Source organism: Ruania albidiflava DSM 18029 (genome assembly GCF_000421225.1).
In the GTDB taxonomy this organism is placed as follows: domain Bacteria; phylum Actinomycetota; class Actinomycetes; order Actinomycetales; family Beutenbergiaceae; genus Ruania; species Ruania albidiflava.
The window spans coordinates 1-57,671 of record NZ_ATWL01000008.1 but is presented as its reverse complement, the minus strand read 5'-3'; the positions used below and the strand labels follow the sequence as shown (position 1 = coordinate 57,671).

48 protein-coding genes (1 of these 48 running past the window's edge) are annotated in these 57,671 nt (G+C 70.1%); 18 read left to right on the top strand and 30 right to left on the bottom strand.

Features of this window, described 5'->3' with window-relative positions; translation table 11 throughout:
* Positions 1 to 539, top strand: partial view of a ribosome small subunit-dependent GTPase A gene (rsgA, locus tag K338_RS0110855; protein WP_022918199.1) — the 3' portion only. It extends 505 nt beyond the left edge of the window; only the last 539 of its 1,044 coding nucleotides appear in the window; the start codon falls outside the window, past its left edge; its stop codon occupies positions 537 to 539.
* A 94-nt stretch (positions 540 to 633) separates the two neighbouring features.
* Here the strand turns inward: rsgA and K338_RS0110850 are convergent, their stop codons facing one another.
* From K338_RS0110850 to K338_RS21995, 13 genes are all read right to left on the bottom strand, one after another.
* Positions 634 to 1,380, bottom strand: a complete 747-nt coding sequence (locus K338_RS0110850) for a succinate dehydrogenase/fumarate reductase iron-sulfur subunit (RefSeq protein WP_022918198.1) — start codon at positions 1,378 to 1,380, stop codon at positions 634 to 636.
* A complete protein-coding gene (locus K338_RS0110845; RefSeq protein ID WP_022918197.1) occupies positions 1,377 to 3,329 on the bottom strand; it encodes a fumarate reductase/succinate dehydrogenase flavoprotein subunit in 1,953 nt (650 codons plus the stop codon). Before K338_RS0110845 ends, K338_RS0110850 begins: the two co-directional genes overlap by 4 nt.
* Positions 3,330 to 3,995, bottom strand: coding sequence for a succinate dehydrogenase cytochrome b subunit (locus K338_RS0110840; protein WP_423817684.1), 666 nt, complete (start codon positions 3,993 to 3,995; stop codon positions 3,330 to 3,332).
* A gap of 281 nt (positions 3,996 to 4,276) precedes the next feature.
* A complete protein-coding gene (locus K338_RS0110835) occupies positions 4,277 to 6,352 on the bottom strand; it encodes an MGH1-like glycoside hydrolase domain-containing protein (RefSeq protein ID WP_022918195.1) in 2,076 nt (691 codons plus the stop codon).
* A 52-nt stretch (positions 6,353 to 6,404) separates the two neighbouring features.
* Complete coding sequence (locus K338_RS0110830; protein ID WP_027286719.1) at positions 6,405 to 7,376, bottom strand: acetylxylan esterase; 972 nt, start codon at positions 7,374 to 7,376, stop codon at positions 6,405 to 6,407.
* On the bottom strand, positions 7,376 to 8,647 hold the full coding sequence (locus K338_RS0110825; protein ID WP_022918193.1) for an enolase C-terminal domain-like protein: 1,272 nt from the start codon (positions 8,645 to 8,647) through the stop codon (positions 7,376 to 7,378). Before K338_RS0110825 ends, K338_RS0110830 begins: the two co-directional genes overlap by 1 nt.
* Positions 8,648 to 9,517: an SDR family NAD(P)-dependent oxidoreductase gene (locus tag K338_RS0110820; RefSeq protein ID WP_022918192.1), complete on the bottom strand. Its 870-nt coding sequence runs from the start codon at positions 9,515 to 9,517 to the stop codon at positions 8,648 to 8,650.
* A gap of 23 nt (positions 9,518 to 9,540) precedes the next feature.
* Positions 9,541 to 10,350: a carbohydrate ABC transporter permease gene (locus K338_RS0110815; RefSeq protein WP_022918191.1), complete on the bottom strand. Its 810-nt coding sequence runs from the start codon at positions 10,348 to 10,350 to the stop codon at positions 9,541 to 9,543.
* Positions 10,351 to 10,364: 14 nt separating this feature from the next.
* Positions 10,365 to 11,285, bottom strand: a complete 921-nt coding sequence (locus tag K338_RS22005) for a carbohydrate ABC transporter permease (RefSeq protein ID WP_022918190.1) — start codon at positions 11,283 to 11,285, stop codon at positions 10,365 to 10,367.
* 68 nt (positions 11,286 to 11,353) lie between these two features.
* Positions 11,354 to 12,613 (bottom strand): ABC transporter substrate-binding protein, encoded by a 1,260-nt coding sequence (locus K338_RS0110805; RefSeq protein ID WP_022918189.1) that lies wholly within the window; start codon positions 12,611 to 12,613, stop codon positions 11,354 to 11,356.
* 95 nt (positions 12,614 to 12,708) lie between these two features.
* Positions 12,709 to 13,401 (bottom strand): FadR/GntR family transcriptional regulator, encoded by a 693-nt coding sequence (locus K338_RS0110800; protein ID WP_022918188.1) that lies wholly within the window; start codon positions 13,399 to 13,401, stop codon positions 12,709 to 12,711.
* A gap of 139 nt (positions 13,402 to 13,540) precedes the next feature.
* Positions 13,541 to 14,797: a glycoside hydrolase family 183 protein gene (locus K338_RS22000; protein ID WP_211218221.1), complete on the bottom strand. Its 1,257-nt coding sequence runs from the start codon at positions 14,795 to 14,797 to the stop codon at positions 13,541 to 13,543.
* Positions 14,798 to 14,945: 148 nt separating this feature from the next.
* On the bottom strand, positions 14,946 to 15,707 hold the full coding sequence (locus K338_RS21995) for an IclR family transcriptional regulator (protein WP_022918186.1): 762 nt from the start codon (positions 15,705 to 15,707) through the stop codon (positions 14,946 to 14,948).
* A gap of 226 nt (positions 15,708 to 15,933) precedes the next feature.
* Between K338_RS21995 and hisN the strand changes: the two genes are divergently transcribed.
* A complete protein-coding gene (gene hisN, locus K338_RS0110785; protein WP_022918185.1) occupies positions 15,934 to 16,755 on the top strand; it encodes a histidinol-phosphatase in 822 nt (273 codons plus the stop codon).
* On the opposite strand, the gene K338_RS21990 is transcribed toward hisN, so the two are convergent.
* Positions 16,703 to 17,617, bottom strand: a complete 915-nt coding sequence (locus K338_RS21990; protein WP_022918184.1) for an alkaline phosphatase family protein — start codon at positions 17,615 to 17,617, stop codon at positions 16,703 to 16,705. The genes hisN and K338_RS21990 overlap by 53 nt on opposite strands.
* Positions 17,618 to 17,744: 127 nt before the next feature.
* On the opposite strand from K338_RS21990, the gene K338_RS0110775 reads away from it, so the two are divergent.
* Both K338_RS0110775 and K338_RS24485 read left to right on the top strand, forming a co-directional pair.
* The gene (locus tag K338_RS0110775) at positions 17,745 to 18,935 is read left to right on the top strand and encodes a metallophosphoesterase family protein (RefSeq protein WP_022918183.1); all 1,191 of its coding nucleotides are present in this window, start codon (positions 17,745 to 17,747) and stop codon (positions 18,933 to 18,935) included.
* Complete coding sequence (locus tag K338_RS24485) at positions 18,932 to 21,652, top strand: AAA family ATPase (RefSeq protein ID WP_022918182.1); 2,721 nt, start codon at positions 18,932 to 18,934, stop codon at positions 21,650 to 21,652. The genes K338_RS0110775 and K338_RS24485 overlap by 4 nt, the downstream gene beginning before the upstream one ends.
* Before the next feature lie 2 nt (positions 21,653 to 21,654).
* Here the strand turns inward: K338_RS24485 and K338_RS0110765 are convergent, their stop codons facing one another.
* Genes K338_RS0110765 through K338_RS0110755 form a run of 3 tightly spaced genes read right to left on the bottom strand, consistent with a single transcriptional unit; the run spans position 21,655 to position 24,243 of the window.
* Positions 21,655 to 22,101, bottom strand: coding sequence for a DUF6912 family protein (locus K338_RS0110765; protein ID WP_022918181.1), 447 nt, complete (start codon positions 22,099 to 22,101; stop codon positions 21,655 to 21,657).
* Positions 22,102 to 22,105: 4 nt separating this feature from the next.
* Complete coding sequence (locus K338_RS21980) at positions 22,106 to 23,608, bottom strand: CpaE/TadZ family protein (RefSeq protein WP_022918180.1); 1,503 nt, start codon at positions 23,606 to 23,608, stop codon at positions 22,106 to 22,108.
* Positions 23,608 to 24,243, bottom strand: coding sequence for a hypothetical protein (locus K338_RS0110755; RefSeq protein ID WP_022918179.1), 636 nt, complete (start codon positions 24,241 to 24,243; stop codon positions 23,608 to 23,610). The genes K338_RS21980 and K338_RS0110755 overlap by 1 nt, the downstream gene beginning before the upstream one ends.
* Positions 24,244 to 24,369: 126 nt before the next feature.
* Here K338_RS0110755 and K338_RS0110750 point away from each other — a divergent pair, with 126 nt between their 5' ends.
* Positions 24,370 to 24,597 carry a helix-turn-helix domain-containing protein gene (locus tag K338_RS0110750; RefSeq protein ID WP_022918178.1) on the top strand — a complete coding sequence of 76 codons (228 nt, stop codon included), beginning with the start codon at positions 24,370 to 24,372 and terminating at the stop codon, positions 24,595 to 24,597.
* Positions 24,598 to 24,604: 7 nt separating this feature from the next.
* Here the strand turns inward: K338_RS0110750 and K338_RS0110745 are convergent, their stop codons facing one another.
* Positions 24,605 to 25,111, bottom strand: coding sequence for a hypothetical protein (locus K338_RS0110745; RefSeq protein ID WP_022918177.1), 507 nt, complete (start codon positions 25,109 to 25,111; stop codon positions 24,605 to 24,607).
* Between the two features lie 144 nt (positions 25,112 to 25,255).
* Here K338_RS0110745 and K338_RS0110740 point away from each other — a divergent pair, with 144 nt between their 5' ends.
* Together K338_RS0110740 and K338_RS0110735 are read left to right on the top strand one after the other, a co-directional pair.
* Positions 25,256 to 26,185 carry a LysM peptidoglycan-binding domain-containing protein gene (locus K338_RS0110740; RefSeq protein ID WP_022918176.1) on the top strand — a complete coding sequence of 310 codons (930 nt, stop codon included), beginning with the start codon at positions 25,256 to 25,258 and terminating at the stop codon, positions 26,183 to 26,185.
* Between the two features lie 36 nt (positions 26,186 to 26,221).
* Positions 26,222 to 26,758, top strand: a complete 537-nt coding sequence (locus K338_RS0110735) for an Rv3235 family protein (protein WP_022918175.1) — start codon at positions 26,222 to 26,224, stop codon at positions 26,756 to 26,758.
* 4 nt (positions 26,759 to 26,762) lie between these two features.
* On the opposite strand, the gene secA is transcribed toward K338_RS0110735, so the two are convergent.
* From secA to mtrA, 6 genes are all read right to left on the bottom strand, one after another.
* Positions 26,763 to 29,702 carry a preprotein translocase subunit SecA gene (secA, locus tag K338_RS0110730; RefSeq protein WP_027286713.1) on the bottom strand — a complete coding sequence of 980 codons (2,940 nt, stop codon included), beginning with the start codon at positions 29,700 to 29,702 and terminating at the stop codon, positions 26,763 to 26,765.
* Positions 29,703 to 29,856: 154 nt separating this feature from the next.
* Entirely contained in the window at positions 29,857 to 30,540 is a 684-nt protein-coding gene (gene hpf / locus K338_RS21975; protein ID WP_022918173.1) for a ribosome hibernation-promoting factor, HPF/YfiA family, read from the bottom strand.
* A gap of 236 nt (positions 30,541 to 30,776) precedes the next feature.
* Positions 30,777 to 31,559 carry a ComF family protein gene (locus tag K338_RS21970; protein WP_022918172.1) on the bottom strand — a complete coding sequence of 261 codons (783 nt, stop codon included), beginning with the start codon at positions 31,557 to 31,559 and terminating at the stop codon, positions 30,777 to 30,779.
* 329 nt (positions 31,560 to 31,888) lie between these two features.
* A complete protein-coding gene (locus K338_RS21965; RefSeq protein ID WP_022918170.1) occupies positions 31,889 to 33,565 on the bottom strand; it encodes an LpqB family beta-propeller domain-containing protein in 1,677 nt (558 codons plus the stop codon).
* Positions 33,562 to 35,274 (bottom strand): MtrAB system histidine kinase MtrB, encoded by a 1,713-nt coding sequence (gene mtrB, locus K338_RS21960; protein ID WP_084480981.1) that lies wholly within the window; start codon positions 35,272 to 35,274, stop codon positions 33,562 to 33,564. The genes K338_RS21965 and mtrB overlap by 4 nt, the downstream gene beginning before the upstream one ends.
* Complete coding sequence (gene mtrA / locus K338_RS0110700; protein ID WP_022918168.1) at positions 35,271 to 35,954, bottom strand: MtrAB system response regulator MtrA; 684 nt, start codon at positions 35,952 to 35,954, stop codon at positions 35,271 to 35,273. Before mtrA ends, mtrB begins: the two co-directional genes overlap by 4 nt.
* A gap of 328 nt (positions 35,955 to 36,282) precedes the next feature.
* Here mtrA and K338_RS25550 point away from each other — a divergent pair, with 328 nt between their 5' ends.
* From K338_RS25550 to K338_RS0110670, 6 genes are all read left to right on the top strand, one after another.
* Positions 36,283 to 37,701, top strand: coding sequence for a DUF7847 domain-containing protein (locus tag K338_RS25550; protein ID WP_022918167.1), 1,419 nt, complete (start codon positions 36,283 to 36,285; stop codon positions 37,699 to 37,701).
* Between the two features lie 2 nt (positions 37,702 to 37,703).
* On the top strand, positions 37,704 to 38,441 hold the full coding sequence (locus K338_RS21950) for a DUF4129 domain-containing protein (RefSeq protein WP_022918166.1): 738 nt from the start codon (positions 37,704 to 37,706) through the stop codon (positions 38,439 to 38,441).
* Positions 38,438 to 39,619 carry a DUF4350 domain-containing protein gene (locus K338_RS21945; RefSeq protein ID WP_022918165.1) on the top strand — a complete coding sequence of 394 codons (1,182 nt, stop codon included), beginning with the start codon at positions 38,438 to 38,440 and terminating at the stop codon, positions 39,617 to 39,619. Before K338_RS21950 ends, K338_RS21945 begins: the two co-directional genes overlap by 4 nt.
* A 398-nt stretch (positions 39,620 to 40,017) precedes the next feature.
* A complete protein-coding gene (locus K338_RS0110680; protein WP_022918164.1) occupies positions 40,018 to 40,992 on the top strand; it encodes an AAA family ATPase in 975 nt (324 codons plus the stop codon).
* A complete protein-coding gene (locus tag K338_RS0110675; protein WP_022918163.1) occupies positions 40,992 to 42,284 on the top strand; it encodes a DUF58 domain-containing protein in 1,293 nt (430 codons plus the stop codon). The genes K338_RS0110680 and K338_RS0110675 overlap by 1 nt, the downstream gene beginning before the upstream one ends.
* 130 nt (positions 42,285 to 42,414) lie before the next feature.
* Entirely contained in the window at positions 42,415 to 42,909 is a 495-nt protein-coding gene (locus K338_RS0110670) for a pyridoxamine 5'-phosphate oxidase family protein (protein ID WP_022918162.1), read from the top strand.
* Between the two features lie 42 nt (positions 42,910 to 42,951).
* Here the strand turns inward: K338_RS0110670 and K338_RS0110665 are convergent, their stop codons facing one another.
* A complete protein-coding gene (locus tag K338_RS0110665; protein ID WP_022918161.1) occupies positions 42,952 to 44,502 on the bottom strand; it encodes a serine hydrolase domain-containing protein in 1,551 nt (516 codons plus the stop codon).
* Positions 44,502 to 45,497 (bottom strand): stage II sporulation protein M, encoded by a 996-nt coding sequence (locus tag K338_RS0110660; protein WP_022918160.1) that lies wholly within the window; start codon positions 45,495 to 45,497, stop codon positions 44,502 to 44,504. Before K338_RS0110660 ends, K338_RS0110665 begins: the two co-directional genes overlap by 1 nt.
* Positions 45,498 to 45,516: 19 nt before the next feature.
* On the opposite strand from K338_RS0110660, the gene K338_RS0110655 reads away from it, so the two are divergent.
* A complete protein-coding gene (locus tag K338_RS0110655; protein ID WP_245542945.1) occupies positions 45,517 to 46,518 on the top strand; it encodes an RDD family protein in 1,002 nt (333 codons plus the stop codon).
* A gap of 145 nt (positions 46,519 to 46,663) precedes the next feature.
* Here the strand turns inward: K338_RS0110655 and nhaA are convergent, their stop codons facing one another.
* Both nhaA and ahcY read right to left on the bottom strand, forming a co-directional pair.
* On the bottom strand, positions 46,664 to 48,013 hold the full coding sequence (nhaA, locus tag K338_RS21940; RefSeq protein ID WP_022918158.1) for a Na+/H+ antiporter NhaA: 1,350 nt from the start codon (positions 48,011 to 48,013) through the stop codon (positions 46,664 to 46,666).
* Between the two features lie 10 nt (positions 48,014 to 48,023).
* The gene (gene ahcY / locus K338_RS0110645) at positions 48,024 to 49,499 is read right to left on the bottom strand and encodes an adenosylhomocysteinase (RefSeq protein ID WP_022918157.1); all 1,476 of its coding nucleotides are present in this window, start codon (positions 49,497 to 49,499) and stop codon (positions 48,024 to 48,026) included.
* Between the two features lie 595 nt (positions 49,500 to 50,094).
* Between ahcY and K338_RS21935 the strand changes: the two genes are divergently transcribed.
* The 4 genes from K338_RS21935 (at position 50,095) to K338_RS0110625 (ending at position 54,489) form a co-directional block, all read left to right on the top strand.
* Positions 50,095 to 51,309 (top strand): quaternary amine ABC transporter ATP-binding protein, encoded by a 1,215-nt coding sequence (locus K338_RS21935; RefSeq protein ID WP_425413832.1) that lies wholly within the window; start codon positions 50,095 to 50,097, stop codon positions 51,307 to 51,309.
* Entirely contained in the window at positions 51,306 to 52,172 is an 867-nt protein-coding gene (locus K338_RS0110635) for an ABC transporter permease (protein WP_022918155.1), read from the top strand. The genes K338_RS21935 and K338_RS0110635 overlap by 4 nt, the downstream gene beginning before the upstream one ends.
* 62 nt (positions 52,173 to 52,234) lie before the next feature.
* Positions 52,235 to 53,167: a glycine betaine ABC transporter substrate-binding protein gene (locus K338_RS26515; protein WP_342662718.1), complete on the top strand. Its 933-nt coding sequence runs from the start codon at positions 52,235 to 52,237 to the stop codon at positions 53,165 to 53,167.
* A 155-nt stretch (positions 53,168 to 53,322) separates the two neighbouring features.
* A complete protein-coding gene (locus tag K338_RS0110625) occupies positions 53,323 to 54,489 on the top strand; it encodes a nucleotide sugar dehydrogenase (protein ID WP_022918153.1) in 1,167 nt (388 codons plus the stop codon).
* A 42-nt stretch (positions 54,490 to 54,531) separates the two neighbouring features.
* Here K338_RS0110625 and K338_RS0110620 read toward each other — a convergent pair whose 3' ends face one another.
* Both K338_RS0110620 and K338_RS21925 read right to left on the bottom strand, forming a co-directional pair.
* Positions 54,532 to 55,569 carry an SGNH hydrolase domain-containing protein gene (locus K338_RS0110620; RefSeq protein WP_022918152.1) on the bottom strand — a complete coding sequence of 346 codons (1,038 nt, stop codon included), beginning with the start codon at positions 55,567 to 55,569 and terminating at the stop codon, positions 54,532 to 54,534.
* A gap of 10 nt (positions 55,570 to 55,579) precedes the next feature.
* Positions 55,580 to 57,655, bottom strand: a complete 2,076-nt coding sequence (locus tag K338_RS21925; RefSeq protein WP_022918151.1) for an acyltransferase family protein — start codon at positions 57,653 to 57,655, stop codon at positions 55,580 to 55,582.
* Positions 57,656 to 57,671: the final 16 nt, after the last annotated feature.

Sequence of the window (57,671 nt, the reverse complement as noted above, 5' to 3'; positions counted from 1 at the left end):
TCCTGCAGCGTTACGCCGGGCTGGACGTGCCGGCGGTGACCACCCGCCTGGCCGGCGACCAGGTGCACGGCCTGGAGCAGGTGCATGAGCGCCTCACCGGCCGGGTGTCGGTGCTGGTCGGGCACTCCGGGGTGGGCAAGTCCACGCTGGTCAACGCCCTGGTGCCGGATGCCGAGCGGGCCACCGGCGGGGTGAACGTGGTGACCGGGCGTGGCCGGCACACCTCGTCCTCGGCAGTGGCGCTCGCGCTACCTGAGGGCGGCTGGATCATCGACACCCCGGGGGTGCGGTCCTTCGGGCTGGCGCACGTGGAGGCGGACCGGTTCCTAGCGGCGTTCACCGACCTGGCGGAGGTGGCCCAGGCCTGCCCGCGTGGCTGCACCCACGCTGACGATGCCCCGGACTGTGCACTGGACGAGTGGGCGGCCACCGCCGGGCCGGTGGGCCGGGCCCGCCTGGAGTCGTTCCGCCGGCTGCTGGCCTCTCGCCTCGCCGGCGACGACGGACCGCACCCTCCCTGCACGGAGGTACTTTTGTGACACCGAGGCAGTCATTGCGTGCCTCAGTGTCACAAAAGTGCCTCCGCAGGCATTGGCGACCCGGCGGCACGGCCGCCCGGTCAGGCGGCGCCGGTCACTTCCGGTGCGCGATGGCCGAGAGCACGTCCCGGTCCATCCGGGAGATCAGGTCGATCTGGATGCCCTTCGGGCATGCGGCCGTGCACTCCCCGATCTGGGTGCAGCCACCGAAACCTTCGGCGTCGTGCTGGTCAACCATGTCTAGCACCCGGGAGTGCCGCTCGGGCTGCCCCTGCGGCAGCAGCCCCAGGTGCGCGACCTTCGCGGCCATGAACAGCGAGGCGGACCCGTTCGGGCAGGCGGCCACGCAGGCCCCGCAGCCGATGCAGGTGGCGGCGTCGAACGCGGCGTCGGCGTCAGCCTTGTTCACCGGGATGGAGTTCGCTTCCGGCGCCGTGCCGGTCGGCGCGGTGATGTACCCGCCGGCCTGGATGATCCGGTCGAACGACGAGCGGTCCACCACCAGGTCCTTGATCACGGTGAACGGTTCCGCGCGCCACGGCTCCACATCGATCACGTCGCCGTCGGCGAAGCTGCGCATGTGCAGCTGGCAGGTGGTGACGTTCTTGCCCGGACCGTGGGCGAGGCCGTTGATCACCAGACCGCACATGCCGCAGATGCCCTCACGGCAGTCGGAGTCGAACGCGATCGGGTCCTCGCCGTCGATGGTGAGCTGTTCGTTGAGCACGTCGAGCATCTCCAGGAAGGACATGTCCTCGGACACGTCGGCCACCTGGTAGGTGTGCATCTTCCCGGGCGCGTCACTGTCGGGCTGACGCCAGACCCGCAAGGTGATGTTCACTTGTAGCTCCGCTGCTTCATCTGGATGTTCTGGTACACCAGGTCTTCTTTGTGCAGGACCGGTTTCCCGCCCTCGCCGCCGAACTCCCAGGCGGCCACGTAGGCGAAGTTCTCGTCGTCGCGCAGCGCCTCGCCGTCCTCGGTCTGGTGCTCGGCGCGGAAGTGCGCACCGCAGGACTCGTCCCGGTGCAGCGCGTCGATGCACATCAGCTCGGCGAGCTCGAAGAAGTCGGCCACCCGACCGGCCTTCTCCAGGGTCTGGTTCAGCTCCTCGTTGGTGCCGGTCACCTTCACGTCCCGCCAGAACTCCTCGCGCAGCTCGCGGATCAGGTCGATCGCCTTGACCAGCCCCTCTTCGGTGCGCTCCATCCCGCAGTACTCCCAGACGATGTGGCCCAGGTCCCGGTGGAAGGAGTCCACCGTGCGGCTGCCGTTCACGGCGAGCAGCTTCTCGATCCTGCTGCGCACCGCCTCGGCGGCGGCGACCGCCTCCGGGTGGTCCGGGCCGACCTCCTCGAACGGTGCGTCGGCGAGGTAGTTGCTGATCATCGGTGGGAGCACGAAGTAGCCGTCGGACAGCCCCTGCATCAGGGCGCTAGCACCGAGCCGGTTCGCGCCGTGGTCGGAGAAGTTCGCCTCACCGATCACGAACAGGCCCGGGATGGTGGACTGCAGGTCGTAGTCGACCCACAGGCCGCCCATGGTGTAGTGCACCGCCGGGTAGATCCGCATCGGCACCTCGTACGGGTCCTCCCCGGTGATCTGCTCGTACATCTCGAACAGGTTGCCGTACTTGGCCTCGACCGCCTTGCGGCCCATCCGCTCGATCGCGGAAGCGAAGTCCAGGTACACCCCACGCCCGCCGGGGCCCACACCACGACCCTCGTCGCAGACCTGCTTGGCGGCCCGGGAAGCCACGTCCCGGGGGACCAGGTTGCCGAATGCCGGGTAGCGGCGCTCCAGGTAGTAGTCCCGCTCCGCGGTCGGGATGTCCCGCGGGTGGCGGGTGTCGCCCCCCTCCTTCGGCACCCAGATGCGACCGTCGTTGCGCAGCGACTCGCTCATCAGGGTCAGCTTGGACTGGAAGTCGCCGGAGACCGGGATGCAGGTGGGGTGGATCTGGGTGTAGCACGGGTTGGCGAAGTAGGCGCCCTTGCGGTGCGCCCGCCAGGTGGCGGTCACGTTGCAGCCCATCGCGTTCGTGGACAGGAAGTACACGTTCCCGTATCCACCGCTGCCGAGCACCACGGCGTCTGCCATGTGCGTCTCGATCTCACCGGTGACCATGTCCCGCACCACCACGCCGCGGGCACGGCCCTCGGCCACGATCAGCTCGAGCATCTCGTGCCGGGTGTGCATCTCCACGTTCCCGGCGGCGATCTGGCGTTCCAGTGCCTGGTAGGCGCCCAGGAGCAGCTGCTGACCTGTCTGCCCGCGGGCGTAGAACGTGCGGGAGACCTGCACACCGCCGAAGGAGCGGTTGTCCAGCAGGCCGCCGTACTCGCGGGCGAACGGCACGCCCTGGGCCACGCACTGGTCGATGATCTCCACGCTGATCTGCGCCAGGCGCCAGGAGTTCGACTCCCGGGAGCGGTAGTCGCCGCCCTTGACCGTGTCGTAGAACAGGCGCTGGATGCTGTCGCCGTCGTTGCGGTAGTTCTTCGCCGCGTTGATACCCCCCTGGGCGGCGATCGAGTGCGCCCGGCGTGGGGAGTCCTGGTAGCAGAAGTTCTTCACGTGGTAGCCGGCCTCGCCGAGGGTGGCGGCCGCGGAACCGCCGGCCAGGCCGGTGCCGATGATGATCACCGTGCGCTTGCGGCGGTTGGCCGGGTTGACCAGGTTGGCGTCGAACCGCCTCTGGTCCCAGGTCTCGTGCAGCGGCACGTCCGGGGCACTGGAGTCGGCGATCGGGTCGCCGTCGACGTAGTAGTTGCTGAGGTTGACGCTCACTTAGCCGACCAATCCAAACAGAATCGCGAAGGGTGGGATGAGGAAGCCCACTGTGATCAGGAGGGCCACGACGGTGGCCAGCACGTTCAGGTGCCGGCGGCGGCGCTGGCTGGTGTTGGCGCCGAGGGAGGCCAGCGCTGCCCACACGCCGTGGCGCAGGTGGAACCCGACGGCGAGCAGTGCCACGGTGTAGCTGAGCACCACCCACCAGATCGAGAACCCGTTCACCACCCGCTCGTACGGGCTGCCCGAGGCTCCGCCCGGGGAGATGGTGTTCCAGGTCAGGTGCAGCAGGTGGTAGACCACGAACAGCGCGATCACCACCCCGCCCCAGCGCATGGTGAACGAGGCATAGGTGCGTTGGTTGCCGCGCCGGGCCTTGGTGGACTCATACCGCTGTCCTCCGCCGCCGGCGGTGGCCAGGCGCATCCTCCGCCAGAGGGTGACGGCGCAGTAGATGTGCAGGATGACCGCCACCAGCAGCACCACGCGGATGATCCACAGCGCACCGGCGTAGGGCAGGAGCGGTTCGCCCATCGTGCGCAGGTGGTGCGAGTAGCCGTCGAAGGCCTCCTGACCGGCGAAGACCTTGAGGTTGCCGTACATGTGCGCCAGCAGGTAGAGCACGAGTATCAGTCCGCTGATCGCCATCGCGACTTTCAGCACGATGGTCGACCGCCACACTGATCTGGTCGAAGATGTCACCGTTCGCGTTGCCACCCTTCTAACCTATCCCTTCCGCAGGGTGAGACGTGCCCGGATCGCCGCGCGGAGGGCCGAACCGACAGGTCGCGTCGACGAGCGGGCGCGAGAGTGCGCAGCTGGCCGCAGGCTGTCTGGGTGACCGACGTCATAGCGAACGCCGATGGCGCGAAATTCCGCCGTTCCCCGCCTGCTCGGTCACCCGCCGGACGGGCCGACCGAGCAGACGGTCTGTGCTCGGGCGGTCAGCTCCTGGAGACCCCGCTGGCGTCCACGTCATAGCTCACGCCGCCCACGCGCAGGCCGCGCAGCACCGCATCCGGATCCACGTCCGCCAGCCGCGGTGTCGCACTCACCTCACCGGAGGGGTCCACGTGCAGACCGAACAGCCCGGAGACGACCAGCTCCACCCAGGAACCTGCGGAGGAGCAGGACCAGTCGATCAGGTACGGGAACTGCGGTGGGGTCTTGCGTGCTCCCCCGTTCACCGGCTCGGCGGCCTCCTCGACGAAGTGCGCCTGCCCCGGGGGGCCCTGGTTGGCAGTGCGAGCCAGGCCGGGCAACCAGTGCGCCACCACGTCCGGGCGGCCGAGCTCGATCACTGAACGGGCCGCATCGGCCGGCCAGGCCGGGTAGGCGCCGTTCCACTGGTGGTCGGCGCGTAGCGAGTAGCCAGCATCGGCATCCAGCGGCGACAGCGCCCGCATCCAGGAGGGGGTCTGCAGCTCTCTGGTGAAGAAGTCCACCATCTCGGCGCGGACCTGCTCGTCGAGGTCGTCGGCGATCGTGGTGCCGACCGTGGCGAAGTCGTAGCAGTGCCGGGTGGGCAGCAGCGTGCCGTCGGGCTGGCGGGCGTGGAAGAACCCAGCCCCGGGGATGTACAGCTCCTTGACCAGCTCGGCGAGTTCATCGGCCTCGGTGCGCAGCTGGGCGGCCTCCTCGACGTCACCGTCCAGCTCGGCGATCCGGGCCGCGGTACGCATGCACCAGACGTTCGCGGCGTTCAGGCTGGCGACCTCGTGCACGTAGGTGGACACGCACTCCAGCAGGTTGTCGATCTCGCCGTAGTCCGCCAGGCCGCTGCTGGACCGGATCCTGTGCCAGGCCCGCGCCCAGGACCGTACGTGCTCGCGCAGCGGGCGGGTGACACCATCCGGTGTGGTGAGCTCCTCGTCGAGGAAGCCGATGTCTCCGGTGTAGGCGATGTAGTCACGTACCAGGCGGGTCATCGCATAGTGGTTGACCGAGTACCAGTAGCCGACCGGCCCACCGGTGAGCCACTCGGTGCCGAAGTGGGAGTCGATGTCCAGGCCCACCCAGTGCGCGATCTGGCGGCGCATCACCGCAGGGTCGAGCAACGCGTGCACCTGCGAGGACAACGAGTAGTCCCAGATGAACGTGGTGGTCTGCCAGTACCTGGGCATCAACGTGTCGTAGGTGCGCCCGAGCACCGAGGCTGGGTTGTCCCGCCGGAACCAGAGCACTCCGACCGCGCCCCACCAGTACAGCCGGCGCAACGCCTCGTTGCTGGTGTCCAGGACGGGCAGCGCGCCGGAGAACTCCCCGTCCTGCGGGTCGAAGAGTGCGGCGATGGAGGCGTCCCAGGTCCGCTCGCTGTCCGCGGCGGCTCGGTCCAGGCCTGCGACCATCCGGTCGGCAGCAGCGACCGCGTCCGTCTGCTCCGCCGCGATCGCGTGCACGTACCCCCACGTCACCTCGCCGCCCGCCGGGACCTGCACCTCCGCCTCGACCACCCGAGGGCCCCCGTCGAGCAGCCGAGCGCCCTCCGGCAGCACGAGCTCCTGCACCGCCCACGCGCGCTGGTCGCTGCCGAGCACCCGAGCCCCGGAGCGACTGGTGCGGTTGACCGCCTGCGGCGGCTCGGCTGCTCGCCAGGGCTCTGGCGACCGGGTCACGGTCGAGGTGAGCCAGACGCCGAGCCGCAGCGTGCGCTGCGGGCCGGTGTTGCGCACGCGCAGCTGCACGCTGACCCCGGGCTCCCCCGGCGGGCACACGGTGACCGTCTCGATCTGCCAGCCGTCGATCTCGGTGCGGCGCTCCACCCGGTCCGGTCGCCAGCGGGTGTGCACCGGCTGGCCGAAGGACCGGGCCAGGCGACCGTCAAGGTACAGCTGCGCGCTGATCGAGTCGCCCTGGGACACCGGCGGCACGTTCAGGCTGCGCACTGCCAGCACGTCGTGGTCAACCTGTGCGGTGGCCCAGTGGTTGGTCAGCCCGGGCGGGTTGACCATGTCGTCGTAGCGGTCCAGCACCTCGTCGCCGGACAGGTCGGCGCAGGTGGGGATGAGCGGGTTCGGCACGTGGATCTCTCCTGTTGTTCCGGTCGTGTCGGTCGAAGAACGTGGGTGTCGGTCAGCCGGACAGCTGCTGGTGCAGCCAGCCGGCCAGGTGGGCATCGTCGTGGGCACCGCCGGCCTCGTGGCCGTTGTAGCGCCAGGTGCGTACCTCGGGTGTCACCTGCTCGATCGCGTTGATCGCACCGAAGATGCCTGAGGGTGGGCAGACCAGGTCAGCCAGGCCCACCGACACCCAGGTGGGGCAGGCAATCCGTGGCATCAGGTGGGTCAGGTCGACGTGGTCGAGCACCGTGAGGATCTCCTCAGCGCGGGTGCGGTGCACCCCCAGGTAGGCCGCGAGATCCCCGTACGGGACGGCGTCGGTGACCTCCAGGGAGCGCGCGATACCGCACAGGAACGGGGTCCGTGCGCCGGTCGCAGCGACCCCGGGGTGCAGCGCAGCGGCTGCCAGCGCCATCGCCCCACCCTGGCTGTGCCCCACGGTCGCGATCCGTCCGGGGTCAGCGCCGGGCAGCTGGGCTGCAGCATCGACGGCGAGCGCCGCGTCGGTGAGCAGACGGCGGTAGTACAGGTGGTCGGGATGGTCCACGCCCTTGGTCAGCAGCCCGTTGCCGGCCGGTCCGCTGCCGTGCGGGTCCGGGGTGTCACCGGTGTTCCACACCCCGCCCTGACCACGGGAGTCGACCACGAGCTGGGCGAACCCGTGGGCGGCCCAGGTGAGCCGTTCGTGCACCAGGCCGCGGCCGCCGCCGTAGCCGAGGTACTCCACCACCACCGGCAGCGGGCTGCTCGCACCTCGCGGCAGCAGCCACCAGCCGCGCACCTCCTCCCCGCCGAAGCCGGAGAAGGTGACGTCGTAGCTGTCCACCACGGCCAGCCCGGCGGTGACCGGTTCGCACCGGGTCGGTCCGGCGGCGGCCCGGCTCTCGGCCAGGGTCCGGTCCCAGAACTCGGTGTGCCCGGCAGGGGCCGGCCGCGGGCAGCGGTACTCGCGCAGCTGCGCCAGCGGCAGGTCGACCAGCACCATCAGGGCCACCGGGCGTACAGGTCAGCCAGGGCCGGTGGGAGCTGGTCGTCGGTGTGGTCGGCGAAGCTGCTGTTCGGCAGCAGCGGGTACCAGTCCGGTCGGCTCGGGTCCCGGTCGTAGGGGTAGGGCCCGAGCTCGCGGTAGAGCTCGGCGTACTGGGCGACCTTGTCGCGGTCCAGCTGTACGCCCAGGCCCGGCTCGGTGGGCACGGCCATCTTGCCGTCGGTGTAGGGCCGCAGCCCGCCGACCACCACGTCGTCGAGCAGGTGGTGGTAGTGCGCGTCGGCGGCGAAGGTCAGGTTCGGCAGTACGGCGCCGAGGTGCAGCATAGTGGCCAGCTGGATGCCGAGCTCGCCGGAGGAGTGCACGGCCACGCCGAGGCTGAACGCCTCGCAGATGCCGCCGGCACGGATGCAGGGGCGGATACCTCCCCAGAAGGTGGTGTCCAGCAGGATCACGTCCACAGCCGGGTTGAGCACGTTCGCGGCGAGCTGCTCGAAGTTCACCACGACCGTGTTGGTGGCCAGCGGCACCCGGGTGTTCTCCCGCACCCGGCGCATCCCGGTCAGGGAGTAGACCGGGTCCTCGAGGTAGTCGTTCGGCAGGTCCTCGATGGCGTGGGCGAACCGGATGGAGTCCTCGGTGCTGAGTGCCCCGTTGGGGTCGTAGCGGAACCGGTCGTCCGGGAACGCCTCGGCGAGCGCCCGGTAGCCCTCGAGCTCGAAGTCGGTGTCGAAGACCCCGGCCTTGAGCTTGTGCACCCGGAACCCGTGCTGCTCCTTCAAGCGCCTCGCCTCGTCGACCAGCTGGTCGATGGTGCGCACCTCCCCGGTGCCGTCCCGGCCCGGGTACCGGTAGAAGAGGTAGGAGGCGAACTCCACCTCCTCGCGCACCTGGCCGCCGAGCAGGTCGTGCACTGGGAGCCCGGTGTCCTGACCGAGCAGGTCCAGGCAGGCGAACTCGATCGCGGCGAGCAGCTGGGTGCGGTTGTTGTACAGGCTGGCGGTGGGGTTGGCGATCATGAACCGCAACGCCTCGAGGTTCGCCGGGTCGTGGCCGACCAGGTAGGGCTGCAGGGCGAGGATCGCCTGCTCGGCGCTCTGCCCGCCGCCGCCCATCTCCCCCAGGCCGACCAGCCCGTTGGTGGCCTCCACCTCCACGATGGTGCGCACGAAGTAGCCCCAGTGCGCACCGTTGGAGTGCCGCAACGGCGCCTCCAGCGGCATGGCCACAGTGGTCGCCCGGACCTGGGCGATGCGTAGCGAGCTCATTCAGCTCTCCTTGGTCTCGTCATCGGGAAGGGCGACGGCGTTGCCCGCGGTGAGCCCGCCGTCCACCTTGACATCGGCGCCGGTCACGAACGAGGAGTGCGGACCGAGCAGGTAGGCGACCACGTCCGCCACCTCCCGTGGCTGGGCGACCCGGCCGATCGGGTGGGCCCGGCCCCAGTCGGCGACGATCGCCTCCACGTCGGCGTCGCTGTCAGCGTGCAACGACGCTGCCCAGCGCAGCATCGGCGTGTCCACCGAGCCGGGGCACACAGCGTTCACGCGGATCCCCTCGGCAGCATGGTCGACCGCCATCGCGCGCATCAGGGAGAGCAGCGCCCCCTTGGTCGCGGCGTAGGCGGCCACGCCCTGCTGGGCGACATAGGCCTGGACCGAGGCGACCAGCACGACGGCGCCTCCTGCGTGGCTGCGGATCTGCGGGATGGCCAGGTGCGCGGCCAGGAACGCGCCGCGTACGTTCACGTCCATCGTCCGGTCGTAGGTGGACATCGGGGTGCCGTCGACCGTGCCGTAGGTCTGGATTCCGGCAGCGCACACCAAGGAGTCGACACCGCCGCCGGCGGCGACCTGCTCGAAGGCGGCGGTCATCGCTGCCTCGTCGGTGACGTCGGCGGGCACGGCGATGATCCGCCCCGGCCCGGTCTGCCGTGCGGCCAGCGCCTCGAGTGCTTCGGCGTTCACGTCGATCGCGTAGACGACGGCGCCCTGCTCGGCGAGCAGCACGGCGACGGCCTCGCCGATACCGGCGGCAGCACCGGTGACCGCAGCACAGGCCGGCGACCGGGCGGCCTCCTGGCCCAGGTGCGTGGATGACGCGAGGTGGGCCCCGCCGTCGGGACGGTTCTGGGACATGACGACCTCCTGAAGGTGGACGACTAGAACTGGCCCAGGGACAGGCCCCGGGTGAATATGCGCTGGGTGGCCAGGAACAGCACCACGGTGGGCAGCGAGACCAGCAGTCCACCGGCGAGCACTGTGGACATCGTCGAACCGCCATAGGTGCTCTGCAGTGCCGAGAGCGCGGTGACGATGGGGCGTACCTCGGCCGACTGGGTGAGGGTGAGGCCGAGCAGCAGGTCGTTCCAGACGAACGTGGCTTGCAGGATGAACACCGCCACGAGCGCTGGGACGGCCATCGGCAGGTAGATCCGCCAGAAGATCCGCCAGGTGGTGGCACCGTCTACCACGGCGGCCTCGAACACCTGGTGCGCCACTCCGGTGAAGAAGTTGCGCATCACGAACGCCGAGAACGGCACCGCGATCACGGTGTAGACCAGGATCATCCCGACCCGAGTGTTGAACAGTCCGGTCTGGGCATATCCGACGAACAACGGCATCAGGATCATCTGCAGCGGGAAGATGGACGCGGCGAAGATCACCACGAGCCAGAAGAACCCGTTCCGCAGCCGGAGCGCCACGATGGCGAACCCTGCGGCAGCGCCGACGACGACTGCGATGGCCGGGGCGACGATCGCGTAGATCGCAGTGGAGAGCACACCGCTGTTCAGCTTGCCGCGGCTCCAGGCATCGAGCATGTTCTGCCCAAGTCCCCCAAGGGTCCCCGGCTCCCACAGGCCGTAGTTGCCGAACTCCGCAGGAAGCTTCGAGGCGTTCGCCAGCAGCAGGTACACCGGTACGAGCCAGAGCAGGCCGAGGATGGCGAGTACGATCTTGCGCGCAATCATGGTGGGCTCCTTCCTCACATCGCTCGGCTGTCGGCCAGCTGACGGCGCAGGTACAGGATCGAGGCGAGCACCGTGATCACGGTCAGGAACAGCGCGACCGCTGCCCCGAGTCCGTAGTCGTTGTTCACGAACGTCTCCTTGTACATGGTCAGCGCGAGCGTCTCGGAGACTCGCCCTGGCCCGCCCTGGGTCATCGCCCACACCACGTCGAAGGTCTTCAGGCTGCCCACGATCGCCAGACCGACCACCACAGTGGTCAACGGAGCGAGCATCGGCCACGTCATGGTCCGGAACAGGGTGAACCCGCTGGCTCCGTCGACTCGAGCGGCCTCGATCGGCTCCTTCGGGATGGACTGCAGCCCGATACCGAACAGCAGCGCGTTCACACCGGCGCCCTGCCAGCTGGCGGCCAGGATCATCATGACGGTGTTCAGCGGCCCGTCGAGCAGCCAGCGCAGGTCGGCGCCGGGCAGGTGCAGAAACGACAGCGCCTGGCTCAGTGCTCCGTTGGTCTGCAGCACGAAGGACCAGATCACACCGACGGCTACCCCGGAGATCGCGTACGGGATGAGGAACGGGAGCCGGAACCAGGTGGCGTTCGGCATCCCGTGGCTCAGCACTGCGATCAGCAGGCCCAGACCCACGGGGAGCAAGATGGTCCCGATCACCCAGAACAACGTGTTCCGCAGCGAGACCAGGAATCCCGGGTCGGCGAACATCGCGGTGAAGTTGTCGATACCGACGAACTCGGGATCGCCGAGGCCGTTGTACTCGGTGAGGCTGATCCAGCTGGTCCAGATGAACGGGAGGTAGAGGACGACGGCTACCAGCAGCACCCCGGGTGCGACGAATCCGATGCTGGAGGTCCAGTACGGATTCTTCGGCTTGTTCCCCCTCGGGAGCAGCTCGGCCCGCCGGGCGGTCGGAGCAGACACGCGGTCTCCTTATTCTCAGCGTGGGCAGAGGTGGGGCGAACTACGTATGGTCCGCCCCACCTGGGAGGTCAGGAGTTGTCGGCCCAGTAGGCGTCCGCAGCGTCCTGGATGGCCTGCAGGTGGCCCGTCGGGTCGTCGTTGTTGGTCACGAAGGCACCGAACTCCTCCGAGGCGACCGTGTAGATCTCGTTCGGGGTGGCTTCGAGGTACCGGCGCATCTGCAACGAGTCGTCACTGGTGGCCTGCGTGGTGATCTCCGCCAGCCCCTCGTCGGTCACGGTGGCCTCAGGGTTGAAGGAGACATCTCCGCGGGACTCGCTCCAGGCGGACTGCGCATCGGTGGTCATCCACCACTGCGAGTAGGCCAGGGCTGCCTCCTCGTTGTCGCTGTCGGCCCCCACGCACAACGGCCCGGTCTCCACGATCACCGGCGTCTGCGGCAGGTCCCCGTCCACGGCCGGCAGGAGGAACGAGCCGTAGTCCTCGCCGGAGACCATGTCCAGATCGTTCAGCTGGCCGGTGAAGAACGTACCGAAGTAGGCCATCGCCACGTCACCGCTCTGCAGCAGTACCTGGGGATCGGTCTCCACACCAGGGTCGATGAAGTAGCCGTCGGACTGCATCTGGTGCCAGATCTCCATCGCCTCGACGACTGGCGGGTCGGTGTAGCTGACACTGCCGTCGGACAGCCCGTCATAGGCGTCCGGGTCCAGTCCGGCCAGGATCGCCTGGAACCAGACGAACTCGAAGATGATGTTCATCTGGTGCAGCGGCGTCACGCCGTTGGCCACCAGCGTGTCGGCCACGTCGATGAACTCTTCCCACGTGGTCGGCACGTCGAGGCCGTTGTCCTCGAAGACCTGGGTGTTGTAGTACATCACCCAGTAGACGACGTTCATCGGCACGCAGTACTGCGCACCCTCGTAGGTGTAGTTCTCGGCGAGCTCCTCGGTGACATACCCGTCGGCGATCGCCTCGTCCCAGATGTCTGTCGTCTCGGCCACCAGTCCCTGGTCCACCAGCTCGGCCAGCTGGTCGCCGGTGTGCCAGGTGAACAGGTCCGGACGCTCGTTGGTGCGGAACGACTGCTTGATGAACGCGTCGTAGGCCGTAGGGTCCGAGTAGCCGGTGAAGTCCAGCTGCGGGGCGACCCCGTCGGAGGCATCGTTCATGTCGTCGAAGGACGACTCCCAGGCTGCTTTGTCGGTGAAGAAGCTCAGCGTCGTCTCGGCCGGGTCGCCGCCTCCGTCGCCGCCGCCCGAGCATGCGGTCAACGCGAGGGCGGCTGAGGCAAGCACTGCCGTGGCCATCGCCATCCTGGTTTTCATCGAGACACCCCTTCGTGGTCGGGTGGTAGGTGGAACTGAGGGTCGGGTGGTGCGAGGACCCGTCCGGCGCGGGCCGGCGGGTCGGTGGGACGTCGCTAGGAGCGCGCCCGGACGATCGTTGCCACATGTTCGAGGTGCCCGGCCGCAGCTCTCTCTGCATCGGCCGGGTGGCCCTCACGCACAGCGGCAGCGAGGCGCGCGTGCTCGTCGTAGTCCTCCACCGCGTCTCCGTGCAAGCGCAGGATCTCCCGCTGCGCATCAGCGTGGATGAGGACGATGGAGTCGAGTACCTCGGCGAGGACTCCGTTGCCACCGGTGGCGGCGACGGCACGGTGGAAGTCGAGGTTGGTGAGCCATAGGGCGTCGTCCCGCTCGGCGATCTGCTGCCGGGCCCGCGCGAGGCTCTCCTCCATCCAGGCGAGCCCGACTGCGTCCTGCACCTGTGCGGCGAGCGCGGCGATCGGCGGCTCGATCCGTCGTCGGGCCTCGAGCAGCTCGATCAGCTGACCCTGGTTCGGCCGGGGGCTCAACGGGTTGGCGAGCACCCGGCGGCCGGCGTTCGCACCGACGTAGATACCAGAGCCGTGCCGGAACTCCAGCACGCCCAGGCCTTCCAACCGCCGGAGCGCCTCCCGCATGGTCGGCACGGCGACGTCGAAACGTGCGGCGAGCACCTTGACCGAGTCCAGCGCGTCACCAGGGCCCAGACCGTTGTCGTTGACCATCCGCACCACGGCGCGGGCGAGGTCGCTCGAGAGCGTGCGTCGGAAGTCAGCGGACGAGGTCATAAAGTGATCTAATCATTTTATGACCCGTGGCAGCAACTCGGACGGCGAGGTCGAGAGGCCCTGGTGACGTGATGGCCTGGGGCCGCCCGGCGAGCAGGTGGTGGCGCGAGCAGGTCCGGAGGCTCGAATCGGCCAGGCGCTAGCAGTGCCCGGGTCCGCCGGGCCCGGGGCGGTGCCCGTGACCCTGACCATTGCCACCGCCGAGGCCGTGGGCGCAGGGCTCGCTGTCGGGCCAGACGATGTCGAGGTCGATGGTCACGAACCGTGGCCGGTAGATGGTGACGTCCTCGTACAGGTCCTCGGAGTCGAAGCTGTTCACGTTGTAGCTGATCGTCAACGAGTCCTCGGCGCGCAGCTCGGGGTGCTCGTGAGCGTTGTAGGCAAAGATGTTCGGGTCGCCGTAGCTGCCCGCAGCACCGACCTCGGGCATCTGCGCCACCTCGCCGACCAGCTCGAACGGGCCCGCCGGCGAACAGGCAACATAGGCGTTGATGGTGGCGCTGAACTCCTCGTGGGTGTCTTGGGTGATCAGCAGGTATCCGTCGGCGAATGCCGCCACGCTGTACTCGTTCGCAACCCCGTCCATCACCCGCGCGCTGCTGGACTCGTGCGGCGACCAGCGCCGACCGTCCCAGAACTTCCACGGTCGGCTCAGGTCGCTGCCGACCACCCGGGCGACGTGCATGTACTTGCGCTCACCCTGGTCCTCGACGCCGTAGATGTAGGTGTACTGACCTGCTGGCTCGATCCAGCTCGCCCACTGCACCCCCGTGGCCGAGGGCAGGTCGACCAGGTCGAGCAGCTCAAAGCTGTCCGGGTCGAAGGTAGCCAGGTGGTTGCTGTCCCAGCCGAAGTCCCACATCCCACCGCCGCCGTCCCAGTACTGCAGCGCCATCAGCTGGATGACTCCGTCCCTGCGCTGCAGACCGTCGCCTACCCAGAACCAGCCCGGTTCCTCCGGCGGAGGCAGCAATGCCTCGGGCTCCTCGGCGGTGCCACCGTGGGCGGTGCTCAGCTCGGTGCCCTCCTGGACCACGAAGCTGTTGTTGATGAACGGGGCGGACTCCGGTCTGGTGCCATCGGCGTTGACCGGTCCGAGGAAGGTGTCGGAGAAGACCCACACGTCTCGGCCGTCGCGGAGCGGGATCGAGTACGTAGAGTCTCCTCCGGTCCACCCGGCGCCGGTGTCGGCATAGTCGGTGAACAGCTCCGTCAGGTCCGCGGCGGGGGTAGCAGCGCTCGCGATCTGCGCATCCACCAGCTCACAGGACCGCTCCGGCGGTGTGGCCCCCGCCGGAGCGCTGGTGCCTGGTAGTGCTGTGAGCGCCAGGGCGACACCCGCACCAGTGGCAGCAGCTGCACTCCACGGGCGGGGGCGGGACATCGGTCTGGGCATCGGAGCTCCTTTGCCACCTGGTCGAAGATCGGCGGGCACCTTTCCGGTGCGTCATTCCGTCGTAGCGAACGATCGTTCCAGAACGATGTCATGTGGTCAGGACCTGGTCAAGGGAGCTGCCGGTGCGGTGCGCGCTGCGGCGGACGACTCAGAGCGCCCGTGGGACCGCCAGCGACTCCGGCAGCCCCGTCTCGACGATCTCCCTGAGCCTGCGGCCGATCCCCGGCAGCTGGGGCCGGAGACGTTCGGCGGGCATCGTCACGCTGATCGCCGCCGTCGGCCGCCGAGCACGCAGCACTGCCACCGCGACACAACCGATACCTGGTTCGGAGTCGCCGTCCTCGCAGGCATAGCCTTCCAACCGGGCGGAGACGATCCCCTGCCAGGAGCGAGACACCTCCTCGTCGGTGAACTGTGCCGCCGGGGCGAACTTCGACAGTGTGCTCCGGTCTACCTCCTGGCAGGCAAGGATCGCCCGGCCGAGGGCTGTGGTGATCGCCGGCAACCGGCGGCCCACCTCGCTCCACACCCGGATCGCCCGGGGTGGCTCCGCCTTGTCCAGGTACACGATGTCCGTGCCGTCCAGCACACCCAGCTGGCACAGCTCCTGGAACTCGTCGCGCACCGACGCCAGCAGCGGGTGCAGCAGTGCCGGAAGGTGTTCGTGGTCCAGGAAGTTCGCGCTCAACGCCAGGGCCGCGTGTCCGAGACGGTACCGCCCGCCGGCAGGTTCCTGGCTGACGAAGTGGCGGTGCCGGAGCGCGGCGAGCGTGCGGTGCAGGGTGGACTTGGCGACGCCGAGCGCTGCGGCGAGCTCGGCAAGGCTTCGTCCCTGCGGTCCGGCTCCGGAGAGTTCGGTGAGCACCAGCAGCGCCTTGTCCACGCTGCCCATCGGAGAGGGATCGTTCATCCGAGGCTCCGGGGACGCAGACAGGTGCTCACAGCCAGAGGGTACGCGGATCGACGCGGTGGTACCCCGGGCGCCTCAGCTACTCGATGACCGTGCTGGCATCGCCGAAGGACGACCGCAGCTCCTTTCGCCCGGCGGTATCGGCACGTCGACCACGTCACGTCGCCTCGGTGCCCGGCCCGCGCGCCCCGACCAGTCCGCTCGACCCGGACGGTACGTTGCGGACATGACCTCTGACGCTGTCCCGGCCGAGCGCGCGGCTCGCCCGCGCTACGACGACGACCTGCGCCTCGCGCACGTGATCGCCGACCAGGTCGACGCCCAGACCATGGCGCGGTTCAAAGCCATCGACCTGCACGTGGAGACCAAGCCGGACACCAGCCCGGTGACCGACGCAGACCGGTCCGCCGAGGAGATCGTGCGCGCCCAGCTCGCCCGCACCCGGCCGCGGGACGCGGTGCTCGGTGAGGAGTTCGGCACCACCGGCCACGGCCCCCGGCAGTGGGTGATCGACCCGATCGACGGTACGAAGAACTTCGTCCGCGGTGTGCCGGTGTGGGCCACCCTGATCGCTCTGATCGACGACGGCACCCCGGTGCTCGGCGTCGTCAGCGCCCCTGCCCTGAACCGACGCTGGTGGGCGGCGACCGGCTCCGGCGCCTGGACCGGCCGGTCCCTCTCCGCCGCGACCCGGATGCACGTCTCCGGGGTGCGCGAGCTGGAGGACGCCTCGCTGTCCTACTCCAGCCTGGCCGGCTGGGAGGATGCGGACCTGCTGGACGAGTTCCTCAGCCTGGAGGCCTCGGTGTGGCGCTCCCGTGCCTACGGGGACTTCTGGTCCTACATGCTGGTCGCCGAGGGCGCGGTGGACATCGCCTGCGAACCGGAGCTGGAGCTCTACGACATGGCCGCCCTGGTGCCGGTGGTCACCGAGGCCGGTGGCCGGTTCACCTCGCTGGACGGCCAGGACGGCCCGTTCGGTGGCAACGCGGTGGTCAGCAACTCTCACCTGCACGACCTGGTCCTGGCGCAGCTGCACCGGGCCTGAGGGCCGCACGGGCGCCGAAGGGCAGCCCGATGAAGGCCTCGCTCCGTGGCGGCAGCCCGAGCACGTGGCTCACGTGCCCGGCCACGTCCGCCAGCTCCAGCGGTGCGCTGCCTCCGGTGGGCACCCCCGGCCCGCAGGCGCTGATCCACGCGGTGCGTTCGGCATCCGTGTCGCCACCGTGCCCACCCTCGGGCCGGTGACCATGGTCGGTGGCCGCGATCACCAGCCAGTCCTCCTCGGCCCGGCTGCTCCGTGCCTCGAGAGCGTGCAGCAGCTGCCCCACCCGCTGGTCCGAGGCGGCGATGAGCTCGCGGTAGAGCGGCCCGACCCCGCTGTGGTGCCCGGCCGTGTCACAACCGTGCAGGTAGACGAAGGATACCGACCCGGGGCCGCTGGTGAACCCGCTGAGCGCGTCGGCTGCTGCGTCCACCACGAGCTGGTCGGCGCAGTGCCAGTCCGCCGGCCCGGCGTCCGACCCGCGCGGGCAGTCCGGCAGGAAACCGCCACCGGCCAGCAGCGGTCCCCCGCTGTGGTTGGTGACCAGCGGTTGCCAGTCCGCCCCGACGAACGTCTGCATCCCCGGACGGTGGCTGGTGGCCCGGTGCACCACGTCGGGGTGGGCAGCCAGCTCGTTCCCGGTGAGGTCGTTGTCCAGGATGCGGTGGCTGGCCGGCAGCACACCGGTGAGCATCGTCGCCCAGCTCGGTCCGGAGATGGTCGGGACGTCCGGGTGCACCAGGACCGGCCGGTGCAGACCTGCTGCTCCGATCGCATCCAGGTGCGGGGTGGGCACCTCGGCGAACGTGTCGTGCCGGACGCCGTCGATGCCGATCAGCAGGACATGCGTCGCCGTGGCGCTCATCGGTGGGACGCCTGCGTCGTCATGGGACGATGCTAGCTGTGCCCTTGTCCTCGGGGCATCGGCAGCTCTGTCCACAGCTCGGGCGGGGCTCGCCGTTCTTGTCGGTGGTGGCGGTTAGCCTCGGGTCATGCGCTTCTTGCACACCGCCGACTGGCAGCTGGGGATGACCCGGCACTTCCTCGATGCCGACGCCCAGGCGCGGTTCACGGCGGCGCGCACGGACGTGATCGCCCGGATCGGGGAGCTCGCGGCGAGCGAGGACTGCGCGTTCGTGCTGGTGTGCGGGGACGTGTTCGAGTCCAACGCTCTCCCCCGCCGGGTGGTGGCCCGCGCGTGCGAGGCGCTGCGGCAGGTACCGGTGCCGGTCTACCTGCTGCCCGGCAACCACGACCCGCTGGACGCGGCGAGCATCTACGACTCGCCCGCTTTCCTCGACGCGGCCCCGGAGCACGTGCACGTGCTCCGGGGCACGGAGCCGGTCGCCGTCGGCGATGACATCTGGATCCTGCCCGCCCCCTGGACCTCCAAGCACCCCACCTGTGATGCTCTCGCCCCGGCGGTCACGCACCTTCTCCCCCGGGCCGACGACGGCGCAGCCTCCGGGCCAGGTGAGGTCACCGGGGCGCCGGCTCGCCCAGGCGAGCCGGGTGCGCTGCGCATCGTGGCCGGTCACGGCGCCGTGGACACGCTCAGCCCCGATGCGCACGACCCCTCGCTGATCAGCACACCAGGGCTGCGTGAGCTGCTCGAGGCAGGGACCATCTCCTACGTGGCCCTGGGTGACCGGCACTCCACCACCGAGGTCGCTCCCGGGATCGCCTACTCCGGTGCACCGGAGGTCACCGACTTCATCGAGACCGACCCGGGCAACGTGCTGGTGGTCGACCTGGCCGACGGCCGGGCCAGCACCACGGCCCACCACGTGGGCACCTGGTCGTTCCGCGACCTGCGCTTCGAGGTCGACGACGGCGAGGACGTAGCGGCGATGGATCATGCCCTGGCCGAGATGCCGGAGAAGTCCCGCACCGTGCTCCGCCTGGCGCTGCGCGGCACCCTGACCCTGACCGAGCATGCTCAGGTGGAGGAGGTGCTCGAGCGACACCGGGAGACGTTCGCCTCCGTGCGGGTGTGGCAGCGGCACACCGATGTGGCCGTGCACGTCTCCCCGGGCGACCTGACCCAGCTCGACGTCGGCGGGTTCGTCGCCGAGGCGGTCGAGGAGCTGACCGAAGCTGCTGCCGGCGAGGGCGCCGACCGGGACGTCGCCCGAGACTCTCTCGCCCTGCTCTACCGGCTCGCCGGCGGAGGGAAGCGATGAAGATCCACCGACTGCGTCTGGTCGACTTCCGCGGTATCGCCGAACGGGAGATCACCCTGCCTGACTCCGGGGTGGTGGTGCTGCAGGGGGAGAACGAGGTGGGCAAGACCTCGATGATCGAGGCGATCGACCTGCTGCTGGACAAGCCAGACTCCTCCAAGGCGCGCGAGGTGCGCCAGGTCAAACCGGTGCACCGGGACGTCGGGCCGCTCGTGGAGGCCGAGCTGACCTGTGGCCCCTACCGGTTCACCTACACCAAGCGGTGGTTGCGGGAGACCCGCACCGAGCTGCGGCTGAGCGCACCACGTCCGGCGAGCCTCACCGGTGCTGAGGCGCACGCCGAGGTGCAGCGCATCCTCACCGAGACGCTGGACACCTCCCTGTACCAGGCGCTGCGGGTGCTGCAGGCCGATGAGCTCACCTCGGCCGCGCTAGCAGACAGCTCCGCGCTGGCAGCGGCTCTGGACCGTGCCGCCGGCACCGCCGGGCACGACGAGGAGGGCGATGCCCTCCTGGACGCGGTGGACGCTGAGTATGCCACCTACTTCACGCCCACCGGGCGGGAGACCGGCGAGTACTCCGCCGCCCGCAAGGAGGCAGCTGCGGCGGCAGAGGCCTGCGGTGCAGCAGAGGCCCGGCTGCGTCAGCTGCAGCAGGACGTGGACAGCCACGCGCACCTGACCACCGAGCTGGCGGCCATCGCTGACCGGCTGGAGCAGGCGCACGAGGACCGCGACGCCCACGAGCAGGCCTGGCAGCGGCTCAGCGCACAGCGCCAGCAGGTGGCAGAGGCCCGGGAAGAGGTGCGCACCTGCGGCCGGGAGCACGCCTGGCTGAGCGAAGCCGCTGAACGACGCGCCACCGCCGGCCGCGCACTGGAGACGAAGCTCGACGCCTGGGAGGAACTGACTCGCCGGCTCACCGAGGCACGCGACGAGCTGCACCAGGCACGCGTCGAGCAGGACGAAGCCGCCAGCGAGGTCACCGCCGCCCAGCAGGAGGAGCAACGCCAGCAGCAGAAGGTCGAAGCAGCCACCCGCGCTGCCGAACGCCTCCAGGACCTCGCCGAGCTGGACCGGGTACGCAGCACGCTGGCCGCGATCGAACGCGCACAGGCCACGATCGAGGAGTGCGAGAGCACGCTCGCCGGCTCCCGCATCGATGCCGACCTGCTCGCCGCCATCGACACCGCCGACACCGAGCTCGCGGTCAGCCGGGCTCAGCACGAGGCCGCTGCAGCACGGCTGCAGGTCACTGCGCTGGGGGACCTCGACCTCACCGTCGACGGCGCCGAACGGCACCTGGCCGCCGAGGAGGAGCTCTCCTCCGCGGTCACCGAGGCCGTGCAGCTGGAGCTGCCCGGGACGCTGCGGGTGTCGGTCACCCCGGCACGCTCCAGCGCCGACACCGAGTCCGCCCTGTCTGCAGCACAGCAGCGGCTCGACGACCTGCTGCGCGAGGCCGGGGTGAGCGACCGGCGCGCCGCACACCGGCTTGCCGAGTCCGAGCAGCGCACCCGCAGCGAGCTGGACCGCGCCCGGGAGCGCCTCGAGGAGGAGCTGGACGGCCAGACGGTGAGCCAGCTGCAGGCCGACCAGGCCCGCCTGGCCGCCCGGGTCGCACCTGCCGAGCAAGCCGCGAGCACTGCCAGCACCGACCAGGAGGAGGGCGCCGCCGGCAGCGACGCTGAGTCCACCCCGGCGGCCCCGCAGGAGGTCCCGGCACCGGTCGACCCCGCCTCGGCCCAGCAGGCGAAGGAGGACGCCGCGCGCGCCCATGCCCAGGCGCGCGACCGCACTGTCGATGCGGTGGCCGTCCGCGACTCGCTCGCCGAGCGGGCCAGCCGGCTCGAGCTGGACTGCACCCTGCTGGAGGGCAAGGCCAGCATGGCTGAGACCGACATCAACGACCAGCGCGCCGCGCTGGCAGCCGAACGTGCCAGGACGCCGGACGCCGACCTGGACCAGGCTGCCGCCGAGGCTGCCGCATCCCTGGCCGAGGCCAAGGCCGCACTCACTGCGGTACAGGACGAGCTCGCCGCCGCCCCGGCGGAGCAGATCGAGGCCGCCCGGCAGAACGCGACCCTGCTGGTCGAGCGCCTGAGCACCGAGCACGAACAGGTCGAGGACAGCCTGCGCCGGCTGAGCGTCTCCCTGGAGATGCGTGGCCAGGAGGGGCTGCAGGAGGACTACGACCAGGCGCTGAGCACCCGCGAGGCGGCCGACTCCCACCTGCAGCACCTGGAGCGGCGGGCCCGTGCCTGTGCCCTGCTGCACGAGACCCTGCACCGCGCACGGGACGCCGCTCGGGCCCGGTACGTGCGCCCGTTCCGCGACCAGGTGCTCGCCCTCGGCCGGATCGTCTACGGCACCGGGTTCGACGTCGACGTCGACGACGACCTGGCGATCACCTCCCGCACCCTCGACGGGGTCACCGTGCCGTTCGAGCAGCTGTCCGCCGGTGCCCGGGAACAGCTGGCGATCATCACCCGCCTCGCCTGTGCAGCGGTGGTCGACCCGGAGCAGGGCGTACCGGTGATCATCGATGACGCCCTCGGCTACTCCGACCCGGACCGTCTGGCTGCGATGAACACGATGATCGGTTCGCTGGCCGCCGACGCGCAGGTCATCCTGCTCACCTGCACCCCGGACCGATACCGCAGCATCGGGTCCGCCTCCGTGATCCGCCTGGAGCGGTCCCTGCCGGCCACCGGCTGACCTCAGCCCTCGGCGGCCAGCACCTCCCGCTCGGTGACGTCGTACCAGAGCAGGTCCAGGTCCTCCACCTGTGCCTGGGCGCTCCGCTCGCCCCGGCGAGCGGCCGAGACCAGGCCGCGGACGCCGTCGTCGGCCTCGTCCACGTGGAAGCTGACCACCTGGGACCAGGCCACCGCCGGCGCGCTCACCCGACCCACCTCCTGCCCGGCAGGCACCTGCGCATCCGGGAGGTCCGCTGCAGCGACCACCCGCCGGGTCGGATCGTCCGGACCGAGCCGCTGCAACGAATCCTCGGCGGCAAGCACCAGCGCGGCATACTCAGCGGTGTCCACATCGGCGTCCGGTCCGAGGGCGGCACGCAGCGAAGGTGTCACCGCACGTGCCTCCCGTGGCCCCAGACCCGCGGGTTCGGTGAGCTCGGTCAACGTGGCCGGCAGGTAGACGCGCATGCGCCTAGTGTGCCGTAGCCCGACGCCACGACCGGGGCCACAGCCGGGCAAGTCGGCGATCCGCTACCGGGGTGGGCCGTCCAGCGGCACGGCGCAGCTCACCAGCCAGCTCGGTGACGGCCACGCGTGCGGCCGAGCGTCCGCCCGCCTCGCGCCAGGTGGTGCCGGCCAGCAGCGCACGGTCGGACAGGGCCCGGTCGTCGGGCACCAGTGCCGGGTCGGGCACGTCGGCGAAGCGCGCGAGCGCCTCGCGCACGGAGTCCGCAGCGCGAGGGCCCGCCGCACTGGTCCGGAGCCGGTTGACCAGCACCCGACGCCTGCCGGTGGTGGGCACGTCGTCCAGGTCCAGCAGCGTCTGCACCAGGCGCTCGATACCGATCGGCTCGGCCGCACCGACCACCAGGATCTCCTCAGCGGCACCGAGCAGGCTGCGGGCCACGTCGTTGCGGCCGGGGCCGAGCGAGTAGCCGGCCTCCTCCTCGGGTACGAGCACCGGGAGCTCCACCACCACCCAGGTGGCGACCCGGCGCGCCGTGTCCAGCAGGGCGAGCATGCTCACCGCGCTCACCTCCCGCCACCGGGTGGCCCGCGCCAGGCCGGGCAGCACCCGCAACCGGTCGGCGACCTTCGGAGCGAGCCGGGCGAACGTGGCCTCGTCGAGCCGGCCGTGGTCGGCGGCGCGCACTGCGGCGGACAGGCCGGCGGTCTCCGCCAGCAGGCCGAGCGTCTGGGCGATCGCGCCGCCCCACAGGTCGGCGTCGATGAGCACCACCTCGTCCCCGTGCTGAGCGAGCTCGTGGGCGAGGTTGATGGCGATCGTGGTGCGCCCCGGGGAACCGCCCGGTCCGGTCACGGCCACCACGCGCGGTGCGGCATCCGGTCGGTCCTCAGGTGCTGCGCTGGCTACCGGGTGGTTGGCGCCGGAACGCTGTCGGCGCCGCTCGCGGCGGGTCGCGGGCAGCTCGGGGCCCGGTGTCGGGCCTGCCGCTGCACCCTGGTCAGACGACGTGCTCGGGGTGTGGTGCGCAGCACGTGGTTCCTCGGCTGCTGGCGGCACGTCGTCGCCGGAGCGGTCATCCGTCTCGCCGGCACCGCGCGACGGAGCTGCTCCGAGCACCTGGTTGAGCCGCTCCACGTCCGCCAGCTGCTCGGTGCCGCTCGCGGCTGCCTCGGCGAGCGAGCGGATCGCGGGCAACGGGTCCACCCCGTGGGCCAGTGCGAGCGCGCCGAGCCCGTCGTGACGTACCACGTCCCCTTCCTGGCAGCAGACGACCGGCCGCACCCCGTGCGCACGCAGGCGCTCCAGGAACGTGCGGTCCACGCCCAGGTCGGCGTCCACGACCGCTACCGTCCCGAGCCCGGCCACCGCAGCAGCGGTCAGCTCGGCGAGGTCGGCACACCGCCGCACCACTGTCAGACCCGGTTCGGTGGCGATCCTGCGCACCAGGTCCTCCTCAGGTGCACCGCGCAGAGCAAGCAGCACGGCGACCTCCGACTGCGGCGGCATCAGGAGGGCACCGGCACGATCGTGATCTGCCCGTCACCGGTCTGCGCGGCGAGCACATCAGCCAGGTCGTCGACCGGGACCAGCACCTGAGCGATCATCTGGTCGGCACCGGCGAAGATCGAGGTGTCCTCGTGCACCTGCGCCACCTCCACCGACTGCACCAGTGGTTCCGGTGCGGACAGTGCTGCGCCGGCACCACCCTGCCCGTCCGGCAACGCCACCCACAGGTCCACCAGCGCCCCGGGTGCGATGCTGTCCGCGAGCGCCGCGTCCACCGGCACCGTGACCGTGCGCACCTGCACGCTGCCGGCGGACCCGAGGGCCGCCAGTGGCACCAGCTCCCCCACCCCGACGGTGCGCAGCACGACCAGGTCAGTGGTCGTCCCAGCTTCCGGGGTCAGGTAGGTCTGGGCCACTTCGGGCACCTGCACCTGCGTAGCGACCAGGTCCTCGACGTCCACCCGGTCCCCGGGCGAGAGCGCGGTGGCGGTCGTGTAGACCGTCACCGTGTCATCGGCGCGGGACACCGTCCAGGAGCCCAGCACCACCGATCCGGCCACCAGCAGCACACCCACACCGAGCCGTGGGTCCCGCCAGCTGGGCCGACGGATTCGAGGCGTCGTAGCCTCACTCATGGTCCCCTCCACGATCGCGTGCGTTCATGGTGCCAAACCACACGCGGCCACGGGCACGATTCGGGAGTTTTCCACAGGTACGTCGGCAGTGGCCCTCCGCCCAGCGGTGATGGGAGACTAGGCGGTATGGAACAGCGCTTCCTCTCCCTCGCGGATGTGACCGAGATTCTCTCGATCACCATGTCGCAGGCACGCGCGCTGGTGCGCAACGGAGAGCTGCGCGCGATCCAGGTCGGTGGCAAGGGCACCTGGCGGGTGGAGAACACCGAGCTGGAGGCCTACATCCAGAGGCAGTACGCCAAGACCGACGCACGCATCCAGGGTGCGGAAGCAGCCTTGGAGTCCACGGACTGACCAGCGCTCAGGTGCAGTCCACGCTGAGCAGCGCCCGCCACGGCACGGTGAGGACGTCTGGTTCGGCGGCAAGGTCCAGGTAGTCGGCGCCCACGCGCACGATCCTGCCGCGATGGTCACCGGCGGCGGTGCGCACCAGCACTGCGCTCTGTTCCTCCGCCAGCGCCCGCAGTGCGTGGCCGAGCCCGATCCTGCCTTCTACAGGACCGGGTTCCGGAGCGCTACCACGCAGCGGCCAGGCCAGCACGACGGCGGACAGTGGCACCAGCACGCGCCGGTCACCTTCGGTGAGCAGCACCCAGGCGCGAGTCGCGTCCCGCACCGTGCCGGTCCGGCTGCTGCCGTCGGTCAACCGGACGGTCAGGGGCTTGCCGCGACGGGCCCGGCACCGGTCCGCGAACGTCGTACCGGCCACCTCGGCCGCCACCAGGTCACCGAGGCGCGCCTCCTCCTCGTCCCGCTCAGCGGCCGCCAGCTCTGCGGCGAGCTCGGCGAACACCTCGTCCCACGCCATCTCCTCACCCTAGGCGTCCGTCCGGCGTAGCGGGGGCTTGCGGCCGGCCGTCCACAGCTCTGGTCCGAGCGGTAGACGCCCACCGCCGGCACAGGGTACACATAGATCCATTGAATGTGACGAACCGACACGAACCGATATGAAATGAACAGCATCCACCCATCCGGCGACCGGGTCGCCGAACCCCACCTGCGGTGCGCAGACGGTGCCCGGCCGCCTGCGGGCCGGGCGGTGCGCGGTGCGGTGCTGGGACTGACCGCCCTGGCCGGTACGAGTGCGCTGTGCACGCTGCTGGTGCGTGCCAGCAGCCGAGCCCTGGTGCCGTTCTCCCGCTGGGACAGTGCCGCGACCTCCCCCGACCAGGTGGAGGAGGTGCTCGTAGCTGCTCTGGCCGCGATCGGCGCCGGGGTGGCCGCCTGGTACGCGCTCAGCGCACTGCTCGGTGTGCTCTGCGCCCTCGCGCAGCTGTGCGGGGCAACCTGGCGGGCGGGGGAAGCGCTGCTGCGCACCCACGGCGCGCCGGGTGCGAGCCGGTGGCTCGGCGCCGGTGCCGGTGCGGTCCTTGCTGCCGGGCTGTCCCTCACCCCGGCACAGGCAGACCCGACCGAGCCCGCACCCGAGCCGACCATCGCGGAGGACCTGACCTGGGCGGCGGCCAGCCGAGGGCCGGCCTCCGCGGCGGACCGCGCCGACAGTGACGACGGTTCCGCGGCCAGCGAGGGCACGAGTGCAGAAGGTCGCCAGAGTGGCGCCCGTACCGACAGCGGCGAGGGCGCGGACCCCACCGCCGACGGCGGCGATCCGGCCGCTACCACCTCCGCCCCCGATCTCGAGGATGCGCCCCGGAGCACGCCGACCGCCTCACCAGAGGAGCCCGAGGCTGCCCGCAGCGCCGACTACGTCGTCCAACCCGGTGACAGCCTCTGGACGATCGCCGCGGCGCACCTCGCCCCGGAGGCCGACGACGCCCAGGTCGCGGCCGCCTGGCCCCGCTGGTACGCCGCGAACTCCGCCGCCATCGGCCCCGACCCCGACCTGATCCTTCCTGGCACCCCACTGTCCAGACCCGACTGACCCACCGGCCTCCACCCCAGCAAAGGAGCTCCTGCCATGTCCGTCCTGACCACCGACCCGATGGCACCAGCAACACCTCTCCGTACCCGCCAGCCGGCGCCGAGCGCACTGCACCCACCACCGATCACGGCACCGGCGGCCTGGGATCCGGTGGCCTTCTCTGCCGCTGCGACCGCCAGCGAGGAGCAGCCAAGGACGAGCCCACGCCCCCGGCTGGTGTGGTCCAACGGCCGTGCCCGATCGTTACCGGACCCGCAGACCTGGGCCGGCACAGTGGCCCGAGCCTGCGTGGAGACACTGCGCGGCACCCGCCCTGTCACGCAGCTGCACCGGTGGCTGGACCCGGAGGTGTTCACTGCGCTCAGCCACCGCGCCAGTCTCGCCGCCCGGGTGCGAACCCGTCCGCCACGGGGTGGTGCGGTCCGGGTCCGGCGGGTGCGGCCGTGCCGGATCGCACCGGGCGTCTGGGAGGCTGCTGTCGTGCTCGTCGAGGGGCGCAGAGTACGGGCAGCCGCCGTGCGGATCGAGGAGCACCGCGGGCACTGGCGCACCACGGCCGTGCAGATCGCCTGAGGGCTCAGCGGCGCTTCTTCGCCTGCCTCGCGGCACGACGACGGGCCTCTCGGTTGGCACCGCCCTGCGGGGCGGTCGCAGTACCGGTCGCCGGCTGCGCCGATCCAGCAGCTGCGGCACCGCGGCTCGCGGCCCCGGAGTCGCCGTCCACGCTCGGTGCGGAGTAGCGCAGTGCCGTGGCCCGCTCCGGCTGACCGAGCCCCAGCGGGTCGTCGACCGCCGGTGCCTGCTGCGGGATGGACTTCTTCCCAGCCCGACGACCGCCGGCCGCCTTGCCGCCCTGCTTGCCCGAGGCGGACCGCTTCGGACCAGTGCCCTTCGCAGCCCCAGCACGCTGCGTGGCGTCGCCCTTCGCCGCCCCGCCGGCCGGTGCACCTGCACCGGTGTCCGGGCCGGTGGCACCCGCACCGGCCTCGATGGTCTGCGCCGCCTCCGCGGCCTGCTCCTCGGGCTTCTTCACCTCGAGGTTGAACAGGTAGCCGACCACCTCGTCCTTGATCGCCTCGTTCATCGCCTGGAACAGCTGGTACCCCTCGCGCTGGTACTCCACCAGCGGGTCGCGCTGGGCCATCGCACGCAGCCCGATGCCTTCCTTGAGGTAGTCCATCTCGTAGAGGTGCTCCCGCCACTTGCGGTCCAGCACCGACAGCACCACCCGGCGCTCCAGCTGGCGCATGATCTCCGAGCCGAGCTCCTCCTCACGCTTGGTGTAGGCGACCTTGGCATCGGCCACGAGCTCGTCGGTGAGCTGTTCGACGGTCAGCCGGTTACGGTGGCCGACCTCCTCGATCACCTCCTCCTCGGAGATGGACACCGGGTACACGGTGCGCAGGTCGGTCCACAGCTGCTCCAGGTCCCACTCCTCGGGGTGCGGGTCGGAGGTAGCCGCCGCCACCAAACCCGTGACCACGTCGACGACGAACCCAGCGACCGTGTCCTCGAGGTCCTCCCCCTCGAGCAGCTCGTGCCGGGTCGCATAGACCACATCACGCTGCCGGGAGAGCACGTCGTCGTACTTGAGCACGTTCTTGCGGATCTCGAAGTTGCGCCGTTCCACCTGGCCCTGGGCGCTCTCGATGCCGCGGGAGATCATCTTGAACTCCAGCGGCTGGTCGTCCGGGAAGGAGCTGTTCATGAACCGCTCCGCCAGACCGGTGTTGAACAGCCGCATCAGGTCGTCCTCGAGAGAGAGGTAGAACCTCGACTCCCCCGGGTCTCCCTGCCGGCCGGAGCGTCCGCGCAGCTGGTTGTCGATGCGCCGGGACTCGTGCCGTTCGGTGCCCAGCACGTACAGTCCGCCCAGCTCGGTGACCTCGTCGTGCTCGGCGGCGACCGACTCCTGGGCGGCGGCGAGCGCCTCCGGCCACGCTTCCTCGTACTCCTCCGGATTCTCGGTGGGACTGAGCCCCTTCTTCTCCAGCGCGGCGATCGCCAGGTGCTCAGCGTTCCCACCGAGCATGATGTCGGTACCGCGACCGGCCATGTTGGTGGCCACGGTCACGGCGCCCTTGCGACCCGCCATCGCCACGATCGCGGCTTCCCGCTCGTGGTGCTTGGCGTTCAGCACCTCGTGCGGCACGCGTCGTTTCTTCAGCATCTTGGAGAGCTTCTCGGACTTCTCCACGCTGGTGGTACCTACGAGCACCGGCTGCCCCTTGGCGTGGCGTTCGACGATGTCCTCGACGACCGCCTCGAACTTGCCGTCCTCGTTCTTGTACACGATGTCGATCTTGTCCTGGCGGGCCAACGGCCGGTTCGGTGGGATCGGCACCACACCGACCTCGTAGGTGCTCTGGAACTCGGCGGCCTCGGTCATCGCCGTACCGGTCATACCAGCGAGCTTGTCGTACCGGCGGAAGTAGTTCTGCAGGGTGATGGTGGCCAGAGTCTGGTTCTCCGCCTTGATGTTCACCCCTTCTTTGGCCTCCAGCGCCTGGTGCATACCTTCGTTGTAGCGGCGACCGGGCAGGATGCGTCCGGTGTGCTGGTCGACGATCAGCAGCTCCCCGTCCAGGACGACGTAGTCCTTGTCCCGGGCGAACAGCTCCTTGGCCTTGACCGCGTTGTTCAGGAACCCGATCAGCGGGGTGTTCAGCGACTCGTACAGGTTCTCGATGCCGAGGTAGTCCTCGACCTTCTCGATCCCTGGCTCGAGGATGCCGACCGTCTTCTTCTTCTCGTCGATCTCGTAGTCGGTCTCGTTGTGCAGCCGGCGGGCGATCCGGGCGAACTCCACGTACCACTTGTTCACGTCCCCGGAAGCCGGGCCGGAGATGATCAGCGGGGTGCGTGCCTCGTCGATGAGGATCGAGTCGACCTCGTCGACGATCGCCATGTTGTGCCCGCGCTGGACCTGCTCGCTGGTGGACCAGGCCATGTTGTCGCGCAGGAAGTCGAAGCCGAACTCGTTGTTGGTGCCGTAGGTGATGTCCGCGGCGTACATCTCCCGCCGCTCGTCCGGCTTCTGCCCGGAGATGATCACCCCGGTGGTCAGCCCGAGGAACCGGTAGACGCGCCCCATCAGCTCGCTCTGGTACTGCGCCAGGTAGTCGTTGACCGTGACCACGTGCACACCTTTGCCGTCCAGCGCGTTCAGGTAGGCCGGCAGGGTGGCGACCAGGGTCTTGCCCTCACCGGTCTTCATCTCGGCGATGTTCCCCAGGTGCAGGGCGGCGCCGCCCATGACCTGCACGTCATAGGGACGCTGGCCCAACGTGCGCTGCGCGGCCTCGCGGACCACGGCGAACGCCTCGGGCATCAGTGCGTCCAGCGACTCCCCGTCGGCGATGCGCTCCCTGAACCGGTCGGTCTCCTCGCGCAGCTCCTCGTCGGACAGGTCGGAGACAGAATCCTCCAGGGCGTTCACCTGCGCCGCGATGCCCTGGAGCCGCTTGAGGATCTTCCCCTCGCCCAAGCGCAGGATCTTGTCGAGGATCGAAGGCACACGGACTCCCAGGTGGTTGGAACTGTTCAGCGTCGGTGCGGACGCCGGGGCCAAGGGTCCATGGTATGCGAGCGCCCGCCCAGAGCGCACAACCCGGCCCCCGCAACCTGGTGGGCAGGCTACGAGGGCCGGTCGTCAGCAGTCCTTCCGGCGGTCAGGCGCTGGCGGGGCGTACCTCCTGCTCTGGTGCGTCCTCTGCGCTGCTGGTTGCGGTGTAGTTCAGCCGGATCACGCCATAGGTCCAGCCGCGGCGGTTGTACACCACGCACGGCTGCCGAGTCTCGGCGTCGATGAACAGGTAGAACGGGTGGCCCACCAGCTCCATCTCTGCCAATGCCTGGTCCACAGTCATCGGTTCGGTCTCGTGCACCTTCTGGCGGATCACCACCGGCGAGTCACCCAGCTGGGCCTCCACTGCCACGCCCGGCTCCGTGGGCGGCTGCGGCGTCTCCGGCGCCTCGTCTTCTGGCTGAGGTTGCTCTGGGACGAGATCCAGCTGCTCAGGCATCGGCAGACGGGCGCCGCGGCGCTGATGGTGCGACTTGCGCCGATCCCTGGCCCTGCGCAGCCTCTCGAACAACTTGGTGGCAGCCAGGTCGAGGGCGGCGTACCGATCGGACGCACTCGCCTCTGCACGCACCACCGGGCCCTTGGCCCGAACCGTGAGCTCGACCCGCTCGGAGCGGTCCGCGAGCCTCGGGTTGTTCTCGTGTGTCACCTCGACGTCGACGCGCTGCGCATAGGGCGACAGCTGTGGCACCTTCGCCAGCTTTTCCTCGACGTGACGCCGGAACCGTTCCGGAGTCTCAGTGTGACGGCTGACCAGGACGATCTCCATGACGAACCTCCACGGGTCTCATAGCGGTCCGGAACCAGATCCGGACCATAGACGAGGCGGCTGCCGGCACTGCGGCAGTCGCTGCAACGACTAGCTCGCACCACCTCCCCTGCAGCCACATGAGCGGGCCATCGCTGACGACCGGCTCATCGGAAGCTCCATGACACGACGCTAGTCCACCTGCTGGCGTTGTGACACCTCAACGCGGGCCGTGTCTGGGCCGACACCTGTACATCTCAGCATGTGGGTGGCGGACCGTCTCGGAGCACGGGAATCGCGGCCCTCCCGGGCGGCGGGGTGGCCGCGAGCGCGAACGCGCCGACCACCGGGGCGCCCGCCGCCACCAACGCCCTACGGGAGGCGTGGATCGTGGCCCCAGTGGTGACGACGTCGTCGACGATCAGCACTGGCACCCCGGCTGGGAGCGCGCTGACCACCCGCACCGCCCCGTGACCGCGGGTGCGTGCCGCAGCACCGAGCCGGTGGGTGCTGCCGCCGCGGCGGCGGAGCACGTCGGCGGCCCAGACCTCGGCACCGGCGCCGCGGGCCAGGCCGCGGGCGAGGGCCGCCGCGAGGTCAGCAGCCACCAGGCGCCGGCTCACCCTCCGGCGCCACCCAGAGGGAGCGGGCACCACCAGCAGGTCTGCGGGGGCGCTGGCGCTCCGCTGGGGCAGGCTGAGCCGGGCGCCCAGGTCCTGACCCGCTCGCGTGGCCACAGCGGTCAGCACCGGGCCCAGATCCGGTCGCGCACCGCTCTTCCACGCCAGCACCGCGTGCCGAGCCGCACCCGCATAGCTGGCCGTGGTCCAGGTCGCCAGCCCGAGCGCCGGTGCGTAGTCCTGTGCCGCGAGCACCACAGTGTCCTCCTCGCAGCGGTACGGCGCGCCGAAGGCAGCGAGGCAGGTGCGACACAGGGAGCGTTCTCCTCGCCCGCAGCCGGCGCAGGTCAGCGGCAGCACGAGGCCGAGCAGGTCGGAGCCCAGTGCGACGGCGGAGCGCACCAGGCTCGCGCCACTCACCGTGGCCCCTTCTCACCGCGCACCGCACCCACCGCGGTCGCGTCGGCGGAGGTGATGAGGCCATCGCCTCTCACCGGCAGGCCGTCCAGAGGTGCTTCCATGTCACAGACACCAACAGATCCGCCAGCCGCACGCAGGCGTCGACCGGGGGGCTGTGGATCGAGAGGCGCTGCGCACTCGTTCCACCCGCTGCCGAGGCACACCAGGTACTCTGCGCCACCCATCCCGCAGCCCCCTCCGGCTACGCAGGCACTCCTGTGACATGGAGGCACAGTTCTCTTGCCTCAGTGCACCAGGAGTGCCTCCGTCGCGAGTGCGGGCGCCCGGGTCTACCCGGGGAACGTCGGGTAGCGCACATCGGTGGCCACCGGCGCCCACCCGTTGCCCGAGCGCCCGTAGAGCGTCCCGTCAGTGGTGGCCAGGTACAGGTCACGCACCCCGCGGGCGGAGGCCACCCGGACGGTCTCCGGCACACTCGGCAACGGGGTGGTCCTTCCGCCGACCTCGACCACGTGCACAGTCTCCGCCGTCTGGCTCACCCCGAGGACGGCGAGCTGGGTCTCGTCCACCCACACCAGGTCGGTGGCGTCGGTCAGCTCCCGGCCCACCTGCAGCGGCGGCCCCAGGCCGGTGGGCGTGCCGTCGGCGTCCATGGTGATCGCATGCACCAGCACCTGCACCGACCCGTCAGCATCCACGATCACCGCCAGGCGTGCACCGTCCCGGCTGACCCGCAGTGCCCGCACGTGCATGTCCGCGAGCGCCGGGGTCTCGATCGGCTCCACGTTGCCCTCCGGGCGGGCGATGAGCAGCTCACCAGCGTTGTCCTTCTCCCCGGTCCAGACCCACCCGTACCAGGTATAGGACGGTGCGAGCAGGTTCTTGCCCTCCACCAGCACGGTGGCATCGGCCGAGCCGGTGGCCACGGTGACCAGCCGGGTGCGTCCGGACAGCAGCACCGTCTGCTCGTCCTCGTACCCCACCGCCGGGTCGGCTGGGTCGAGCGTGCTGAGGTCTGCGGCATCTGGCTCTTCCTCGACCGCGGAGCCGTTGTAGGTGGCCAGCACGTCCTCGTCGGTGAGCAGCGTCATCGTCCGCCCCACGCCCGGGTTGACCCGCAGCGCCGGTGGGTTGGCGCTGACCTCCAGGGGCACGTCACCCACGGTGACCTCGACCCCCTGCACCTGGGGCAACGCCGTCAACGTGCGTTCGATCTGCCGCACCAGCAGAGCGCGGTCGGTGGCGCTGGCGGTCTGCACCGCGGCGGTCAGCGGGACCGTGGCCACCCCGCCGCTGACCGTGACCGAGTCGATGGACAGCTCGGTACCGTCCGGGATCGCAGAGATCACCGACGGTGCGAGCCAGTCCGCTGCCCCTGCCATCAGACCGCGCACGGCGTAGGTGGCGCTGTTCCTGGTGGGGTACCAGCGCAGGTCGGGCACCATGGCGGTGCCGTCGGAGCTGAGGAAGTACAGCGGGGTCTTGCGGTACAGGGTGGCGAAGTTGACCTCGGACATGAGCACCCCGTCCGGAAGCTCGCTGATGCGCCACTCCCCGGCTGGGTCGGTGACCAGCTCGTAGGTCATCGTGGCGGTCGTGCCGGGTGATGCTTGGGTGTAGACCCCGTCGGTGTCCACAGTGGCGACGACGGTCGCACCGATGGTCACCGTGCCCTCGACCGAGTCGTCGTAGGTCAGCGGGGCGGAGCCGTCGTAGATCACCACCTGCGTGGCCGGGTCCCAGTCCGAGCGTGTCGGTTGGGTGAGGTACTTGCGGGCCGTGTTGAAGTCGTCGGCGATCCCGGCCACAGCGGCGGTCTGGAAGCCGTGGACGATCTGGGCGGGCTCGGCGCCCGGGCGCGGGTCGTCGGCCACCACGTAGCCCACGCCCTCGTCCTGGCCGGCCTCCACCCCGGGCTGCACCTGCCCATCGGTGGGCAGGGAGGCGCAGCCGGCGAGCAGCACGAGGGCGGTCAGCCCGGTGAGCAGCCTGCGGGCGCGGGTCATGTGGACTCCTCCTGCTCCCACTGTGGCACCGCTGCCGGCCCGGCCGGGTCGGACGGGTCCACGGGGTGGTCCAGGTCGGCCTCGGCACGCTCGGGCCACAGCGCCAGCGGCGGCTCACCGATCTCCAGCCCGGCGCGGCGGGGCAGGGTGAGCCGGAACGCCGCACCTTCTCCGGGGGTGCCCCAGGCGTCCAGGCCGCCGCCGTGCAGCCGGGCGTCCTCCAGGGCGATCGCGAGCCCCAGGCCGGTGCCGCCGAGGGTGCGGGCCCGGGCCGGGTCGGCGCGCCAGAACCGGTCGAAGACGTGCTCGGCCTGCACCGGGGTCATACCGATGCCATGGTCGCGTACGAGCACGGAGACGGCGGTGTGGTGCGCGGCGAGGGTCACGTCGATGTCGTTGCCCTCACCGTGCTCTACGGCGTTGACCAGCAGGTTGCGCAGCACGCGTTCTACCCGGCGTGCGTCGGCGTCGACGGTCACCGGGTCGGCCGGAGCGTGCACCAGGATGTGGCTGCCGCGTTCGGCGGCCAGCGGTCCGGTGAGCGCCACCACCCGGTCCAGCACCAGGTGCAGGTCGAGGACCTCGACGTCCAGCACGGCGGCACCGGCGTCGAACCGGGAGATCTCCAGCAGGTCCACCAGCAGGTTCTCGAACCGGTCCAGCTGGTTCTGCAGCAGCTCGGCCGAGCGCGCCTGCGAGGGCGGGAAGGACTCACGTGCCTGGTAGAGCACCTCGGCAGCCATCCGGACCGTGCTCAGTGGCGTGCGCAGCTCGTGGGAGACGTCGGAGACGAACCGTTGCTGCATCCGGGAGAGCTCGGCCAGGCGCTCGATCTGGTCCTGCAGGCTGGCGGCCATCTCGTTGAACGAGCTGCCCAGGCTGGCCAGCTCGTCGTGCCCGCGCACCTGCATGCGTTCGGTCAGGTGCCCATCAGCGAGGCGTTCGGCGGTGCGGGCCGCCTGCTGCACCGGGTCCAGGACTTGGCGGGTGAGGTACCAGGCCATCACCAGCAGCAGCACCACCAGGCTGCCGGCGCCGACCGCCAGCACCCGCTGCAGCAGGTCGAGCTGGGCCTGCTCGGAGGCCAGGGAGTAGACGATGTACAGCTCGTTCTCCCCGGCGACCGGCATGGTCACCGGGGCGCCCACGGCGATCCCCGGCACCACCGCGCCGTTGGAGGTGGGCAGCGCTACGGACTGCCACTGCTGGAACTGCTCGGCACGCACCTGCTCGCGCAGCTCGTCATGGATCACCGCGCGCAGCGAGTTGTCCGTGGCCGGTGCCTGGATCAGCACCGAGGAGGAGGGGTCCGGAGACGGCAGCAGCAGCACACCGGCCGCATCCAGCGAGGACTGCTGCAGGGTGCTGACCACGTCGTCACCGAGCTGTTGCACGTCCTGGACGTTGGAGACGGTGGCAGAGTCGAACTGCTGCTGGGCCTGCTCGGCGCGGCTGGCGGCGTCGGCGAGCACCTGGTCGCGGGCCTGGTCGAACAGGCCGTCGCGCACCTGGTCGGCGAGCACCGCGGCGAGCAGCACCAGCGCCAGCGACCCGACGGCCACCGTGGTGGCGGCCACGCGTAGCCGCAGCGAGTGCCGCCAGGTCCGCAGCGCCACCCTGGTGCGCCGGCGCAGCCACCTGCTCGCGCGGATCGTGGTGCGGACGGCGCGTTCCCGCCAGGGGCGGTGGCGCCCGGCGGGTGCGTTCACGAGGCGGGCGTGCCTGCCCGATACCCGACGCCGCGGACGGTGACGACCACCTCGGGGTTCTCCGGGTCCTTCTCCACCTTGGCGCGCAGCCGTTGCACGTGCACGTTCACCAGGCGGGTGTCCGCCTGGTGCCGGTAGCCCCAGACCTGCTCCAGCAGCACCTCACGGGTGAACACCTGCCACGGCTTGCGCGCCAGCGCGACGATCAGGTCGAACTCCAGCGGGGTGAGGTTGATGGTCTCGCCACCGCGGGTGACGCGGTGCCCGGGAACGTCGATCACCAGGTCCCCGATCGGCAGCCGCTCGCTGCCCTGCGTCTGCCGGTTACGCAGCCGGGCCTTGACCCGGGCGACCAGCTCGGTGGGCTTGGCGGGCTTGGCCATGTAGTCATCGGCGCCGGCCTCCAGACCCTGCACCACGTCGGCGGTGTCGCCCTTGGCGGTGAGCATCACGATGGGCACCCCGGACTCGGCGCGGATCCGGCGGCAGATCTCGATCCCGTCCATCCCGGGGAGCATCAGGTCCAGCAGGATCAAGTCCGGCTGCTCGGCGCGGTAGGCCTCCACAGCCTTGGCCCCGTCGGAGCAGAACGCCGTCTCGTACCCCTCCGACTGCAGCACGATGCCGATCATCTCCGACAGCGCGGCATCGTCGTCCACCACCAGAACGCGTGCACTCATGACCCTATGGTGTCATCTCCTCCCCCGAATCGGGGGCAGGTGCCGCACCACTGCAGCGCCGCCAGCCGCTATACAGCCGTCTGAGGCAGGGTTGTGCGTCTGCGGTCACTCGCGCTCACCTCCGACGGCGAAACGTGCCTCAGTCTCTTCAGGGCCCGTGGTGCAGCGGTGCTGGGGCGGGCACTGTGGGCTGAGCGCGCGCACCGGGTCCGCGATTCCGGTGTGGAATGGTGGTACCGGTGGGGAGAACGGCCCGCCAGTGGGGCGAGGTGCACGGGGCTGTCCGTGCAAAGATGGGCGCACGATCACGAAGGGGACACCAACCACGATGAGCTACCCGGAGCCGCCACGGCAGAACGGCGCGGAGCCGCCCGCACGGGGTACGCCGCCGGGACAGCCAGCGCCCAGCCAGCACCCGGGAGGGCCGCCTGCGAGCCCATCGTCCACGGGGCCTGGCGGCCAGGGAAACACCGGACCCTCTGGCTGGGGTGACGCCCCGCCCCCCGGTGGGTACGGTCAGCAGCCGGGGCAGAGCGGTCCGCCCGGGTACGCCCAGCAGCCTCCCCCGGGCTACGGCCAGCAGCCAGGACAGGACGGTCCCGGCACCGGCGGTCCCGGTGCGGGTGGGCCGGGAGCTCCACCTGGATCGGCAGGGGGCCCGCCCGGGTGGGGTCCGCAACCGCCGCCCGGCGGCTACGGTCAGCAGCCCGGGCAGCAGGGCCCACCGGCATACGGCCAGCAGCCTCCGCCCGGCTACGGCCAGCAGCCGGGCAGCTACGGGCAGTACGGCGCGCAGGGCGCCGGCCTGCCACCGGCCTGGGGACCGGCCCCACAACCCGGCATCATCCCGCTGCGTCCGCTGACCCTCGGGGAGATCTACGACGGCGCGATCCGCTCCATCCGCACCAACCCGGCCGTCATGTTCGTGCTGTCGGCCGTGCTGGTGGCACTGGCCACGCTGGTGCAGGGCATCGCCACCTGGGGCGTCTTCGAGGACCTGAACGCTCTGGTCGGGATGGACCCGGAGACCCTGCAGAACGTGGCCACCAGCTCGCTGCTGGCCACCCTGCAGTCGGCCCTGCTCGGGTACACGATCTCCGGACTGGTGTCCTTCCTCATCACCACGATCCTCAACGGGCTGCTGATCCACGCCGTCAGCCAGGCGGTGATCGGTCGGAAGATGAGCCTGGAGGAGGTCTGGCACGCCACGAAGCGGCAGATCCCACGGCTGCTGGCGCTGAGCCTGGTGGTCAGCCTGCTGCTGATCCTTGTGGCCGGCCTCAGCGTCGGGATCATCGTGCTGCTCGCGCTCAGCGGGAGCACGGCGCTGATGGCTCTGGGCACTGTGGTGATGCTGCTGGTGTTGCTGGTCTCGATGCTCGCAGTGGTCACCCTGACCGTGCTTGCCACCCCTGCGCTGGTGCTGGAGCAGTCCAAGGTCTTCACGGCGCTGCGCCGCTCGTTCCTGCTCACCAGGAAGATGTTCTGGCGGGTGCTGGGCATCTACCTGCTCACCGCGCTGCTGGTGGGGCTGCTCGGCTCGGTGATCTCCTACCCGGTGACGATGATCGGACAAGTCCTCGGTTCGGTCACGTTCAGCTATGTGCTCACCCTGGTCGGCAGCGCGATCTCGCTGGCGGTCACCACCCCGTTCATGGCAGCGGTCACCGCACTGCTCTACATCGACGTGCGCATCCGCCTGGAGGCGCTGGACGTCGAGCTGGCCCGAGCCGCCCAGGAGGCCTGAGCGTGCTGGGCCCCTGGGCACGGGACGTCCCGCTGACACCGTCGGCGGACGAGGCGCGGGAGTGGGCCCAGGCTGAGCTGGCCAAGGCGATCTACAACGACGAGCCGACGCTGCTGGAGCGGTTGCTGGACTGGTTGGGCAGGCTGTGGCGTGAGCTGCTGTCCTGGAACGAGGACGTCGGTCCGGTGGTGCTGCCGCTGGTGGTGCTCGCCGTGGTGCTGCTGCTCATCGGCGCCGGCATCCTCATCGGTGGCCCCGTTCGACGCCGCCGGCTGCGCCAGCAGGCGACCAGCGCAGTGGTGCTGGACGGTGACGAGCGCACCGCCAAGGAGCTGCGCGCCGCCGCGGAGGCCGCCGCTCGTGCCGGTGACTTCTCCCTGGCGGTGCTGGAACGCTTCCGCGCGCTCGTGCGCTCCCTGGACGAGCGGGTGGTGCTCGAGGACCGGCCGGGCCGCACGGCGCACGAAGCCGCCACGGACGCCGGTCATGGCCTGCCGGACTGCGCGCAGGACCTGCTAGCCGCCTCGCAGACCTTCGATGCTGTCTGCTACGGGGACATCCGCGCCACCCAGGACGACTACGAGCGCGTGGTAGGCGTGGACGAGCAGGTCGCGGCCGCCCGGCCGGTGCGCCTGGCCGGTGCAGAACCAGGCACCGCACCGGGTCGGCACGACGGACCCGCTCTGCAGACCGCGGGCAGCAGCGCGGACACCGGCTCCCACCAAGCAGGTCCACAGTGACCGCCCCGCCGACGTTCAGTGCGCTCGGCCGCCGCGCCTCGGCCCCTGCCGACCCGGGGACGAAACGCTCCGGTCGGCGCACCATCGTGATCCTGGCTGCCGCCGTGGTGGCGATGATCATCGCTGCGGTGCTGCTCTCCCGGCTGTCCCCGAACACCTCCAGCACACCGCTCTCGGCCACCAACCCGGATCCGAACGGCGCCCGTGCCGCCGCACAGATCCTCGGTGCCCACGGTGTGCAGGTCCGGGAGGTCACCAGCACCGCCGCCGCCCTGGCCGACGCCCGCCCCGAGGGCACCCTGCTGATCACCCACGCCGACCAGCTGCGCCCGGAACAGCTCGAGGCACTCGCCGACGTGGAGTCCGACGTGGTGCTCATCGGACTGGGCTACGGCGAGCTGACCGGACTGACCGACCGGGTGGCGGTCGAAGGTGGCGGGGGCCAGAGCACGTACCAGGCCGAGTGCGCCGATCCGCACGCACAGGCCGCCGAACAGCTGGCCACCGCTGGTCCCGGGCTGACCGCCAACCCGGCCGTGACCGGCTGCTTCCCGCTGGACGAGGCCGGCACCGCGTTCGCCTACGGCAGCTGGACCGACGACCAGGAGCGGACCTGGTCGGTGCTGCCGAACGCCCACCCGCTGACCAACGGCGGGCTGGACGAGGCCGGTAACGCTGCCCTGGTGCTGCGCATCCTCGGCGGCCAGGAGCACCTCACCTGGTACCTGCCCAGCGCGACCGACACGTTCGGCCTGGACGACGACGCCACCCCGGCGCTGATCCCGGGCATGGTGATCGTGCAGCTGCTGGTCACCGTGGTCGCTTTCGCGTTCTGGCGCGGTCGGCGGCTGGGCCGGGTGGTGGTGGAACCGCTGCCGGTGATCGTGCGCGCCACCGAGACCACCCGCGGCCGCGGCCGCCTGTACCGGCGCGGGCGGGCCCATGCGCACGCGGCAGCCGCGCTGCGCGCCGGCACCATCTCCCGGGTGGCCGGCCGTATCGGGCTGCCCCGCACCGCCACCGGTGCCGACGTGGTCGATGCGCTCTCCCGGGCCACCGGTCGCCCACCGGAGGCGATCGACTCCCTGCTGTACGGCCCACCCCCGACCGACGATGCGTCGCTGGTCGCCCTGACCCAGGCCCTGGACACACTGGAAAGCGAGGTTCATCGCCGATGAGCACCCCTTCAGGCCCCTCCGAGTCCCGACCCGAGCAGGAGGGTGACCAGCCGCCGGCGTACGGTCCGCCACCGCCGGCCGCTCCCGGTACCCCCGAGCCCGGCCAGTCCGGGCCTGCCGGACCGGACGTGCCAGGTGACGGCGCCACCCCAGGGGGCGCTCCGCCGTCACCGGGATCGTTCGGGCCGGCCAGCGTAGGCTCTGGGCAGCCCGGCGGCTACGACCCTGCCGGTCCGTACCAGCAGCCGGCGGGCTCCTTCGGGCAGGCCAGCGGGCAAACCCCGCCGCAGCAGTACTCCTACGGGTCGCAGCCCTACCAGGGTCCGAGCCACCCGGGGCAGGGACCCTCTCCAGGCTACGGCCAGCAGCCTGCGCAGGCGCAGCCCGCCCAGCCCGGGGTGCCGGCCGTGGAGCCCGCCAACGACTCCGCCGTCCGAGAGACGCTGGCAGCAGTGCGCGGGGAGGTCGCCAAGGCAGTCGTGGGGCAGGACGCGGCCGTCACCGGGCTGGTGATCGCGCTGCTGTGCCGCGGGCACGTACTCCTCGAAGGGGTGCCCGGTGTGGCCAAGACGCTGCTCACCCGCACGTTGGGTGCGGCCCTGGAGCTGGACATGAAGCGGGTGCAGTTCACCCCGGACCTGATGCCCGGTGACGTGACCGGGTCGCTGGTCTACGACGCGCGCACCGCCGAGTTCTCCTTCCGGGAAGGGCCGGTGTTCACGAACCTGATGCTGGCCGACGAGATCAACCGCACCCCACCCAAGACGCAGGCCTCGCTGCTGGAGGCGATGGAGGAGCGGCAGGTGTCGGTGGACGGTGAACCGCGCCCGCTCCCCGATCCGTTCATGGTGATCGCCACGCAGAACCCGGTGGAGTACGAGGGCACCTACCCGCTGCCGGAGGCGCAGCTGGACCGGTTCCTGCTCAAGCTGATCCTGCCGCTGCCAGAGCGCGCCGACGAGATCCAGGTGCTCCACCGGCACGCCCACGACTTCGACCCCCGCGACCTGGACGCCGCCGGGGTGCAGGCCGTGGCGGACGCCGAACAGCTCGCCGCCGCCCGCGCTGAGGTCGCCGAGGTGGAGATCGGACCTGAGGTGCTCGGCTACATCGTGGACATCTGCCGCGCCACCCGCACCTCCCCCTCGCTCTCCCTCGGGGTCTCCCCACGCGGAGCGACGGCGTTGCTCGCCACCTGCCGGGCGTGGGCGTGGCTGTCCGGTCGCCGCTTCGTCACGCCCGACGACGTCAAGGCGCTGGCGCACCCCACGCTGCGGCACCGGGTGCAGCTGCGTGCCGAGGCCGAGCTGGAGGGCGTCACCGCAGAGACCGTGCTCGACGGCATCCTGGGGTCCGTCCCGGTTCCGCGCTGATGGTCATCACCGGACGGGCGGTCGCGCTGGTCGCGCTCGGCATCCTCCCGGTGGCCCTGCTCCCCCAGGCCGCCACCGTGTGGACGTGGGCGGTGATCGTGGCGGGTGCCGTGGGCGCGGACCTGTGGTTGGCCGGGTCGCCGGCAGCGGTGCAGGTGCGGCGCGGCTCGCTCGGGTCGGTGCGCCGGGAGCAGCAGGCGACCTCGGTGCTCACGCTGACCAACACCGGCCGGCGCACGGCGCGAGCACTGGTGCGCGACGCCTGGCAGCCCAGCGCTGGGGCGGGGGCGAACCGGTTCCGGGTGACGATGCCGCCGGGTGAGTCCCGCCGGGTGCGCACGCCGCTGCGCCCGCACCGGCGCGGGGACCTGCGCGCCGACCTGGTGACCGTGCGCCGCTACGGGCCGCTCGGGCTGGCCGCCCGGCAGTCCTCCCAGCACGTGCCGGGCACGCTGCGGGTGCTGCCTGAGTTCAAGTCCCGCCGGCACCTGCCCTCCCGGCTGGCCCGGCTGCGGGAGATGGACGGGCGCACCGCGGTGAACGTGCGCGGGCAGGGCACCGAGTTCGACTCGCTGCGGGAGTACGTGATCGGTGATGACGTGCGCGCGATCGACTGGCGGGCCACCGCCCGGCGCTCGGAGGTGGTGGTGCGCACCTGGCGTCCGGAGCGGGACCGGCGGGTGATGATCGTGCTGGACTCCTCCCGGCTGTCGGCCGCACGGTTGGGCGACGAACCGCGGATCGAGGCGCAGATCGAGTCCGCGTTGCTGCTGGCCGCGCTGGCGTCCAAGGCCGGGGACCGGGTGGACCTGATCGCCCTGGACCACACGGTGCGCGCGCGGGTGCGCGGCAACCACGGGCCCACGGTGATGGCCAAGCTCGCCGACGCGCTCTCCCCGGTGCACCCCACCCTGGTGGAGCCGGACTGGACCCACACCACCCAGGAGGTGCGCGACGCACTGTCCCAGCGGGCGCTGGTGGTGCTGCTCACCGCGATGGAGGCGGGTGTGGCCGAGACCGGCCTGCTGCCGGCGGTGGCGACCCTGGCCCGGGACCACCAGGTGATCGTGGCCTCGGCCACCGACCCGGGCGCCGACGAGCTGCGCCGGTCCCGGGAGAGCTCGGCAGAGCTGTTCGACGCGGCCGCCGCCGAGCGGGCCGACCTGGAGCGCAGGGCGCTGGCCGCCAGGCTGAAGCGCACCGGCGCCGAGGTGGTCGAGCGGCTCCCGGACCAGCTGCCGCCGGCGCTGGCGGACACCTACCTGGCGCTGAAGGCCGCTGGGCGGCTGTAGCCCTGCACGCGGGCTCGCCTCCTGGGTGCACCGCGGCCCGATCCCGGCGATGTCGAAACGCCGCATCCAGTTCCGTCTCCTTGATGAGCGCGGCCACACGGGCCGCGCCAGCGAAGGAGGAGAACTAGCCATGCACCAGCACGAGATCGACGCTGAGCTGTCCCTGCCCGGTGCCGAGGAGCTGCTCGGCTCCACGGCGGCCGCCCACCTGGCCTACACCGGCATCGACGGCACACCCCGGGTGGTGCCGGTCGGCTTCTACTGGACCGGGCAGGAGGTGGTCATCTCCACCGCCGACACTGCCCCGAAGGTCGCCGCCCTGGCACAGCACCCGGATGTCGCGCTGAGCATCGACGGTGGGAACACCCCGGACCAGGCACGAGCGCTCTCCATCCGCGGGCGGGCGGCGACCCAGATCGTGGACGGTGTGGTGCCCGAGTACCTGGAAGCTGCACGGCAGACGATGGACGCTGCGGCCGCCGCGCAGTTCGAGCAGGCATGCCGGGCGATGTACCCACGGATGGCGCGGATCGCGGTCCGGCCACAGTGGGTGCGGTTCTTCGACTTCGGCGCAGGCCGGCTGCCGCGGTTCCTCGCTGAGCTGGCCAGCAACGCGACTAGGTAGAGACACGGCCGGAACACGGCCCCACGGCTCTGGAGGGCCCGGTTATCCAGCTGCCCAGTGGCCGCTGACCGTACCCTGGTACTCCTGCGCGAACCCCTCGGCTGCCTTGCTCATCGTCAGCGTCACGGCAGCACCGCGCACGGACAGGGTCAGCTCGAGCTGCGCCAGGTACAGGCCGAGCACGTGCACCCGAAGGTAGAGAGTCTGCTCGTCCAGCCAGGCCCCCGAGGTCAGCGTCTCGTAGCCATAACCGGGCAGTTTGCCGCGCACGAGCGCGCCGATGCCGAAGGCGAACGTACGTTGCTGTCCAGCCCGGTCGGTCAGGTGCAGGTCCCCGCGGTGGGCGCCGACAGAGACGGCGAGGGTGGTGAACGTGGAGTGCTGATCATCCACTGCCCACCTGCCGGTGAAGCCGCCTTCGGCGTGGGAGCCGCCACGAACCGGCACAGGGGGCAGCGCCAGGCCGGCCCGCACCCGCTCGAGCTCCGCAACAGCCTCCGGCGCGTCGTCGTCGCCGGGGTGGTCCGCCCGAAGGCCGTGCAGTGCAGGCAACAGCTCGTCCCAGACCGCGTCGAAGAAGGCCTGCTCGGTGCCGGTGCGGCCCTGGTTGTCCCCGGTCGTGACCACCACCAGCTCCTCCTCGGGAAGGCACAGCGCGATCTGGCCGCCCATCCCCCGGGCGGAGAAGCCGCCGTTCCGGGTGCGCCAGAACTGATAGCCGTACCCGCAGCGGCTGTCCGGCAGGTGTCCGCCCGTGTGCACGGTAGAGGTCTGGTAGCCGGTGGCGGCCTGCATGAAACCTGCCGAGACGATCTGCTCCCCGCCCCAGCGCCCCTGCTGCAGGCACAGCTGGGCAAAGCGGAGGAAGTCCCTGGGCGTGGTGAACAGCCCGGACCCGCCATGGGCGACCCCGTGGGGGTTGTCCGCCATCTCCCGCCAGGTGGGCCGCCCGGCCCGCTGCTCAGCAGTGGTTCCCGCGGGGCTCACCAGCGCCGTCACCGGTTGCTGCACCCCGATCGGACCGAGCACCCGGTCCATGAGGTACTCGGGCAGGTGCTGCCCACTGAGGCGCTCCACCAGGGCAGTCAGTACTACAGTGGCTGAGGTGTCATAGCTGAACACCATGCCTGGCACTCGGTCCGGCGGCACGGTGAAGAAGGTGCGCACCCAGTCCGGGTCGTCGACCTTCTTGTAGGTGGTTCCTGCGTGCGCGGTGCGCATCGTGAGCAGGTCCTCGACCGTCATGGCCGCCACGTACGGGTGCATGTCTGCCGGCACCTTGTCGGGGAAGTGGTCGGCCAGCCGGTCGGTGAGGGTCAGCGCGGCGTCGTCGACGAGGGTGCCGATCGCCACTGCGACGTAGGACTTGCTCGCCGAGTACAGCCGGTGTGGCGTCTGGGCCGTGTAGGGCGCCCAGTACCCTTCGAAGGCGAGCACTCCGCGGTGGGCGATGAGAAGTGAGTGGGTGTTCAGGCCGCGCTGGTCGAGACGGTCGAGGACGGCCAGCACCGCGCTGCTGGGCACACCTGCAGCGTCCGGCGTGCCCGCAACGCTCAGACCGTTGCTCAGCGCCATCGCCTGCGTGGTGGACATCAGGCCGCCATCGCCACCGTGTCCTCAGCGTGCTCGGCGCGTACGTCGCCGGTCTCACCGTCGCGTACTGCGCGCCGGCCGAGCACGATCGTGTAGGTCCAGTAGGCGGCCAGCACCAGGGCGCCGATGGTGATCTTCACCCCGGTGGGCAGGCTCGACGGCGTGACGAACCCTTCCACCAGACCGCTCACGCCCAGCACCACGACCAGTCCGATGGCGACCGTCACCAGTGCGCGGCCTTCTTCGGCGAGCGCCCGGCCGCGAGTGCGCGGGCCTGGTGCGATCCAGGCCCAGCACAGCTTCACCCCGGCACCCACCGAGATGAAGATCGCGGTCAGCTCCATCAGCCCGTGCGGCAGGATCAGGGCGAAGAACACGTCCAGGTAGTCGTGCTCGGCCATCACTGCGGCAGACATGCCGATCCCCTGGGCGTTCTGCAGCAGGATGAAGATCGGGAAGATCCCGGTGATCCCGCCGCCGATCGCGCGTGCGGCGATCCAGGCGTTGTTCGTCCACACCTGCGCGGCGAAGTCCGGTGCCGGGAAGTTGGAGTAGTAGGCGGCGAACGCCTCCCGTGCGTACTGCTCGCGCATCGCCGGGCTCCCCATCTGGTTCAGCACTGCAGGATCGTGGTAGGCCCAGAACCCGGTGGCCACGCCGTAGGCGCAGAACAGCAGCATCGCCGCGATGGTCCACCAGCGCACGCGATAGAACGCCGCCGGCAGTGCGATCACCGCGAACCGGGTCACGTCCGCCCAGGCGGGCTCGTGCGCACCGGCGATCATGCCGCGGGCACGGGCGAGCAGGATCGACAGCCGGGAGACGATGCTCGGGTCCGGGGCACTGGTACGCACCCGGGACAGGTCGGTGGCGGTGAGCTGGTAGTTCCGGATCAGCTCGTCGGTCTCGGCGCCGTCCAGGCGGCGCTGACGCAGCAGCGCGGCGAGCCGGTCCCAGCGGCTCGAGTTCACGGCGACGAACGCGTCGATGTCCATAGAGGCTAATCTGCCATGGATGAGTACCTTGAACCCATTCGCCGCACCCGGCACTGCCGCAGCGGGCACGCGTAGTGCTCCCGCGGGCAGCGATACGCGGCCCGCGGGAGCACAGGCTGACGGTGGCCCCGGACGGCGAACGGGGAGCTCACCAGCCCCAGCGGCCAGCGGCCCCTCTGGTCCGACGGACCCGACCAACCCGCTCGGGCTGCCCGATGACCTGATCGTCACCGGGGAGGCAGTCGCGTTGGACGTGCGCCCGGCGATGCTGCTCAGCCGGGTCGGCTCCGGGATCATCGACATCGCCACGTACGGCATCGTCGGCCTGGTGTTCGTGCTGCTCGGGCTGCAGCTGACCACGAACGAGGCACAGCTGAGCGTGGTGGTCGTGGTCGCCATGGCGCTGGTGATGCTGATCCTGCCCACGACCGTGGAGACCCTCACCCGCGGAGTCTCCGTGGGCAAGTTCGCCACCGGTATCCGGATCGTCCGCGACGACGGCGGACCGGTCCGGTTCCGGCAGGCGTTCGTCCGGGCACTGGTGGGCACTGTGGAGGTGTGGGTCACGTTCGGCTCCGCGGCGGTGATCACCTCCTTGGTGAACCGCCGGGGCAAGCGGCTCGGCGATCTGCTCGCCGGTACGTATGCCGCCCGGGTCCGCGGTTCGGAGATGCCGCTGCAACCGTTGCTGATGCCCCCAGACCTGGAGCGGTGGGCGCAGCAGGCGGACATCCGCAGGCTGCCCGACCAGCTGGCGGTGCATGCCCGGGTGTTCCTCTCCCGTACCGGCACGCTGCAGCCGCAGGCCCGGGTGCAGGCCGCCTACGCACTGGCGGCAGCGGTGGAGCCGTACGTGGCCCCACCGGCACCCTGGGGCACGAACCCGGAGCGGTTCCTGGCCGCCGTGCTCGTCGCTCGGCGGGACCGGGAGTACACCACCGCGGTTCGGCGGCAGGAACGGGAGCTGTTCGAGGCCGAACGGATGCGTGAGCTGCCCTACGGCATCACCGACTACGCCTGACCTACAGGCCCGGAGAGCCGGAGCGATACTTCCTGCACCGGGGCGACACCCGAGGGCACGACCACACGTGGCAGCTCACGACTGATTCAATTCACGCCGGCGGGGTGGCTGGGTGATGGGTTGGGTGGGGTGGTGGGCGAGGGCGTCACCCAGTGCTGGGGGCGGTGACGTCACCGTGGTTGCGGTGCACCTGCCCGCGCCACCACAGCAGCGCACTGCCGACCAGCGCGGCGAACAGCGAGGCGGACAGCACGGCGATCTTGGCGTGCTCGTCGCGCGGGTGCCCCACCCCGAAGGCCAGCTCGGCCACCAGCAGGGACACGGTGAACCCGATCCCGGCGAGCACGCCCATCGCGCCGATGTCCAGCCAGGCCAGGCCGCGGGCCAGGTTCGCGTGCCGGGTGCGAGTGACCAGCCAGGTCGCCAGCAGGATGCCGACCGGTTTGCCCACCACCAGGCCGAGGGCCACGCCGATCGCCACCGGGTCGCGGAGCGCCTCCCCGAGAATGGTGGGGTCCACGGTCACCCCGGCGGTGAACAGCGCGAACACTGGCACCACGAACCCGGCGGACGCCGGTCTCCAGACGTGCTCGAAGTAGGCGGCCGGGGACTCCTCAGCCGCCCGTGCCGGTGCCCGCTCAGCGGGCTTGCCCTTCAGCGGCAGTGCCGGTGTGGCCATACCGAGCGCCACCCCGGCGATCGTGGCGTGCACCCCGGAGGAGTGCATGAAGTACCAGGCGAGCAGCCCCAGCGGCAGCAGCACCCACCAGGCGGTGATCCCCTTGCGGATCAGGAATGAGAACAGCGCCACGCACGCCGCTACGGCCAGCAGCCAGAGCAGGGCGAGGGAGTCGGAGTAGGCGACCGCGATGATGATGATCGCCAGCAGGTCGTCGACCACCGCGAGGGTGAGCAGGAAGGCGCGCAACGCCGTCGGCAACCACTTGGCGACGAGCGCGAGCACGGTCACGGCGAAGGCGATGTCGGTGGCGGTGGGGATCGCCCAACCGTCTGGGGCCCCGTTCGGCATGGCCAGGTTCACACCGAGGTAGATGAGCGCTGGTGCGGCCATCCCGCCCATGGCGGCGGCCACCGGCACGATCGCCGTGGACATCCGGCGCAGCTCACCGGTGACGATCTCCCGCTTGAGCTCCACCCCCACGACGAAGAAGAACACTGCCAGCAGGCCGTCGGCGGCCCACTCCCCGACGCTCAGGTCTAGCCCGAGCGGGCTGATCGTCAGGCGGGTGTCCCGGATCGCGGTGTAGCTGTCCTGCCAGGGCGAGTTCGCCCAGACGAGGGCCACCACTGCGCCGATGATCAGCAGCACCCCGCCGATCGTCTCCCCGCGCAGGGTGTCCATGAAGTTGCGTTCCCCGCCTGGGGTCAGGCCGGAGAACAGTGCCTTCGGTGCATCGTCGCGGGGCTCGTCGGTCCTCGCATCCGGCTCGGTCGGCTCGCCCTCGGCGGGTCCCCGGTCCGTCTTCTCGCTCACGCCAGCTCTCTCAGTATCGGTAGTGCTCGGGCTTGTACGGCCCGGCCACGTCCACATCGATGTACTCCGCCTGCTCCTTGGTGAGCTCGGTGAGCTCCACGCCGAGCGCGTCCAGGTGCAGCCGGGCGACCTTCTCGTCGAGCACCTTGGGCAGCCGGTGGACCTCGGTGTCGTAGTCCTTCTCGGCGTCGAACAGCTCCATCTGGGCGATCACCTGGTTGGCGAAGGAGTTGCTCATCACGAACGACGGGTGCCCGGTGGCGTTCCCCAGGTTCAGCAGCCGCCCCTCGGAGAGCACGATGATCGAGTGCTCCTCCCGCTCGGCCGTGGCCGGGAAGGTCCACTCGTGCACCTGTGGCTTGATCTCGGTACGGGTCACCCCCGGCAGCCGGGACAGCCCGGCCACGTCGATCTCGTTGTCGAAGTGGCCCACGTTGCCCACCACGGCCTTGTCCTTCATGCCGGCGAGGTGCTCGGTGGTGATCACGTCCACGTTGCCGGTGGTGGTGATGAAGAAGTCGCCCTGGTCCAGCACCGACTCCAGCCGGGCCACCTGGTAGCCGTCCATCGCCGCCTGCAGCGCGCAGATCGGATCAACCTCGGTGACCACCACACGTGCGCCCTGCCCGCGCAGCGACTCCGCAGCGCCCTTGCCCACGTCGCCGTAGCCGCAGACCACGGCCACCTTGCCGCCGATCAGGATGTCGGTGGCGCGGTTCAGCCCGTCGGGCAGCGAGTGACGGATGCCGTACCGGTTGTCGAACTTGGACTTGGTGACCGAGTCGTTGACGTTGATCGCCGGGAAGAGCAGCTGCCCGGCCACGGCCAGCTGGTAGAGCCGGTGCACCCCGGTGGTGGTCTCCTCGCTGACGCCGCGGATCCCCGCGGCTACGGTCTGCCAGCGGGTCGGGTCGGCGGCCAAGGAGCGGCGGAGCAGGTCGAGAAAGACGACCTTCTCCTCGGAGTAGTCGGCGTCCCCAGGCTGCGGCGCAGGTGGCACGGCGCCGAGTGTCTCGAAGCGGTGTCCTTCGTGCACCAGCATGGTGGCGTCGCCGCCGTCGTCCAGGATCAGGTTGGGCCCGCCGTCGGGCCAGAGCAGGATCTGCTCAGCACAGTCCCAGTACTCAGCCAGGGTCTCGCCCTTCCAGGCGAACACGGCTGCGCCACGGGGGTCTTCGGGGGTGCCGTCCGGGCCCACCACCACGGCAGCAGCGGCCTCGTCCTGGGTGGAGAAGATGTTGCAGGAGGCCCAGCGCACCTGCGCCCCCAGTGCGGTGAGGGTCTCGATCAGCACGGCGGTCTGCACCGTCATGTGCAGCGACCCGGCGATCCGTGCCCCGCGCAGCGGCTGCGCCTGGCCGTACTCGGCCCGCAGTGCCATCAGCCCGGGCATCTCGTGCTCGGCCAGCCGGATCTGGTGCCGGCCCGCCTCAGCCAGGGACAGGTCGCGCACCTTGTAGCGCCCGCTCACCTCGGAGAAAGTCATGACGCTCAGCGTATCGGCTCAGACACGGGACCACGGATCCGCTCGAGGCTCGCATGCAGGACGCACGTCCGGGGGCCCTCTCGTGCACACGGAGCAGGGCCCGGACCTGGGGAGGGAGACTCCGCCCGCCGCCGCCAGAGCAGGCGGTACGCACCCATGGCAGCGGGAAGCACGCAGCCAAAATCTCACGATGCGAGATCGCGGTCTTCCGAAAGTTGAGAATCTACTTCCGCCGGTGTCATTTCAGTAACAAAGGAATAACGATCCTTTTGGGGTATCATCGCAGGTCAGAGGGGATGTCAACGAGCATTCTCGGACCCAGAACCGTGTTTGACCCGAATGTCGTGCTGGCACGACTACGCCGATAACGTCATGGTGGTCTGCGGCCCTCGTGGGTCCGGTCTTGTGTGCCCGGATCGGGACGAGTGGTGAGCAGCGGGACGAGTGCTCACCTGCGGTCATCACAGCACCGCAGCCGCCGAGTGCTCCGGCATCGGGCGGGCCGGTCTGAAGGAGACGTGAGGTAGAGGTGAGCGTGAACGCACTACGTGTTCAGAACGTATACAAGGTTTTCGGACGTCGCCCGGCCGAAGCTGTGTCGAAGCTGCGCGAGGGGGCCAGCCGCAGCGATGTCGCCGACCTGGGTACTGCGGCGGTCATCGACGCCTCCTTCGAGGTGCAAGAGGGTGAGATCTTCGTGGTCATGGGCCTCTCCGGGTCCGGCAAGTCCACGCTCATCCGTATGCTCAACGGTATCTGGCGGCCCAACGGCGGGCACATCCACCTCGGTGAGGATGACCTGAGCGAGGTTTCGGCGGCACGGATGCGGGAGATCCGCCGCACTCGGGTCTCCATGGTGTTCCAGCACTTCGCACTGTTGCCGCACCGCACAGTGCTGGACAACGCCGCCTACCCTCTGGAGATCCAGCGGGTTCCCAAGGGTGAGCGGATGGAGCGTGCCAACCGTTCGCTGGAGATGGTGGGCTTGGACGGCTGGGGCGACAAGCTGCCCTCCCAGCTCTCCGGTGGCATGCGTCAGCGCGTGGGGCTGGCCCGGGCGTTGACGGCAGATACCGATGTACTGCTGATGGATGAGGCCTTCTCCGCTCTCGACCCGCTGATCCGCCGCGACATGCAGGAGCAGCTGATCGACCTGCAGCAGCGACTGGGAAAGACCATCGTCTTCATCACCCACGACCTCAACGAGGCGATGCGCCTGGGCGACCGGATCGCAGTGATGCGAGACGGGCGGATCGTCCAGATTGGCACCGCCGAGCAGATCCTCTCCGAGCCGGCAGACGACTACGTGGCCCGGTTCATCGCCGATGTCGACCGCACCCGCGTCCTGCAGGCCTCATCGCTGATGCGTAAGCCCACTCTCACGCTGCGGTCCACCACCGGTCCACGACGAGCGCTGCGTGAGCTCGAAGAGGTACAGCTCGCCGGCGCGGTCGTGGTGGACCGTGACCGAAAGCTGCTCGGCACGGTCGTGGACGAGGACCTGCTCCAGGCCCAGCGCGAGGGCGCTGACACGATCGAAGGCGTGGTGCGTACTCTGATCACCCCGGTTAACGAGGACACCCCGCTGGTGGACCTGTTCGCCCCGTCGTCGGAGTCGCCGGTGCCCCTGGCCGTCGTCGACGACCAGGGCCGGCTCTCCGGAGTGATACCGCGAGTGAGCCTGCTGGAGGCGATGGCCCCTGAGGACTCACCGTCGTCCGCCCCTTCGCCGGCGAACGGTGATACAGAGATCACTGCAGCCGAACCTGAGGGAGCACAGACCACAACCAGCGCCGGAGGCACCCGATGAACGAACCACTCTTCACGCTGCCGCTCGGCAGCTGGGTCGAGACCTTCGTCGACTGGCTGACCGACACGTTCGCGGTCATCTTCACCTTCATCAAGACGGTCCTGGAGGGTCTCTACGACGCGTTGGACCTCGTCCTGGGTGGACCGCCACCGCTGCTGATCGCCGTCGTCCTGGCACTGCTGGCGTTCTTCGCCAAGGGCTGGAAGCTCGCGGTCGGCACGCTCGTCGGGATGCTCGTGATCCAGTCCGTGGGCCAGTGGTCGAACGCGATGGACAGCCTCGCCCTGGTGCTCCTGGCCAGCTTGATAGCCCTGCTCATCGGTATCCCGGTGGGAGTCTGGGCGGCCCGCAACGACACGGTCTCCCTGGTCGTACGACCGATCCTGGACTTCCTGCAGACGATGCCAGCGTTCGTGTACCTGATCCCGACCGTCGTCATCTTCCTCACCGGTGCTGTTCCAGGAATGATCGCCACCATCATCTTCGCCATCGCCCCGGGTATCCGGTTCACCGAGCTCGGTATCCGGCAGGTGGACAAGGAGGTCGTCGAGGCAGGGCATGCATTCGGCTCCTCCCCCGGGCGCATCCTGCGCCAGATCCAGATCCCGCTCGCGCTACCGACGATCATGGGCGGAGTGAACCAGGTGATCATGCTTGCCCTGTCGATGGTCGTCATCGCCGGAATGGTCGGCGCTGGCGGCCTCGGCGCTGACGTCTACAGCTCGCTCACCCGAGTGAACGTCGGCCTCGGTTTCGAGGCCGGGTTCTCGGTGGTGATCCTGGCGATGTTCCTCGACCGGATCACCGCCGCCCTGTCCGACCGTTCCCCGGTCGCGAAGGCGCTGAAGACACGCGCCGCCTGATCGGGAAGCGGACCGGACCCCACGAATTCGATCCCGGGGGCGACGCCCCCAGAAAGGAATACATGCGAAGCACAACGCGCAACATGATCGGCGTTGCCGTAACTGCGGCGTTCGCTCTCGGCCTCGCCGCCTGCGGCTCGGACGAGGGCGATGGCGGCGGTGACGATAATGCCGCCGAGGGCGACAACATCGTCGTCACGCTGTGGCACCCACACTGGGCCTACGACGAGTTCCCGATCCGCGACCTGGAGGACCCCGAGGGCGCCCTGGGCGAGGCAGAGGAGATCCACACCTTCGGCCGGACCGGTTTCGCCGAGGACTACCCGCAGCTCGCCGAGTGGATCGGCAACTTCACCCTCTCCGACGAGCAGCTCGCCTCTCTTGAGAACCTGATGCTCAACGAGAACGACGGTGAGCAGAACGAGGAGTCCGCAGCACAGTGGCTCGAGGAGAATCCTGACTGGGTGGAAGCCACAGTCGGTTCCAGTGAGCCGCAGGACACGGCAGATGACATGACCGAGCTGAGCATCGGTATGCCCGCCGGCTGGGACGAGGGTGTGGCGGTCAGCCACCTCTGGAAGGCCATGCTGGAGGACTTCGGCTACACGGTCAACGCCGAGGACGCCGACATCGGCGTCATCTTCACCTCCCTGGCTGGTGACGGCGGGTACGAGCTGCTGTTCGACGGCTGGCTGCCGACCACGCACGCCGACTACTACGAGCAGTACGGCGACCAGATCGAGGATCTGGGCATCTGGTACGACGAGGCGACCTTGAACATCGCCGTGAACGAGGATGCGCCGATCGACTCGCTGGACGAGCTGGCAGACAATGCCGACGCCTTCGGTAACCGGATCGTCGGCATCGACCCGGGTGCTGGCCTGACCCGCATCACCGAGGACGAGGTCATCCCGACCTACGGCCTGGAGGACATGGAGTTCGTCACCTCCTCCACCTCTGCGATGCTCGCCGAGCTCACCTCAGCGACCTCCTGAGCGAAGCACTGAGGACTTCAGGGCCCTGTCCGCAGCAGCGGGCAGGGCCCTGGTCCGTTCACCGTGCGTCCAGAACGTCCGCGGGTTCCCGATTTTCCCCCGTCAGTGGGCGTACCGTGTCGTCACAAACCCAACCGAACCTGGGAGTCGCTGCTGTGAAGATCGCCGTCGCCGGATGTGGCTACGTCGGGCTGTCCATCGCCACGCTGCTGGCCCAGCACCAGGAGGTGGTGGCCCTGGACGTCGATGAGGAGAAGGTGGCAGCGGTGAACGCCGGCCGCTCCCCCATCGCCGACCCGGAGCTGGCTGAGTACCTGGATTCGGGGCGGCTGCAGCTGCATGCCACCACCTCGGCCACCGAGGCACTGGCCGGGGCTGCCTTCGTGGTGATCGCCACGCCGACCGACTACGACCCGGGCAGCAACTACTTCGACACCTCCTCGGTGCGTTCGGTGCTCGAGCAGGTGCAGACGGTGGCACCGGAGGCGGTGGTGGTGATCAAGTCCACGGTGCCGGTCGGGTTCACCGCCAGCATGCGTGCTAAGCACCCGGACCTGCAGGTGCTGTTCTCCCCGGAGTTCCTCCGCGAGGGCAAGGCACTCTGGGACAACCTGCACCCTTCCCGGATCGTGGTCGGAGACCGTGGCGAGGCTGGGAAGCGGTTCGCGGACCTGCTGGTCGAGGGCGCGGTAGAGGCCGACGTGCCGGTGCTGCTGACTGACGCCACCGAGGCGGAGGCGATCAAGCTGTTCGCCAACACCTACCTGGCGCTGCGGGTGGCGTACTTCAACGAGCTGGACACCTTCGCCCTGACCCACGGCCTGGACTCCGCGCAGATCATCGAGGGGGTGAGCCTGGACCCGCGCATCGGCTCGCACTACAACAACCCCTCGTTCGGGTACGGCGGCTACTGCCTGCCCAAGGACACCAAGCAGCTGCTCGCCAACTACCAGCAGGTGCCGCAGAACCTCATCCGGGCGGTGGTGGAGGCGAACGCGACCCGGAAGGACTTCATCGCCGCTGACGTGCTGCGCCGCAGGCCGCGCACGGTGGGCGTGTTCCGGTTGGTGATGAAGTCCGGGTCGGACAACTTCCGTGACTCCTCCATCCAGGGCATCATGCGCCGGTTGCGCAGCGAGGACGTCGAGGTGATCGTGTACGAACCGGCACTGCAGACGGCGGAGTTCTTCGGCTCCGAGGTGGTCACCGACCTGGCGGCCTTCAAGCACCGCGCCGACGTGATCATCAGCAACCGGCACGATGCGGACCTGGAGGACGTGGCCGAGAAGGTCTACACCCGGGACGTGTACCGGCGGGACTGACCCGACCCCGCGCCTCTCCGCTCGGTCCGACCCTGGCTCGGCCTACCCGGTCACGTCCGCGACGACCGGCACCAGCTGCCGTCCCAGCGCAGGTGTGAGCGTGCGGACGTACACGTCGGTGAGGTGCGAGCCCTGCCGGTAGATGAGCACGTTGCCGATCACCGGTACGCACATCTCCTCCGGGCAGATGTGGTCGGTGAGGTCCACAGTGTGCACCTGCGGCAGCTGCGCTGCGGCCGCCAGCTGCACCGGCTGACCGGAGCGGGCGATGCCTGTTTCCCGGTCGAAGGCGCAGGCGCCCAGCTCGCGCAGGTGGGTCGCCACGCACTCGTACACCGAGTCCCCGTCTGGGCTGGGGTTGTCCAGGATCACCACGACGGCGATACCCGCCTCGGTCAGGGTGCGCCACTGGGTCACCAGCGCGTCGACCATCGCCGCCTGGCTCTCCTCCTGGTCCGCAGGCGGGTCCAGGGCGGTGTTCACATAGTTGGACACCAGCACCACGTCGGGCGGGTCGGCGAGCAGGTCGGCCATCACTCGGTCGTTCCACTGTTCGCAGCTGCGGTACGGCTGACCGTGGTTGGTCTGCAGACCGGCGTGCAGTCCGCAGTTGGACTTGGTGTAGGAGAGCACGTGCCAGGCGTTCTCGTGCCCGAGGGTCGCCACGGCCGACTGCCACTGCAGCACCTTCGAGTCCCCGACCATGGCCACGGTGACGTCCCCGTCCGGATCGCCGAAGTCGCAGCGGACCGCCTCGGCGTCCTGCTGGTTCTGCTCGCAGCCGTAGTCGTAGCCCCGGGGCATGTCGTAGCGTGCATCAGCCGTGCTCGGGATGAACCAGGTCACGTCCCGCAGCGAGGCCATCGTGCCGGGCACGGCGTCTGCCGGGGCGTCCTGGGCCTGGTCCAGCACCTGTGCTCCCTGAGCGTTCGCCGTATCCGCCTCGCGCTCGGGCGGGGGCTGGGCGAGCAGCATGGCGAGCAGCACGACCGCCACGGTGAGCAGTGCAGCGTTCCCGCCGACCAGCCACCGTGTCGTGGAGTGCTGCGGGCGGTCCGGCGCCGAGGTCTCGTGCTTCATCGCTGTGCGGCTACCCCACCGCCTCGTTCACCGCAGGGACGAGCCTGTCCGCCAGGTACGGCGTGAGGGTGCGGACGTAGGTGCTGGTCAGGTGGGAGGTCTGTCGGTAGACGAGGACGTTGCCGATGACCGGTACGCAGGTCTCCTCGGGACAGACCTGGTCGGTCATGTCGATGGTCTGCACCCCGGGCACCCGCTCGGCAGCGGCCTCCTGCACAGGAGCTCCGGACCGTTGGACGCCTTCGTTGCGGTCGAAGGTGCAGGCCTGGAGGTTGTCCAGGTTGTCCGCCACGCACTCGTAGACGGAGATGTCGCCGGGGCTGACCGAGTCCAGCATCACCACCACCGGGATGTCCGCGTCGGCTAGCTGGGTCCAGCGTTCGGCCAGAGCATCTTCCATGGCCTGGCTGGTACGGGACTCGGTGTCCGGCGGGTTGGCCATCGCGGTGGCGACCCGGTTGGAGACGATGACCACATCGGGCTGCTGGTCGAGGATGATCGGCAGCATCTGCTCGTTCCACTGCTGGCAGCTGGTGTACGGGTCGCCCTTGGCGACCTGGACGCCGGTGCCGAAGGCGCAGGCGGACTTGATGTAGGAGTAGACGTGCCAGCCTTCGTCGTTGGCGATCTGCTCGATCGCCGACTGCCACTGGATCACCTTGGAGTCGCCGATCATGGCAACGGTGAGATCTCCTTCCAGATCCCCCCACTCGCACACGATTGGTTCCGGGTCGGTCTGGTTCTGCGAGCAGCCGGCCTCGGACGACTCCGGGTTGTCGCTGGTGGCTTGGGTGGCTTGTGGGGTGAACCAGTCCACCGAGGCCAGGGAGGCCACCGATCCTGGTGGGGCCTCCGCACTGGCCGACCCACCCTGGTGCAACGCCGCCGCACCCTGAGCCTGCTGCTCCTGCTCAGGATTGGCCCCCACCTGCGGCACCACCAACATCAACACCAACCCCGCAGCAACCCCCACCAGGGAGAAGTTCGCCCCCAACGACAACGCCAACCGATTCGACCGCGCAACCGGAGCAGCAAACCGAAACGGATTCTCCACGAACTTATAGCTCACCCACGCCGGGACAAAGCTGACCGCAGCAACCACCAACCCCTTCTTGCCACCCAGCTCCCCCCACAAACCCGTCGCCGCCACCAACAACGGCCAGTGCCACAGATACAACGAATACGACAACCCACCGACCCACACCGCCGGCTTCCACGACAACAACCCCGCCGCACCCCCACGACCAGAGCTAAACCCAGCCACGATCACCGCAGCCGACCCCAACACCGGCCACGCCGCCGCATACCCCGGCCAAGCCACCTCAGTACTCAGCAGCACCCCAGAAGCCACCACCGCCACCAGGCCCACCCAACCCAGCACCACACCCACCACACGCGGCAACCCAGACCACCACCGAGCACCGATAGCCACCAACGCCCCCACCCCCAGCTCCCACAACCGCGTAGGAGTCACAAAGAACGCCGCCTCCGGATTACCCGCCGTCATCACCACCGACCAGATGAACGACGGCACGATCACCAACCCGATCCCCACCGCCATCACCGGCCGCAACCGCGCACCGGCACGCCGACGCACCCACCAGCCCACCAGCACCAGCAACAACGGCCACACGATGTAGAACTGCTCCTCCACCGCCAACGACCAAAAATGCTGAACCGGAGAAACCCCCACCCCCTCAGCCAGATAGTCCACCGACCGAGCCGCCAACACCCAATTCACCACATACAACGCCGCACCCACGATGTCCCCACCAAAAGTGCGCCACTGCACCACCGACACCGACCACCACGTCAAGGCCGCAGTCACCACCAGCACCAACCCCGCCGCCGGCAACAACCGCTTCGCCCGCCGCGCATAAAACCGCGGCAACGACACCCGCCCCTGCTTCTCCAGCTCCCTGATCAACAACCCCGTGATCAAGAACCCCGAGATCACAAAGAAAACATCAACCCCCACAAACCCACCAGGGAACACCTCCACCACACCCGCGTGGTAGACCAGCACCAACCCAATCGCAACAGCCCGCAACCCCTCAATATCAGGCCGAAAACCCCCACCCCCCACACGCGAAGACACACCC

Coding starts and splice junctions, on each gene's coding strand:
- K338_RS0110830 (WP_027286719.1), bottom strand. CDS start 7,376: ATGGTGCTGGTCGACCTGCCGCTGGCGCAGCTGCGCGAGTACCGCTGC.
- K338_RS0110825 (WP_022918193.1), bottom strand. CDS start 8,647: ATGAGCTCGCTACGCATCGCCCAGGTCCGGGCGACCACTGTGGCCATG.
- K338_RS0110820 (WP_022918192.1), bottom strand. CDS start 9,517: ATGTCCCAGAACCGTCCCGACGGCGGGGCCCACCTCGCGTCATCCACG.
- K338_RS0110815 (WP_022918191.1), bottom strand. CDS start 10,350: ATGATTGCGCGCAAGATCGTACTCGCCATCCTCGGCCTGCTCTGGCTC.
- K338_RS0110805 (WP_022918189.1), bottom strand. CDS start 12,613: ATGAAAACCAGGATGGCGATGGCCACGGCAGTGCTTGCCTCAGCCGCC.
- K338_RS0110800 (WP_022918188.1), bottom strand. CDS start 13,401: ATGACCTCGTCCGCTGACTTCCGACGCACGCTCTCGAGCGACCTCGCC.
- K338_RS22000 (WP_211218221.1), bottom strand. CDS start 14,797: ATGCCCAGACCGATGTCCCGCCCCCGCCCGTGGAGTGCAGCTGCTGCC.
- K338_RS21995 (WP_022918186.1), bottom strand. CDS start 15,707: ATGAACGATCCCTCTCCGATGGGCAGCGTGGACAAGGCGCTGCTGGTG.
- hisN (WP_022918185.1), top strand. CDS start 15,934: ATGACCTCTGACGCTGTCCCGGCCGAGCGCGCGGCTCGCCCGCGCTAC.
- K338_RS21990 (WP_022918184.1), bottom strand. CDS start 17,617: ATGAGCGCCACGGCGACGCATGTCCTGCTGATCGGCATCGACGGCGTC.
- K338_RS0110775 (WP_022918183.1), top strand. CDS start 17,745: ATGCGCTTCTTGCACACCGCCGACTGGCAGCTGGGGATGACCCGGCAC.
- K338_RS24485 (WP_022918182.1), top strand. CDS start 18,932: ATGAAGATCCACCGACTGCGTCTGGTCGACTTCCGCGGTATCGCCGAA.
- K338_RS0110765 (WP_022918181.1), bottom strand. CDS start 22,101: ATGCGCGTCTACCTGCCGGCCACGTTGACCGAGCTCACCGAACCCGCG.
- K338_RS21980 (WP_022918180.1), bottom strand. CDS start 23,608: ATGCCGCCGCAGTCGGAGGTCGCCGTGCTGCTTGCTCTGCGCGGTGCA.
- K338_RS0110755 (WP_022918179.1), bottom strand. CDS start 24,243: ATGAGTGAGGCTACGACGCCTCGAATCCGTCGGCCCAGCTGGCGGGAC.
- K338_RS0110750 (WP_022918178.1), top strand. CDS start 24,370: ATGGAACAGCGCTTCCTCTCCCTCGCGGATGTGACCGAGATTCTCTCG.
- K338_RS0110745 (WP_022918177.1), bottom strand. CDS start 25,111: ATGGCGTGGGACGAGGTGTTCGCCGAGCTCGCCGCAGAGCTGGCGGCC.
- K338_RS0110740 (WP_022918176.1), top strand. CDS start 25,256: ATGAACAGCATCCACCCATCCGGCGACCGGGTCGCCGAACCCCACCTG.
- K338_RS0110735 (WP_022918175.1), top strand. CDS start 26,222: ATGTCCGTCCTGACCACCGACCCGATGGCACCAGCAACACCTCTCCGT.
- hpf (WP_022918173.1), bottom strand. CDS start 30,540: ATGGAGATCGTCCTGGTCAGCCGTCACACTGAGACTCCGGAACGGTTC.
- K338_RS21965 (WP_022918170.1), bottom strand. CDS start 33,565: ATGACCCGCGCCCGCAGGCTGCTCACCGGGCTGACCGCCCTCGTGCTG.
- mtrA (WP_022918168.1), bottom strand. CDS start 35,954: ATGAGTGCACGCGTTCTGGTGGTGGACGACGATGCCGCGCTGTCGGAG.
- K338_RS25550 (WP_022918167.1), top strand. CDS start 36,283: ATGAGCTACCCGGAGCCGCCACGGCAGAACGGCGCGGAGCCGCCCGCA.
- K338_RS0110675 (WP_022918163.1), top strand. CDS start 40,992: ATGGTCATCACCGGACGGGCGGTCGCGCTGGTCGCGCTCGGCATCCTC.
- K338_RS0110670 (WP_022918162.1), top strand. CDS start 42,415: ATGCACCAGCACGAGATCGACGCTGAGCTGTCCCTGCCCGGTGCCGAG.
- K338_RS0110665 (WP_022918161.1), bottom strand. CDS start 44,502: ATGTCCACCACGCAGGCGATGGCGCTGAGCAACGGTCTGAGCGTTGCG.
- K338_RS0110660 (WP_022918160.1), bottom strand. CDS start 45,497: ATGGACATCGACGCGTTCGTCGCCGTGAACTCGAGCCGCTGGGACCGG.
- K338_RS0110655 (WP_245542945.1), top strand. CDS start 45,517: ATGAGTACCTTGAACCCATTCGCCGCACCCGGCACTGCCGCAGCGGGC.
- ahcY (WP_022918157.1), bottom strand. CDS start 49,499: ATGACTTTCTCCGAGGTGAGCGGGCGCTACAAGGTGCGCGACCTGTCC.
- K338_RS0110635 (WP_022918155.1), top strand. CDS start 51,306: ATGAACGAACCACTCTTCACGCTGCCGCTCGGCAGCTGGGTCGAGACC.
- K338_RS26515 (WP_342662718.1), top strand. CDS start 52,235: ATGCGAAGCACAACGCGCAACATGATCGGCGTTGCCGTAACTGCGGCG.
- K338_RS0110620 (WP_022918152.1), bottom strand. CDS start 55,569: ATGAAGCACGAGACCTCGGCGCCGGACCGCCCGCAGCACTCCACGACA.